General features: G+C 70.9%; 51 protein-coding genes and 1 pseudogene (2 of these 52 cut by a window edge). 21 read left to right on the top strand and 31 right to left on the bottom strand.

Features of this window, described 5'->3' with window-relative positions; all coding sequences use genetic code 11:
* Positions 1-140 carry the final stretch of a LacI family DNA-binding transcriptional regulator gene (locus OHA77_RS37245; RefSeq protein WP_406313883.1) on the top strand. It extends 883 nt beyond the left edge of the window, so the window shows 140 of its 1,023 coding nt (coding positions 884-1,023); its start codon lies beyond the left edge, outside the window; it ends in the stop codon at positions 138-140.
* A 103-nt stretch (positions 141-243) separates the two neighbouring features.
* Here the strand turns inward: OHA77_RS37245 and OHA77_RS37240 are convergent, their stop codons facing one another.
* The 10 genes from OHA77_RS37240 to OHA77_RS37195 form a co-directional block, all read right to left on the bottom strand.
* On the bottom strand, positions 244-1,908 hold the full coding sequence (locus OHA77_RS37240) for a DEAD/DEAH box helicase (RefSeq protein WP_406313882.1): 1,665 nt from the start codon (positions 1,906-1,908) through the stop codon (positions 244-246).
* Positions 1,909-2,272: 364 nt separating this feature from the next.
* Positions 2,273-2,638 carry a metal-sulfur cluster assembly factor gene (locus OHA77_RS37235; protein ID WP_326823517.1) on the bottom strand — a complete coding sequence of 122 codons (366 nt, stop codon included), beginning with the start codon at positions 2,636-2,638 and terminating at the stop codon, positions 2,273-2,275.
* Positions 2,635-3,072: a Fe-S cluster assembly sulfur transfer protein SufU gene (sufU, locus tag OHA77_RS37230; protein ID WP_184758207.1), complete on the bottom strand. Its 438-nt coding sequence runs from the start codon at positions 3,070-3,072 to the stop codon at positions 2,635-2,637. The genes OHA77_RS37235 and sufU overlap by 4 nt, the downstream gene beginning before the upstream one ends.
* Positions 3,073-3,091: 19 nt before the next feature.
* The gene (locus OHA77_RS37225) at positions 3,092-4,351 is read right to left on the bottom strand and encodes a cysteine desulfurase (RefSeq protein WP_326823519.1); all 1,260 of its coding nucleotides are present in this window, start codon (positions 4,349-4,351) and stop codon (positions 3,092-3,094) included.
* Complete coding sequence (gene sufC, locus OHA77_RS37220) at positions 4,351-5,124, bottom strand: Fe-S cluster assembly ATPase SufC (protein ID WP_184758209.1); 774 nt, start codon at positions 5,122-5,124, stop codon at positions 4,351-4,353. Before sufC ends, OHA77_RS37225 begins: the two co-directional genes overlap by 1 nt.
* Before the next feature lie 2 nt (positions 5,125-5,126).
* Entirely contained in the window at positions 5,127-5,444 is a 318-nt protein-coding gene (locus tag OHA77_RS37215; RefSeq protein ID WP_326823520.1) for a non-heme iron oxygenase ferredoxin subunit, read from the bottom strand.
* Positions 5,441-6,559 carry a Fe-S cluster assembly protein SufD gene (gene sufD, locus OHA77_RS37210; protein ID WP_406313881.1) on the bottom strand — a complete coding sequence of 373 codons (1,119 nt, stop codon included), beginning with the start codon at positions 6,557-6,559 and terminating at the stop codon, positions 5,441-5,443. Before sufD ends, OHA77_RS37215 begins: the two co-directional genes overlap by 4 nt.
* Entirely contained in the window at positions 6,559-7,971 is a 1,413-nt protein-coding gene (sufB, locus tag OHA77_RS37205; protein WP_326823522.1) for a Fe-S cluster assembly protein SufB, read from the bottom strand. Before sufB ends, sufD begins: the two co-directional genes overlap by 1 nt.
* Positions 7,968-8,756 carry a helix-turn-helix transcriptional regulator gene (locus OHA77_RS37200; protein WP_406319939.1) on the bottom strand — a complete coding sequence of 263 codons (789 nt, stop codon included), beginning with the start codon at positions 8,754-8,756 and terminating at the stop codon, positions 7,968-7,970. Before OHA77_RS37200 ends, sufB begins: the two co-directional genes overlap by 4 nt.
* 104 nt (positions 8,757-8,860) lie before the next feature.
* On the bottom strand, positions 8,861-10,096 hold the full coding sequence (locus OHA77_RS37195; protein ID WP_406313880.1) for a multidrug effflux MFS transporter: 1,236 nt from the start codon (positions 10,094-10,096) through the stop codon (positions 8,861-8,863).
* 271 nt (positions 10,097-10,367) lie between these two features.
* Here OHA77_RS37195 and OHA77_RS37190 point away from each other — a divergent pair, with 271 nt between their 5' ends.
* From OHA77_RS37190 to OHA77_RS37175, 4 genes are all read left to right on the top strand, one after another.
* On the top strand, positions 10,368-11,276 hold the full coding sequence (locus OHA77_RS37190; protein ID WP_406313879.1) for an ABC transporter ATP-binding protein: 909 nt from the start codon (positions 10,368-10,370) through the stop codon (positions 11,274-11,276).
* 43 nt (positions 11,277-11,319) lie between these two features.
* Positions 11,320-12,087 carry an ABC transporter permease gene (locus OHA77_RS37185; protein WP_406313878.1) on the top strand — a complete coding sequence of 256 codons (768 nt, stop codon included), beginning with the start codon at positions 11,320-11,322 and terminating at the stop codon, positions 12,085-12,087.
* Between the two features lie 200 nt (positions 12,088-12,287).
* Complete coding sequence (locus OHA77_RS37180) at positions 12,288-13,688, top strand: glycosyltransferase family 39 protein (protein ID WP_406313877.1); 1,401 nt, start codon at positions 12,288-12,290, stop codon at positions 13,686-13,688.
* 92 nt (positions 13,689-13,780) lie between these two features.
* Positions 13,781-14,698, top strand: coding sequence for an EamA family transporter (locus OHA77_RS37175; RefSeq protein WP_406313876.1), 918 nt, complete (start codon positions 13,781-13,783; stop codon positions 14,696-14,698).
* Between the two features lie 7 nt (positions 14,699-14,705).
* Here OHA77_RS37175 and OHA77_RS37170 read toward each other — a convergent pair whose 3' ends face one another.
* The 14 genes from OHA77_RS37170 to OHA77_RS37105 all read right to left on the bottom strand — a co-directional run bounded on the left by OHA77_RS37170 (position 14,706) and on the right by OHA77_RS37105 (position 28,185).
* Complete coding sequence (locus tag OHA77_RS37170; RefSeq protein ID WP_406313875.1) at positions 14,706-15,386, bottom strand: GntR family transcriptional regulator; 681 nt, start codon at positions 15,384-15,386, stop codon at positions 14,706-14,708.
* Between the two features lie 11 nt (positions 15,387-15,397).
* Entirely contained in the window at positions 15,398-16,324 is a 927-nt protein-coding gene (locus tag OHA77_RS37165; protein WP_406313874.1) for an ornithine cyclodeaminase family protein, read from the bottom strand.
* On the bottom strand, positions 16,321-17,331 hold the full coding sequence (locus OHA77_RS37160) for a proline racemase family protein (RefSeq protein ID WP_406313873.1): 1,011 nt from the start codon (positions 17,329-17,331) through the stop codon (positions 16,321-16,323). The genes OHA77_RS37165 and OHA77_RS37160 overlap by 4 nt, the downstream gene beginning before the upstream one ends.
* Before the next feature lie 14 nt (positions 17,332-17,345).
* Positions 17,346-18,053 carry an ABC transporter ATP-binding protein gene (locus OHA77_RS37155; RefSeq protein ID WP_406313872.1) on the bottom strand — a complete coding sequence of 236 codons (708 nt, stop codon included), beginning with the start codon at positions 18,051-18,053 and terminating at the stop codon, positions 17,346-17,348.
* Positions 18,046-18,813 carry an ABC transporter ATP-binding protein gene (locus tag OHA77_RS37150; RefSeq protein ID WP_326823531.1) on the bottom strand — a complete coding sequence of 256 codons (768 nt, stop codon included), beginning with the start codon at positions 18,811-18,813 and terminating at the stop codon, positions 18,046-18,048. The genes OHA77_RS37155 and OHA77_RS37150 overlap by 8 nt, the downstream gene beginning before the upstream one ends.
* Positions 18,810-19,775, bottom strand: a complete 966-nt coding sequence (locus OHA77_RS37145) for an ABC transporter permease subunit (RefSeq protein ID WP_326823532.1) — start codon at positions 19,773-19,775, stop codon at positions 18,810-18,812. The genes OHA77_RS37150 and OHA77_RS37145 overlap by 4 nt, the downstream gene beginning before the upstream one ends.
* Positions 19,772-20,665 carry a branched-chain amino acid ABC transporter permease gene (locus OHA77_RS37140; protein WP_326823533.1) on the bottom strand — a complete coding sequence of 298 codons (894 nt, stop codon included), beginning with the start codon at positions 20,663-20,665 and terminating at the stop codon, positions 19,772-19,774. The genes OHA77_RS37145 and OHA77_RS37140 overlap by 4 nt, the downstream gene beginning before the upstream one ends.
* Positions 20,662-21,828 carry a branched-chain amino acid ABC transporter substrate-binding protein gene (locus OHA77_RS37135; RefSeq protein WP_406313871.1) on the bottom strand — a complete coding sequence of 389 codons (1,167 nt, stop codon included), beginning with the start codon at positions 21,826-21,828 and terminating at the stop codon, positions 20,662-20,664. Before OHA77_RS37135 ends, OHA77_RS37140 begins: the two co-directional genes overlap by 4 nt.
* 169 nt (positions 21,829-21,997) lie before the next feature.
* Positions 21,998-23,389, bottom strand: coding sequence for an aldehyde dehydrogenase family protein (locus OHA77_RS37130; RefSeq protein ID WP_406313870.1), 1,392 nt, complete (start codon positions 23,387-23,389; stop codon positions 21,998-22,000).
* Positions 23,386-24,387, bottom strand: coding sequence for a proline racemase family protein (locus tag OHA77_RS37125; RefSeq protein ID WP_326823536.1), 1,002 nt, complete (start codon positions 24,385-24,387; stop codon positions 23,386-23,388). The genes OHA77_RS37130 and OHA77_RS37125 overlap by 4 nt, the downstream gene beginning before the upstream one ends.
* An 80-nt stretch (positions 24,388-24,467) precedes the next feature.
* A complete protein-coding gene (locus tag OHA77_RS37120) occupies positions 24,468-25,361 on the bottom strand; it encodes a dihydrodipicolinate synthase family protein (protein ID WP_406313869.1) in 894 nt (297 codons plus the stop codon).
* 6 nt (positions 25,362-25,367) lie between these two features.
* Positions 25,368-26,741 (bottom strand): NAD(P)/FAD-dependent oxidoreductase, encoded by a 1,374-nt coding sequence (locus tag OHA77_RS37115; protein WP_406313868.1) that lies wholly within the window; start codon positions 26,739-26,741, stop codon positions 25,368-25,370.
* Positions 26,738-27,046 (bottom strand): (2Fe-2S)-binding protein, encoded by a 309-nt coding sequence (locus OHA77_RS37110; protein WP_406313867.1) that lies wholly within the window; start codon positions 27,044-27,046, stop codon positions 26,738-26,740. The genes OHA77_RS37115 and OHA77_RS37110 overlap by 4 nt, the downstream gene beginning before the upstream one ends.
* Positions 27,043-28,185 (bottom strand): NAD(P)/FAD-dependent oxidoreductase, encoded by a 1,143-nt coding sequence (locus OHA77_RS37105; RefSeq protein ID WP_406313866.1) that lies wholly within the window; start codon positions 28,183-28,185, stop codon positions 27,043-27,045. Before OHA77_RS37105 ends, OHA77_RS37110 begins: the two co-directional genes overlap by 4 nt.
* Before the next feature lie 207 nt (positions 28,186-28,392).
* Here OHA77_RS37105 and OHA77_RS37100 point away from each other — a divergent pair, with 207 nt between their 5' ends.
* Entirely contained in the window at positions 28,393-29,382 is a 990-nt protein-coding gene (locus tag OHA77_RS37100; protein WP_406313865.1) for a COX15/CtaA family protein, read from the top strand.
* A gap of 108 nt (positions 29,383-29,490) precedes the next feature.
* Positions 29,491-30,171, top strand: coding sequence for a vancomycin high temperature exclusion protein (locus OHA77_RS37095; protein ID WP_406313864.1), 681 nt, complete (start codon positions 29,491-29,493; stop codon positions 30,169-30,171).
* A gap of 6 nt (positions 30,172-30,177) precedes the next feature.
* Here OHA77_RS37095 and OHA77_RS37090 read toward each other — a convergent pair whose 3' ends face one another.
* Positions 30,178-31,350: a PrsW family intramembrane metalloprotease gene (locus OHA77_RS37090; protein WP_406313863.1), complete on the bottom strand. Its 1,173-nt coding sequence runs from the start codon at positions 31,348-31,350 to the stop codon at positions 30,178-30,180.
* Between the two features lie 123 nt (positions 31,351-31,473).
* Positions 31,474-32,427, bottom strand: a complete 954-nt coding sequence (locus tag OHA77_RS37085; protein WP_406313862.1) for a heme o synthase — start codon at positions 32,425-32,427, stop codon at positions 31,474-31,476.
* Between the two features lie 384 nt (positions 32,428-32,811).
* Here OHA77_RS37085 and tkt point away from each other — a divergent pair, with 384 nt between their 5' ends.
* The 7 genes and pseudogenes from tkt to OHA77_RS37050 all read left to right on the top strand — a co-directional run.
* Positions 32,812-34,845, top strand: coding sequence for a transketolase (tkt, locus tag OHA77_RS37080; RefSeq protein ID WP_406319938.1), 2,034 nt, complete (start codon positions 32,812-32,814; stop codon positions 34,843-34,845).
* 2 nt (positions 34,846-34,847) lie between these two features.
* Complete coding sequence (gene tal / locus OHA77_RS37075; RefSeq protein ID WP_326823545.1) at positions 34,848-35,951, top strand: transaldolase; 1,104 nt, start codon at positions 34,848-34,850, stop codon at positions 35,949-35,951.
* A 5-nt stretch (positions 35,952-35,956) separates the two neighbouring features.
* Entirely contained in the window at positions 35,957-37,585 is a 1,629-nt protein-coding gene (locus OHA77_RS37070) for a glucose-6-phosphate isomerase (RefSeq protein ID WP_406313861.1), read from the top strand.
* Complete coding sequence (gene zwf, locus OHA77_RS37065; protein ID WP_326823547.1) at positions 37,586-39,238, top strand: glucose-6-phosphate dehydrogenase; 1,653 nt, start codon at positions 37,586-37,588, stop codon at positions 39,236-39,238.
* Positions 39,239-40,150, top strand: coding sequence for a glucose-6-phosphate dehydrogenase assembly protein OpcA (locus OHA77_RS37060; RefSeq protein ID WP_406313860.1), 912 nt, complete (start codon positions 39,239-39,241; stop codon positions 40,148-40,150). It begins immediately after the preceding gene.
* 64 nt (positions 40,151-40,214) lie between these two features.
* Complete coding sequence (pgl, locus tag OHA77_RS37055) at positions 40,215-40,988, top strand: 6-phosphogluconolactonase (RefSeq protein ID WP_406313859.1); 774 nt, start codon at positions 40,215-40,217, stop codon at positions 40,986-40,988.
* Positions 40,989-41,170: 182 nt separating this feature from the next.
* Positions 41,171-41,785, top strand: a pseudogene (locus OHA77_RS37050) (Clp protease N-terminal domain-containing protein); the annotation flags it as partial.
* 126 nt (positions 41,786-41,911) lie between these two features.
* Here OHA77_RS37050 and OHA77_RS37045 read toward each other — a convergent pair.
* A complete protein-coding gene (locus tag OHA77_RS37045) occupies positions 41,912-42,625 on the bottom strand; it encodes an ABC transporter ATP-binding protein (protein ID WP_406313858.1) in 714 nt (237 codons plus the stop codon).
* Entirely contained in the window at positions 42,622-43,689 is a 1,068-nt protein-coding gene (locus OHA77_RS37040; RefSeq protein WP_406313857.1) for an ABC transporter permease, read from the bottom strand. The genes OHA77_RS37045 and OHA77_RS37040 overlap by 4 nt, the downstream gene beginning before the upstream one ends.
* A 149-nt stretch (positions 43,690-43,838) precedes the next feature.
* On the opposite strand from OHA77_RS37040, the gene OHA77_RS37035 reads away from it, so the two are divergent.
* Positions 43,839-45,023, top strand: a complete 1,185-nt coding sequence (locus tag OHA77_RS37035; RefSeq protein WP_406313856.1) for a sensor histidine kinase — start codon at positions 43,839-43,841, stop codon at positions 45,021-45,023.
* Positions 45,020-45,643 carry a response regulator transcription factor gene (locus OHA77_RS37030; protein WP_406313855.1) on the top strand — a complete coding sequence of 208 codons (624 nt, stop codon included), beginning with the start codon at positions 45,020-45,022 and terminating at the stop codon, positions 45,641-45,643. Before OHA77_RS37035 ends, OHA77_RS37030 begins: the two co-directional genes overlap by 4 nt.
* 326 nt (positions 45,644-45,969) lie before the next feature.
* Here the strand turns inward: OHA77_RS37030 and OHA77_RS37025 are convergent, their stop codons facing one another.
* The gene (locus OHA77_RS37025) at positions 45,970-47,004 is read right to left on the bottom strand and encodes a GNAT family N-acetyltransferase (RefSeq protein ID WP_406313854.1); all 1,035 of its coding nucleotides are present in this window, start codon (positions 47,002-47,004) and stop codon (positions 45,970-45,972) included.
* A gap of 166 nt (positions 47,005-47,170) precedes the next feature.
* Here OHA77_RS37025 and OHA77_RS37020 point away from each other — a divergent pair, with 166 nt between their 5' ends.
* From OHA77_RS37020 to OHA77_RS37010, 3 genes are all read left to right on the top strand, one after another.
* Positions 47,171-48,571: an NAD(P)/FAD-dependent oxidoreductase gene (locus tag OHA77_RS37020; protein WP_406313853.1), complete on the top strand. Its 1,401-nt coding sequence runs from the start codon at positions 47,171-47,173 to the stop codon at positions 48,569-48,571.
* Between the two features lie 45 nt (positions 48,572-48,616).
* Positions 48,617-50,230 (top strand): amidohydrolase, encoded by a 1,614-nt coding sequence (locus tag OHA77_RS37015; RefSeq protein WP_406313852.1) that lies wholly within the window; start codon positions 48,617-48,619, stop codon positions 50,228-50,230.
* 69 nt (positions 50,231-50,299) lie between these two features.
* A complete protein-coding gene (locus OHA77_RS37010; protein ID WP_406313851.1) occupies positions 50,300-51,139 on the top strand; it encodes an MBL fold metallo-hydrolase in 840 nt (279 codons plus the stop codon).
* A gap of 139 nt (positions 51,140-51,278) precedes the next feature.
* On the opposite strand, the gene OHA77_RS37005 is transcribed toward OHA77_RS37010, so the two are convergent.
* Complete coding sequence (locus OHA77_RS37005; protein WP_406313850.1) at positions 51,279-51,731, bottom strand: hypothetical protein; 453 nt, start codon at positions 51,729-51,731, stop codon at positions 51,279-51,281.
* Between the two features lie 308 nt (positions 51,732-52,039).
* Between OHA77_RS37005 and OHA77_RS37000 the strand changes: the two genes are divergently transcribed.
* Positions 52,040-54,919, top strand: coding sequence for a BTAD domain-containing putative transcriptional regulator (locus OHA77_RS37000; RefSeq protein WP_406319937.1), 2,880 nt, complete (start codon positions 52,040-52,042; stop codon positions 54,917-54,919).
* Between the two features lie 256 nt (positions 54,920-55,175).
* A complete protein-coding gene (locus OHA77_RS36995; RefSeq protein WP_406313849.1) occupies positions 55,176-55,637 on the top strand; it encodes a hypothetical protein in 462 nt (153 codons plus the stop codon).
* Between the two features lie 315 nt (positions 55,638-55,952).
* On the opposite strand, the gene OHA77_RS36990 is transcribed toward OHA77_RS36995, so the two are convergent.
* Positions 55,953-57,029, bottom strand: partial view of a serine hydrolase domain-containing protein gene (locus tag OHA77_RS36990; protein WP_406313848.1) — the 3' portion only. The gene runs 198 nt beyond the window's last position; the window shows 1,077 of its 1,275 coding nt (coding positions 199-1,275); the start codon falls outside the window, past its right edge; its stop codon occupies positions 55,953-55,955.

Below are 57,029 nucleotides of genomic sequence, written 5' to 3'. Positions count from 1 at the left end.
ACATCCCGGCGTACGGCGGGCACGCGGCCCGCCGGCTGCTCGCTCTCATCGCGGGTGACCAGGTGACCGCGTTCGAGGACCGTGCCGCCCGCCTCACCCCCCGGGACAGCACCGCTCCCCCGCTCGCCGGCGCCGGGTGAACCGTCCCCGGAGACGCCCGAGGGGCCGGTACGGCGGATCGCCGTACCGGCCCCTCGGGGTCAAGCTGGTCAGGCGGCCTGCGTGGCGGCCCGGAGCCAGGTGTCAGCGGCCGGAGCGACCCGCCGCGTGGTCGCCACCGCGGCCGCCGCGGAAGCCGCCGCCGCGCGAGCCGCCACGGCTGTCGGGACGGCCTTCGGCGCGGAACGGCTCACCGCTGCGGAACGGCTCACGCCGCTCGCCGCCACGGTAGCCGCCACCGGCGGGACGGTCGCCGCGGAACGCCTCGCGGTCGCCCGCAGGACGGTCGCCGCGGTAACCGGCGCCACCGGAACGGTCCGAGCGGTACTGGCCGCCCCCACCGGCGGTGCCGCCGCGCTCGCCGCCACGGCTGTCGTCGCCGTAGGAGCGCTCGCGGGACTGGCCCTCGCCACCGTGGGCCGGACGGTCACGGAACCGGCGCGGGCCGCGGGAACCGCCGCCGCCGTTGCCGAAGCCACGACGCTCACGCTGCTTGGCGGCCGGAGCCGAGGGCTCCCAGACCGGGATCGACTCGCCGCTGGGCTGGCTCGCACCGGCGATCTCCGCGAGGCGCGGGTGCCCGGGAGTGGCCTTGAGGCGGAAGGGCTTGATGCCCGCCCGGCGGGTCATCGCGTCGGTGGAGCGGCGCTCGTTGGGGAGCACCAGCGTCATGACGGTGCCCTTCTCCCCGGCGCGGGCGGTACGGCCACCACGGTGCAGGTAGCTCTTGTGGTCCTGCGGCGGGTCGACGTGCAGCACGAGGCTGATGTTGTCGACGTGGATGCCGCGAGCCGCGACGTCGGTGCAGACCAGGACGTTGATCGCACCTTCCTTGAACTCGGCGAGGATGCGGGTGCGCTGGTTCTGGCGCTTGCCGCCGTGCAGGCCGCCCGCCTTGATGCCGACCTGGGCGAGCTGCTTGCACAGCCGGTCGACTCCGTGCTGGGTGCGCACGAAGATGATGGTGCGGCCCTCGCGGTTGGCGATCTCGGCGGTCACCGGGAACTTGTCGTCGCGGTGCACCTCGACCACGTGGTGCTCCATGGTGTCGACCGAGGAGGCGGCCGGGGCCATCGAGTGGGTCACCGGGTTGGTGAGGAAGCGGCGGACGAGCTTGTCGACGTCACCGTCGAGGGTGGCGGAGAACAGCAGGCGCTGGCTGTCGCCCGGGGTCTGCTGCAGGATCGCGCTGACGACCGGGAAGAAGCCGAGGTCGCACATGTGGTCGGCCTCGTCCAGGATGGTCACCTGGACCTCGTCCAGCGTGCACTCGCCCTGCTGGATCAGGTCGGTCAACCGGCCCGGGGTGGCCACCACGACTTCGACGCCACGGCGCAGCGCCTCGATCTGACGGCCCATCGACATGCCGCCGACGACGGTCTTCATCCGCAGGGACAGACCGCGGCCGAGCGGCTCGAGCGCGTCGGTCACCTGCATGGCCAGCTCACGGGTCGGCACGAGGATGACGGCGAGGGGACGGCCGGGGCGGGCCTTGCTCCCGGCGATGCGGGTCATCATCGGCAGGCCGAAGGCCAGAGTCTTGCCGGAGCCGGTCTGGCCGCGGCCGAGAACGTCATGACCGGCGAGGATGTCGGGGATCGTAGCCCGCTGGATGGGGAAGGGGCTGTCGATGCCCTGGCGGGAAAGCCCGGTCACCAGCGGCTTCGGCAGGCCGAGGAGAATGAACTCGGACGGCCCGGCGGGAACCTCGGGAAGAACGGTGATTTCGGGCAGGGCAGCGTCAAGCATGGTCACGAAGGTTCGTGCCTTTCGATAGAAGAACGGGGCACGTCACTTCTGCGAAAGGACGAGCCTGGAGCGCGTGGCGTGAGGCCACACTGAATCAACACCCACTTCGGGGCGGTAGTGCGGTGCAAGTCGAGGCGCACCGCACGGGGCGGGTCTAGCTTACCCGCACGCAGTCAAACCACGATCAAGCATACCCGGCGTTCGCAGTGCCAGGTCGGTCCGGGGCGTCCGGCATTACGTGGACGCTTGCCCGTTGTCAGAGCCAACGCTCCGAGCCGGGCTTTTCTTCCCGGCATCGGGCATCCTCTCACACAATTCGGTACGGCCCGCACCCCGGGAGGTGCGAGCCGTAACAAAAGGGGTGTCAGACGTTGAAACCAAGCATGCGCAACTGCTCGCGCCCCTCGTCAGTGATCTTGTCCGGTCCCCACGGCGGGAGCCAGACCCAATTGATCTTCACGTCGGAGACCATGCCGTCCAGAGCGGAGTGCGCCTGGTCTTCGATGACGTCGGTGAGCGGGCAGGCCGCGCTGGTCAGCGTCATGTCAATGGTCGCGATCGGCGGGCTGCCCGCCTCCGCGGCGTCGAGGTTGACCCCGTAGATCAGACCGAGGTCGACGACGTTGATCCCGAGTTCGGGGTCCACGACGTCCTTGAGGGCCTCCATGACCTCGTCAAGGGTCGTCTCCCCGTCATACGCCGCCGTCGGCGTCTCAACAGGCTTGCTCATGTGGAACTCCTCACAACCGCGTCCTTGTATGCCATCCAGGCCAGCAGGGCGCACTTCACCCGAGCCGGGAACTTGGAGACCCCGGCGAACGCCACCGCGTCCCCGAGCACGTCCTCGTCCGCCTCGACCTGTCCCCTGCTCTGCATGAGCCGGGTGAACTCCTCCACCACGGCGAGGGTCTCGTCCACCGTCGAGCCGGCGGTCAGCTCGTACAGCACCGAGGCGGCGGCCTGGCTGATGGAGCAGCCCTGGCCGTCGTAGGAGACGTCCTCGACCTTGCCGCCGTCACCCAGCTTCACCCGCATGGTGATCTCGTCGCCGCACGTCGGGTTCACGTGGTGGACCTCGGCGTCGTACGGGTCGCGCAGTCCCCGTCCCTGGGGATGCTTGTAGTGCTCCAGGATCAGCTCCTGGTACATGGACTCGGCGATCATCTCAACTGCTCCGGCATGGCTAGGCGAACACCTTCTGCACGTGGTGGAGGCCGCGGACCAGGGCGTCGATCTCGGCCGGTGTGTTGTAAAGGTAGAAGGACGCCCGCGTGGTGGCGGGGATCCCGAACCTCAGGTGCAGCGGGCGGGCGCAGTGATGGCCCACGCGCACTGCCACACCGAAGTTGTCATCCAGGATCTGCCCAACGTCGTGCGGGTGAATCCCCTCCAGGGTGAACGACACCGTACCGCCCCGCGCGTCGAGGTCCGCCGGACCGATCACCCGGAGACCGGGGAGCTCTCCCAGCGCGCCCAGCGCGTATCCGGTGAGCTCGCGCTCGTGACGGGCGATCTCGTCCATCCCGATCGCGGACAGATAGTCCACCGCGGCGCCGAGACCGACGGCCTCGACGATCGGCGGGGTGCCCGCCTCGAACTTGTGCGGCGCGGGTGCGTAGGTCGAGCGGTCCATCCAGACCGCCTCGATCATCTCTCCGCCGCCCATGAACGGGGGCATGGCCTCAAGCAGCTCCGCCCGGCCCCACAGCGCGCCGATCCCGGAGGGACCGACGACCTTGTGCCCGGTGAAGGCGATGAAGTCCACGCCGAGCGCGGCGACGTCCACCTGCTGGTGGGGCACCGACTGCGAGGCGTCCAGCATCACCAGGGCCCCGACCTGGCGGGACCTGGCGAGCACCTGCCCGACCGGGTTGACCGTGCCGAGCACGTTGGACTGGTGCACGATCGAAACGATCTTCGTCCGCTCGGTGACCAGCTCTTCGAGGTTCGACAGGTCCAGCCGGCCCTCGTCGGTGACCGAGAACCACTTCAGCGTGGCGCCGGTGCGCTGCGCGAGCAGCTGCCACGGCACGATGTTGGAGTGGTGCTCCATCTCGGAGATGACGATCTCGTCGCCCGGCCCCATCCGGAACCTAGGGTCGTCGTTGGTGCGGTTGCCGAAGGCGTAGGCCACCAGGTTGAGCGCCTCGGAGGCGTTCTTGGTGAAGACGATCTCGTCGCGGCTCGGCGCGCCGACGAAGGCGGCGACCTTGTCGCGGGCCGTCTCGTACGCCTCGGTGGACTCGGCCCCCAGCGCGTGCATGGCGCGGCCGACGTTGGCGTAGTGCATGGCCATGTGCTCGCGCATGACCTCGACCACCTGGGTGGGCTTCTGGGCGGAGTTGGCCGAGTCGAGGTAGACCAGCGGCCGGCCGCCGGACAGCTCGCGGGAGAGGACCGGGAAGTCCTTCCTGATCCTCTCCACGTCAAAGCCCGCGTTCATCAGGCCGATGCCTTCGTGTAGGCCTCGTAACCCTCGGCCTCGAGCTTGTCGGCGAGCTCGGGACCGCCCTGCTCCACGATCCGCCCGGCCGCGAAGACGTGGACGAAGTCCGGCTTCACGTAGCGCAGGATGCGGGTGTAGTGGGTGATGAGCAGGACGCCGGTGTCACCGGAGGACCGGAAGCGGTTGACGCCCTCGGAGACCACGCGCAGCGCGTCGACGTCCAGGCCGGAGTCGGTCTCGTCGAGCACGGCGATCTTCGGCTTGAGCAGCTCGAGCTGGAGGATCTCGTGGCGCTTCTTCTCACCGCCGGAGAAACCCTCGTTCAGGTTGCGCTGCGCGAAGGCGGCGTCGATGGACAGGGCGTCCATGCCGGACTTCAGGTCCTTGGCGAACTCACGGAGCTTGGGGGCCTCGCCGCGCACGGAGGTGACCGCCGAGCGCAGGAAGTTGGAGACGCTGACGCCGGGGACCTCGACGGGGTACTGCATGGCGAGGAACAGGCCGGCGCGGGCGCGCTCGTCGACCGACAGCTCCAGCAGGTCGACGCCGTCCAGCAGGACCTGGCCGCCGGTGACGGTGTACTTCGGGTGGCCGGCGATCGCGTAGGCGAGCGTGGACTTACCCGAACCGTTGGGGCCCATGATGGCGTGGGTCTCACCGGCCCGGACGGTCAGGTTGACGCCGCGCAGGATTTCCTTGTCCCCGACGGCGACGTGCAGGTCACGGATCTCCAGGGTGGATCCCGAGCGGACTCGGCTCGAATCAGACACTGTTATGACTCCTTCGAGAGCGAGACGAGAACGTCATCGCCGTCGATCTTGACGTGGTAGACGGGGACGGGCTTGGTGGCGGGCGGGCCGGTGGGCTTGCCGGAGCGCAGGTCGAAGCACGAGCCGTGCAGCCAGCACTCCAGGGTCTCGTCGTAGATCTCGCCCTCGCTGAGTTTCACCTCGGCGTGTGAGCAGACGTCGTGCAGGGCGAAGACCTCGGTGCCCCGGCGGACCAGGGCGACCGGGGTCTCCCCCACCTCCAGGCCGATGACGCCGTCATCGGGGATGTCGCTGAGCTTGCAGACCTTCTCGAACGTCACTTTTCGAGCTCCGCCTCTAGCTTGGCGAGCACCCGCTCACGCAGTTCGGGAAGCTCGATCTTCTCCAGCAGCTGCGCGAAGAAGCCCCGGATGACCAGGCGGCGCGCGTCGTCGAACGGGATGCCACGGGCCTGGAGGTAGAAGATGTGCTCGTCGTCCAGCCGGCCCGAGGCGCTGGCGTGACCCGCTCCGGCGACCTCGCCGGTGAGGATCTCCAGGTTCGGCACCGAGTCGGCGCGGGCGCCGTCGGTGAGCAGGAGGTTGCGGTTGAGCTCGTAGGTGTCGGTGCCCTCGGCCTCGACCCGGATGATGACGTCGCCGATCCAGACCGCGTGGGCGTCCTGCCCCTGCAGCGCACCCTTGTAGGTGACGTTGCTCTTGCAGTTCGGCTGGGAGTGGTCCACCAGCAGGCGGTGCTCCAGGTGCTGGCCGGCGTCCACGAAGTAGAGGCCGGTCAGTTCGGCGTCGCCGCCGGGACCGCCGTAGGAGACCGACGGCGAGAGCCGTACCAGGTCGCCGCCGAGGGTGACCACGAAGCTGCGGAAGGTCGCGTCCTTGCCGAGCAGGGCGTGGTGGTGGGAGACGTGCACGGCGTCGTCGGCCCAGTCCTGCAGGCTGACGACCTTGAGCGTGGCGCCCTCGCCCACGACGAACTCGACGTTGTCGGCGTAGGTCGCGCTGCCCTGGTGGTCCAGGACGAAGACCGCCTCGGCCATCGGCTCCAGCGTGATCAGGGTGTGGCCGTAGGCGGCGCCCTCGCCGGAGCCGGTGAAGGTGATCACGGTCGGCTTGGAGGCGACGGCCTCACGGGGCACCGTGAGGACGGTGGCCTTCTCGAAGGCGGAGTAGGCCTGGGCGCTGACCCGGTCGGCGGGCACATAGGACCTGCCGAGCCGCTGGTCGTCGCGGCCCACGGTCTCCACCGTGACCTCGGGGGCCGCGTCGACGTGGACCAGCACGCCGCCGGCCGCGACGGCGGCGTCGTGCAGGCCCTTCAGGCGTGACAGGGGGGTGAACCGCCACTCCTCCTCGCGTCCGTTCGGGACCGGGAAGTCCGCCACGTCGTAGGAGGACTTCTCGTGGAGGGTCGACAGGGGCTTGGTTTCGAGACCCATCAGCCGACGGCTCCTTCCATCTGCAGCTCGATCAGGCGGTTCAGTTCGAGGGCGTACTCCATCGGGAGCTCGCGCGCGATCGGCTCGACGAAGCCGCGCACGATCATCGCCATCGCCTCGTCCTCGTTCAGACCGCGGCTCATCAGGTAGAAGAGCTGGTCGTCGGAGACCTTGGAGACCGTGGCCTCGTGTCCCATGGAGACGTCGTCCTCGCGCACGTCCACGTAGGGGTAGGTGTCGGAACGGCTGATCTGGTCGACCAGCAGCGCGTCGCACTTGACGGTGCTGGCGCTGCCGTGCGCGCCCTCCTCGATCTGGACCAGACCGCGGTAGGAGGTGCGGCCGCCGCCACGGGCGACGGACTTGGAGATCACGGTGGAGCTGGTGTTCGGCGCGAGGTGCACCATCTTGGCGCCGGCGTCCTGGTGCTGGCCCTCACCCGCGAAGGCGACGCTCAGCGTCTCGCCCTTGGCGTGCTCGCCCATCAGGTAGACGGCCGGGTACTTCATGGTGACCTTGGAGCCGATGTTGCCGTCGACCCACTCCATGGTCGCGCCCTCGTAGGCGACGGCGCGCTTGGTGACCAGGTTGTAGACGTTGTTCGACCAGTTCTGGATGGTCGTGTAACGGCAGCGGGCGCCCTTCTTCACGATGATCTCCACGACCGCGCTGTGCAGCGAGTCGGAGGAGTAGATCGGCGCGGTGCAGCCCTCGACGTAGTGGACGTAGGAGTTCTCGTCCACGATGATCAGGGTCCGCTCGAACTGGCCCATGTTCTCGGTGTTGATCCGGAAGTAGGCCTGCAGCGGGATCTCGACGTTGACGTTCGGCGGCACGTAGATGAAGCTGCCGCCGCTCCAGGTGGCCGTGTTCAGCGCGGCGAACTTGTTGTCGCCGACCGGGATCACGGTGCCGAAGTACTCCTTGAAGAGGTCCTCGTGCTCCTTGAGCGCGGTGTCGGTGTCGACGAAGATGACACCCTTCTCCTCAAGGTCCTCACGGATCTTGTGGTAGACGACCTCGGATTCGTACTGGGCGGCGACGCCGGCGACCAGGCGCTGCTTCTCCGCCTCGGGGATGCCGAGCTTGTCGTAGGTGCTCTTGATGTCGTCGGGCAGGTCGTCCCAGGAGGCGGCCTGCTTCTCGGTGGAGCGCACGAAGTACTTGATGTTGTCGAAGTCGATCCCGCTGAGGTCGGAGCCCCAGTTCGGCATGGGCTTCTTGCCGAACAGGCGCAGGCCCCTCAGGCGGAGGTCCAGCATCCACTCCGGCTCGTTCTTGAGCGCGGAGATGTTACGGACGACTTCCTCGGACAGGCCGCGGCGGGCCGCCGATCCGGCAGCGTCCGAGTCAGCCCAGCCGAACTTATAATTCCCGAGGCCTTCCAGCTCCGGGCGGTCGGTGACAGTCACCTTCCGGTCTCCTTGCTCGATGCGTCATCGATCGTTTGTTGCCTTATGGATGGTCGCGCCTGCTCGGGTGCCCACTCGCTCGCCTCTCGCTCTCCCGGCTCGACCGCTCTGTGCGGGCTCACGTGGGTGGTGCACACTCCGTCGCCGTGGGCGATGGTCGCGAGCCGCTGCACCGGGGTGCCGAGGATCTGCGCGAACGCCTCCGTCTCGGCCTCGCAGAGCTGCGGAAACTCCGCGGCCACGTGCGCGACCGGACAGTGGTGCTGACACAACTGCTCGCCGCCGAGGCTGGCCTTGCTCGCCGAGGCCGCGTAGCCGTCGGCCGACAGGGCCTCGGCCAGCACACGGACCCGCTGGTCGGCGGGGACCTTGCTCATCTCCGGCCGCAGCCGGCCGACGAGGCCGGACACCTGCGACCGGGCGAACTCCGCCACCGCGTCCTCGCCCACGCGCTCGGCGAGGAACCGCAGCGCGTTTCCCGCGAGCCCGTCGTAGGCGTGCTCGAAGGCGCTGCGCCCGGCGTCGGTTATGGCGAACAACTTCGCCGGCCGTCCTCTTCCCCGCTGACCGCGGGGCCGGGCCGTACGGGGCTCGATCATCCCCTCGGCCAGCAGCGCGTCCAGATGGCGGCGGACCGCGGCCGGGGTGAGGCCGAGCCGTTCGCCGAGGGCGGCGGCGGTGATGGGACCGTGCTCCATGATGAGCCGGGCGACACGCGCACGCGTGCCGCGCTCGGCGGACCCGCCGGAGGGCCGCGCGATGGCGGTCTCCGACGTGCCTGTCATCTGGCTCACGTATTTCACAACATCAGTGTGGCGTAATTACTTCCCAGCTGACAAACCTGTGGCCGACTCGCCAGGATGCAATTTGTCACGCAGGCAAGCCTTACCTAACTCGGAGAGTCACCGTTCGGGCTCCTCCGCAGGCCGACGAAGGCGGCGAAGGCGGCGAGGGTGAGCCCGGTCAGGACGGTGGCCATCGGCAGCGCGGAGCCCTCACCGCCCAGCCCGACCAGCGGGGCCGAGACCGCGCCGATGGCGAACTGCAGCACGCCGGTCAGCGCCGAGGCGCTCCCGGCCACCTGCTGGGGCTGGCCGGCCAGGGCGAGCGCGCCGGTGCCCGGCAGGACGAACCCGGCCCCGCACATCATCACGAACAGCGCGGCGACCAGCGCGGCGAGGGGCAGCGCCAGGAGCGCGGTGGCCAGCAGCAGACCGGCTCCGACCAGTGAGAGGGACAGGCCGACGAGGATCAGCCGCGCGGGAGCCACCCTGCGTCCGGCGAGGCGGCCGCCGATCTGCGCGGTGACGGTCAGGCCGAGCGCGTTCAGCGCGAACACCAGGGAGAAGGTCTGCGGCGAGGCGCCGTACACCTGCTGGAGCACGAACGGCGAGCCGGAGATGTAGGCGAACATGCCGCCGAAGCCGAGTCCGCCGGCCAGCGCGCTGGCCATGAAGGACCGGTTGCGGAGCAGGTGCCCGAAGGTGACGAGGGTGTGCCGGAGTCCTCCGCCCTCGCGCCGGTCCCGGGGAAGGGTCTCGCGCACCCCGGACAGGGCGGCGGCCAGCAGCAGGAGCCCGGCGACGCTCAGCGATACGAAAACGCCGCGCCAGGAGGTGTGGTTGAGCAGCTGCGCGCCCGCGATCGGGGCCAGGATCGGGGCGAGACCGCTGACGAGCATGAGGGTGGCGAAGATGCGGGCGATGGCCGCCCCCTCGTACAGGTCGCGGACGACCGCGCGGACGATCACCAGCGCGGCGCCGCCCGCGATCCCCTGGAGCAGACGGAAGCCGACCAGTCCGTAGACCGAGGGCGAGAAGGCGCACAGCAGCGAGGCCACGGCGTAGGCGGCGATGCCGACCAGCAGCGGCGTCCGCCGGCCGCGCACGTCGCTGAGCGGGCCTGCGATCACCTGCCCGACGGAGACACCGATCAGGCAGGCGGTCAGGGTGAGCTGCACCTGAGCCTGACTCGTGCCCATCTCCCCGGCGATGGCGGGCAGCGCGGGCAGGTACATGTCGATCGAGAGCGGGCCGATCGCGGACAGCGCGCCCAGAATGAGCAGCAGCAGCCCTCTGCGCCGCGCGACCGGCGCGATCTCCGGCACGGCGACAGCCACGGTCATATCAAGATCCTCTTTTCCCTCACCGGCCACGACAGGCCCGTCAGGGCCAGCGATCTCAACCCATGACCAGGTCAACCGAATTCCCAAATTCGGGAAATTTCACAAAAAAATGTTTAAATCTGATTTTGGCGACATGGGATGGCTTGGGCCACCCGATGGGAGGCCGATGCCCTCGGCGGGATCCGTCCGCGGCCCTCCACCGGACATGAGGGAGCTCCAACCGGCAGGTCCGCCAACGTGACCGGCCGGTACAGTCCCTAAACTCGTGGCCATGGAATCCCCAGCCGTCGAGATCGTCGACCTGGTCAAGAGATACGGCCGGACGACGGCGATCGACGGCCTCACGCTCAGTGCCGCCCGTGGCGCGGTCACCGCGCTCCTCGGTCCCAACGGCGCGGGCAAGACCTCGACCATCGAGATATGCGAGGGATTCCGCCGGGCCGACGGCGGCACCGTGAACGTGCTCGGACTCCCCCCCTCCCGCCCGGAGCTGCGGGCGAGGGTCGGGGTGATGCTCCAGTCGGGGGGTGTGCCTCCGGCGACGCGCTGCGGGGAGTGGCTGCGCCTGATGGCCCGCTTCCACGTCAACGCGCTGGACCCGGCGGTGCTGATGGAGCGGCTCGGGCTGACCGAGCACGCCCGCACGCCCTACCGCAGGCTCTCCGGCGGCCAGCAGCAGCGCGTGTCACTGGCCGCGGCCGTCATCGGCCGCCCCGAGCTGGTCTTCCTTGACGAGCCCACCGCGGGTCTGGACCCCCAGGCCCGGCACGCGTGCTGGGAGCTGGTGGGCGACCTGCGGAGCTGCGGGGTCTCGGTGGTGCTCACCACCCACCACATGGACGAGGCGGAGAAGCTCTCCGACCGGGTCGTGATCATCGATCACGGCACGGTGGTGGCCGAGGGCACCCCCTCCTCGCTCACCGGCGCCGAACGGCAGTTGCGCTTCCGCGCCCGTCCCGGACTCACCCTGGACGAACTGCTCACCGCGTTGCCCGCCGGCAGCACGGCCAAGGAGTCTCCCTCGGGGCACTACATCATCGAGGGACAGGTGGGCCCCGAACTGCTGGCGACCGTGACCGCCTGGTGCGCCGCCGAGGGCGTCACCGCCGACGATCTCAGCATCGAGCGCCGCACCCTGGAAGACGTCTTCCTGGAGCTGACCGGCCGGGAGCTCCGATGACCCTTCACCGAGTACGGCCCGCGCCCGACCGCAGGAGAGCACCGTGACGACCCTGGACCTCACCCCCGCCCCGGGGGCCGCGCCGCTGCGCCGCATGGTGCTGGCGCAGACGGGCGCGGAGATCCGGGCGATGCTCCGCAACGGCGAGCAGCTCCTGCTCACGATGATCATCCCGGTGCTGCTGCTCGTCGGATTCTCGGCGGCGCCGCTGGTGGACGTCGGCGGCGGCTCCCGGGTGGACTTCGTCACCCCCGGTGTGCTCGCGCTGGCCGTGATGTCCACGGCCTTCACCGGGCAGGCCATCGCGACCGGGTTCGAGCGCCGCTACGGCGTGCTGAAGCGGCTGGGCGCGACCCCGCTGTCCCGGACCGGGCTGATGCTGGCCAAGACGCTCGCGGTGATCGCCGTGGAGATCATCCAGGTGGTCGTCATCAGCGGGGTGGCGGCCGTCCTGGGCTGGCGGCCGGCGGGCTCCCCACTGGCCGCGCTCCTGCTGATCCTGCTGGGCACCGCCGCGTTCAGCGGGCTCGGCCTGCTGATGGCGGGCACCCTGCGGGCCGAGGCCACCCTCGCCGCGGCCAATCTGGTCTTCCTGATCATGCTCGGCTGCGGTGGCGTGATCTTCCCCCTGTCGAAGTTCCCCGGCTCGGTGCAGCCGGTGCTCGAACTGCTGCCGATCTCCGCCCTGGCCGGCGGGCTCCGCTCGGTGCTGAGCGAAGGAAGCGGCCTGCCGCTGGCCGCCGCAGCGATCCTGGCGGTATGGGCGGTGCTCTCGCTCCTGCTCACCTCCCGGACGTTCCGCTGGGAGTGACCGGGAATCTTGACATTCCCGGAGCGATCATTGCTCGAAGATCGACCAGGCAATGATCAAGGTCATTTAGCATCTCCCGGGTGATCATTACCGAAACGCGATCTCCACGCGCGTCGGCGACACGACAAACGGGGCAGATCTGGCCGGCTATGGCCGTGGGACTTGCTGCGACGATTGTCGCCGTTGTCGGCTCATGGACGGTGTCCCAGTCATCGGACGAGATGGCCACCCTCAGCGCGGCCCGCCGGGGCGCGGCGGGACTCTGGGAACTGGCGCAGCACATCGACGGGCACTTCCTGCCCTATTACGCCTTCATGCACCTGTGGCTGGAGTTCGGCCAGGCCGAGTGGTGGCTGCGGCTGCCCTCGGCGATTGCGACAGGAGTCGCGGCCACGCTCGTCGCCGACCTGGGGAGACGCCTGCACTCCCGGCCCGCCGGGATGACCGCGGCCACCGTCTACGTGTTCCTGCCGTCGGTCTCCTACCACGGGCAGAACGTCCGGTCCTACGCCTTAGCGGCCGCGATGGCGGTCCTGGCCACCTGGGCGCTGTACCGGCTGGTCGAGGAGCCGGAGTGGCGCGGGGGCCGGTGGAAGTACGCCGCGGCCGTCGCACTGCTCGGCTGTACGCAGGTGTTCGCCCTGCTCGTCCTGGCCGCCCACCTGCTCGCCGTCACCCTGCACCGCAGAGGCGCCCTGGGACGGATACTGCCCGGCATGGCCCTCGGATGCGTTCCGGGAGCCGTCTGGGCGGTGGTGGGCTTCAACGAGCGGCACGCGATCAGCTGGATAAAACTGCCCGAGCCGACGGTCTTCCTGGCCCTGCCCAAGATGGCCGGGGGCACCGCGCCCGCGGGTGGGATCCTGCTCGTTCTCGCCCTGGCCGGCCTGCTGCTCGCCCGGCGGCACCATGTCCACCGGCTCTGGACCACGCTCCTGGCCGGCTGGGCCGTCCTGCCGCCCGTCCTGCTGTTCGGCCTGTCCCACCTGGTCTCCCCGGTCTACGTCGACCGCTACCTGTTCGCGACGGTGCCGGCCTACGCCCTGCTGGCCGGGCTCGCGCTCGCCTCGATGTCCCCCCTGCTCGTCGCGCTCGCCCTGACGGCCGCCCTGGCCGCCGGGCTGCCCGGGCAACTGGACGTCCGCCGCGAGGACGGGCACCACGAGAACTTCCCCCGCGCGGTGCGGATCATCTCGGACGCCGCCCTCCCCGGTGACGCGATCATGTACAACGGGTCGTGGCTGCGGACCGGAATGCTCTACTACGGCGGGCGGAGCCTCCCCGACGACGTGCTGCTCGCCGGCGCCGATCCCCGGCCGGACTCCTTCAACTACCCGGAGCGCACCGACGTCACCGCCGTCCTCGACGGGCGCGAGCGGGTCTGGGTGCTCTGGCGCGGGAACGGCGGGAGCGCGAGCTCGGGAAGCGACCGGCCCGGCGCGCTGGTCCGGGCGGGGTTCACCCGGGACCGGTCATGGCAGGTGGGACGGATGCCCGGCATGACCGTGGCGCTCTACACCCGGCAGGCCGGCCTCGCACCGGACTCCGCGGCCGATCTCGCATCGCGGACGCCGCACCGGCGACCGCACCCGAATCGGTAAGGTGTGAAGGATCCCGTGGCACCTGACCCGAGGAACCTCATGACTTCCTCCCCGCGGCTGAAGCCTGGGGTCTCCACGCTCAAGGAGATTCGATGACCGCCCAATCCCTGCATGGGCCCGCGGAGCCGTACAAGCCGGGCCTGCCCAGGCCGGGAGCGCTGCTGCGGGCGGCCTCCGATGCCATCCCGCCGTCCGGGCTGGTGCTGCTGGCCATCCTGTCGGTCCAGGTGGGCGCCGGTTTCGCCAAGGACCTGTTCTCCCAGTTGCCGCCGAGCGCGGTGGTGTTCCTGCGGATCGCGATGGGCGCGCTCGTCATGGGTGTGGTGGCCCGGCCGCGGCTGAAGGGGCTGACCCGCCTGGACGTCGGGCTGGGAGCGGCGTTCGGCGTGACGCTGGGTGTGATGAACCTGTCGTTCTACGAGGCGCTGGCCCGGCTGCCCATGGGCATCGCGGTGGCGATCGAGTTCCTCGGCCCGCTCGGAGTGGCGGTGGCCGCCTCGCGCCGCCGCCTTGACCTGCTCTGGGTCGGGCTGGCCGCCTCCGGCGTGGTGCTGCTGGCCCCGTGGGGGGCGACGGGGTCGCGGATCAGCTGGGCCGGCATCGCTTTCGCGCTGGTCGCGGCGGTCTGCTGGGCGGGCTACATCCTGCTGTCGGCGGCCGTGGGCCAGCGTTTCCCCGGCACGACCGGCCTGTCCTTCGCCATGATCGTGTCGTTCCTGCTGATCGCCCCCGTGGGGATCGGTACGGGCGGCGCCGATCTGCTCCAGCCCGAACTGATGCTGATCGGGCTGGGGGTGGGCCTGCTGTCGTCGGTCATCCCCTATTCGATCGAACTGGAGGCTCTGCGCAGGATGCCGAAGCAGGTGTTCGGCATCCTGATGAGCCTGGAGCCCGCGGTGGCCGCGCTGGTCGGCCTGCTGGTGCTGGGCGAGGTGCTCCAGGTGCGTGAATGGGCCGCCATCGGCTGCGTGGTCGTCGCCAGCGTGGGCGCGACCCGCAGCTCCCGCTGAAGGGGGCCTATTCCGGCTTGCTGGCCCAGATGCCCCGCACGTGCTGGATGTGGTTGCGCATCAGCCGCTCGGATCCGCCGGTGTCGCCCGCGGAGAGCAGGTCGAGCAGGTCGAGGTGCTCTCGTGCGGAGTCGACCAGGCCACCGCGCTCGTAGAGGGCGGCCAGACCGTACAGACGGGCCCGTTTGCGCAGGTCGCGCACCACGTCCACCAGGTGCCCGTTGCCCGCCAGCGCCAGCAGGTCCACGTGGAAGCGGATGTCGGCGTCCACGTAGGCGAGCAGGTCGCCGTGCTCGGCGGCTGCGACGATCTGCTGGGCCACCGGGCGCAGCAGATCGAAGCTCTCCGCACGGGCCGTGTCGGCCAGCCGCGCCACCGTGGGCACCTCGATGAGCCGGCGGATCTCGGTGAGTTCGTCCAGGTCGCGGTCGGACAGCTCGGTGACCCGGAAGCCCTTGTTGCGCACCGCCTCGACCAGGCCCTCCTTGGCCAGGTCGAGCATCGCCTCACGCACCGGGGTCGCCGAGACGCCGAACTGGGCGGCCAGCGCGGGCGCCGAATAGATCACCCCCGCCCGCATCTCACCGGTGATCAGGGCGGCCCGCAGCGCGTGGGCCACCTGCTCCCGCAGGCTCTGCCGCTCACCCACGACCGGCAGGTCGAGCCGGTCCTCCGCCGAAGGGGCCATTCCCTCGCCTCTCATCTCGCTCGCGTCCACGCCTCGTAGGCGGCGGCAGCCACCACCAGGTCTTCCCACGCCATACCAACGCTCTTGAACACCCGGGGCCCCGGAGCGCGGGGCACGGCGCCGGCGACCAGCTCACCAAGGTTGCCGACGAGATGACCGACGGTGATCGTACCGTTCCGCAACGGGATGATCAGGTCGCCCGCCTCGGCGAGAGCGGCCCCGCGAGCCTCGACGACCACCGTGGCGCGTGCGACGAGATCATCGTCGATCTCCCTGGCATCCGGCTCGTGAGAGCCGACCGCGATCACGGTCGCGTCATCCCGGGTGAGCCTACCGTTGAACAGGGGAGTTCTGGAGGTCGTACAGCAGGCGATCAGATCGGCATCGCCGGGCTCGGTCGCCGCGTCGGCCCGGAGCCCCTCGGCGGCGCACCGGGCGGCGAAAGCGCGCGCCTTCGCCGCGTCCCTGGCGATCACACTCACCCGCCGCACCGGCCGGACCGCGCGGAAGGCCTCCACGTGCCCCCACGCCTGCGGCCCCGTGCCGAACACCGCCATCGTCGAGGCGCCGGGCTCGGCCAGATGCCGTACGGCCAGCGCGGAGACCGCGGGGGTGCGCAGCGAGGTGAGCGCGACACCGTCCATCACGGCCAGCGGAGCCAGGCTCTCCCCGTCCATCAGCAGGTAGGCGCCCTGGATCCGCGGCAGGCCGCGCGAGGGGTTGGCGGGCGCCACCCCGGCTATCTTGATCCCGGCGTAGCGGCCCCACGCGGCGGGCATCAGCAGCAACTGCCCGGCGGGGACCTCCACGACGGGCCGCTGCGGGGTGTCCTCGGGGTCGAGTCCGTCGCGCAGCGCGTCCTGGAGCACCTGTACGGCCCGCGCCATCGGCACCAGCTCGCGCAGGGCTTCCCCGTCCAGGTAGGGCGGCGTGCTCATCGCAGCGTGAACCCGGTGCCGAGGGGGTCGCGCGGGTCCAGGGCGAACCGGTGCTCTCCGGTGCGGTAGGCCATGCCCTCCACCTCGGGGACGACCCCTTCCTCGGTCACCTCGGCCACCCGGGCGCGGAAGGAGGTCCCCACGATGCTTTCGTGGTGGAGCGTGCCGGTGAAGCCGTCGGCGTGCAGCAGGGCCAGCCGGGCGGCCGTGCCCGAGCCGCAGGGCGAGCGGTCCACCTCGCCGTCGGCGAAGACCGTGACGTTGCGCTGGTGCCCGGGGCCCAGCTCGTCGTAGAAGACGACGCCGTAGATCCCGGAGAGCCGGTCGTCGCCCGGATGCCAGGAGGCGGGGTGACCGGCCAGGGCCGCCTTCACCGCCCGGCCGAGCGCGATCAGCTCGGTGAGGTGCTCGGGCGCCACGCTCAGCCCGAACGCCGCGGCCGGAACGGAGGCGTAGATGGCTCCGCCGTAGGAGACGTCGGCCCTGATCCCGGTGAGCGGGCCGGAACCGGTGCCCGCAAAGGACGGGCCAGTCCCGGCGAGCGGGCCCAGCTCGACGTCCCGTGCGAGCACGTAGGACGGCACGTTCCGGAAGGTGACGGCCTCGACCCGGCCCGCCGCACAGCGGACCCGGGCCGTCACCCTGCCGGACGGGACGTCCACGACGACGTCGGTCTCCCCTTCCGGATCGGCCTTGACCAGCCCGCTGTCCACGGCGTGGACACCGAGCGCGATGGTGCCGTGGCCGCAGGCGGTGGAGTAGCCGTCCTTGTGCCAGAACAGCACGCCGAGGTCGGCCCCCGCGTCGTCCGGCGGCACCAGGAAGCAGCCGTACATGTCGGCGTGCCCGCGCGGCTCGTGGCAGAGCAGCCGCCGCACACCGTCGATCTCCGGGGCTCTCGCCGACTCACGGCGTTCGAGCACCGTGCCGCCGGGGATGTCGGGCACACCGGCGGTGACGATCCGGAACGGCTCACCGCCGGTGTGGTAGTCGATCGTGTGAATCATCTTTCCCCGTTCCGTCAGACTCCGCCGAGGTACGCCTCGACCACCCGGGCGTCCTCGCGCAGCTCGGCGGCCGGGCCGTCCAGCACGCACTCGCCGTTCTCGATGACGTAGCCGCGGTGAGCGATCTTGAGTGCGGCGGTGGCGTTCTGCTCGACGAGCAGCACCGAGGTGCCCTCGGCGTTGATGTCGGCGATCAGCTCCATCACCGAGGCGACCACCAGCGGGGCCAGGCCCATGGAGGGCTCGTCGAGCAGCAGCAGCCGGGGCCCGGTGACCAGCGCCCGGCCGATGGCGAGCATCTGCTGCTCGCCACCGGACAGCGTGCCGCCCTGCTGGGCGCGCCGCTCGGCCAGCCGGGGCAGCAGCTCGTAGACGCGCTGGATCCGCTTGCGGATCTCGGCCTGGTCGCGGACCAGGTAGCCGCCGAGCTGCAGGTTCTCGTGCACGGTGAGGGTGCTGAAAACCTTGCGGCCCTCGGGGACGTGCACCAGGCCCCGTGCGGTGATCTTGTGGGGTCTGTCCCTGGTGACGTCGTGCCCGTCGAAGACGACCTTGCCGGCGGTGGGCCGCACCAGACCGGAGACCGCCGACAGCGTGGTGGTCTTGCCCGCGCCGTTGTTGCCCAGCAGGGCGACGATCTCTCCCGGCGCGATGGCCAGTGACAGGCCGCGCAGGGCGTGCACGCCGCCGTAGTGGACATCCAGTCCGTCGATCTCAAGCATGGGCGTCGCTCCCGAGGTAGGCCTCGATGACGGCCGGGTTCCGGCGGACGTCCTCCGGGGGGCCGTCGGCGATCTCCTTGCCGAAGTTGAGCACGACCACGCGTTCGGAGACCTCCATGACCAGGCCCATGTCGTGTTCGATGAGCACGATCGCCACACCCAGCGCCTGGATCCGCCGGATCAGGTCGAGCATCTCGGTCTTCTCGCCGTGGTTGAGCCCGGCGGCGGGCTCGTCCAGCAGCAGCAGGTCGGGGCGGCGGGCCAGGGCCCTGGCGATCTCGGTGAGGCGCTGCTCGCCGTAGGGCAGGTTGCGGGCCTCGCTGTAGCGGTCGCCGCGCAGGCCGACGAAGTCCAGCCAGTGGTGGGCCTGCTCGGTGCACTCGCGTTCCGAGCGGCGGTAGCGGGGGGTGTGCAGCAGGGAGTCCAGGACGCTCTGCTTGAGCCACAGGTGCGATCCGGCGCGCACGTTGTCCAGCACCGACAGTTCGCCGAACAGGCGCAGGTTCTGGAAGGTGCGCGCGACGCCGAGTCCGGCGATGGCGGACGGTCTCAGGCCCGGCAGGTCCTTGCCCCGCAGGGTGATCCGGCCCGAGGTGGGGCGGTAGAAGCCGGTGACGCAGTTGAAGGCCGACGTCTTGCCCGCGCCGTTGGGCCCGATGACGGAGACGATCTCCGCCTCGTCCACCGAGAACGTGAGCCCGTCGATGGCCAGCAGTCCGCCGAAGGACAGGTGGAGATCCTCCACACTCAGCAGGCTCACGAGACCTCCTTGGAACGGGCGGGCCAGAGCCCCTGCGGGCGCAGGAGCATGACGGCGATGAGGAGGACGCCGAAGATGAAGAACCGGTAGTCGGCGAGGTCGCGCAGGAACTCCGGCAGGAGGCTGATCACGACGGCGCCGATGACGACGCCGGGGATCGAGCCCATGCCGCCCAGCACCACCGCCATCAGGACCAGCGCGGACTGCAGGAAGGTGAAGCTGCCCGGGGAGATGGCCGAAAGCTGCGCGGCGAACAGGACCCCGGCCAGACCGCCCCAGACGGCGCCCGCGATGTAGGCGGCGAGCTTGACCCGGTAGGTGTGCACGCCCATGGCCTCGGCCGCGTCCTCGTCCTCGCGGACGAACCGCCAGGCCCGGCCCAGCCGGGAGCGGCCCAGCCTGGCCGCGCCGAGGACGGCGAGGGAGACGACCACCACGGTCAGGTAGTAGAAGATCACCGGGCTGTCGGTCAGATGCGGGATGCCGTAGATGCCCGACGGGCCCCCGGTGACGTCCAGGTTGTTCGCGGTGATCCGGATGATCTCGCCGAAGCCGAGGGTCACGATGGCGAGGTAGTCGCTGCGCAGCCGCAGGGTCGGCGCGCCGATGATGATCCCGGCGACGACCGTGACCACGATGACGGCGGGCACGGTGACCAGCAGCGGCAGGTCGAAGCGGGTGGACAGCACCCCGCTGGTGTACGCGCCGACCGCGAAGAAGGCGACGTAGCCCAGGTCGAGCAGGCCGCAGTAGCCGACCACGATGTTCAGCCCGGCGGCGAGCATCACGAAGATGGCCGCGCTGGTCATGACCGACAGCGCGTACGGCGTGGCGTTGACGAACGGCGCCAGCAGGGCGAGCAGCAGCCCGGCGATCCCGGCCCATCTGTTCTGCAGCAGTTTCGACGCCCGGGTGGGCGGCTTGTCCGTGCCTACCCGGCGGGCCTTGGTCGTTTCGGTCATACCCGCTCCGTCACTCGCTCGCCGAGCAGGCCGGTGGGCCGCACGGTCAGGAACAGGATCAGCACCCCGAAGGCGAAGACGTCGCGCCATTCACCGCCCAGCCAGTACGTGCCGAACGACTCCAGCAGCCCGAGCAGCAGCCCGCCGAGCATCGTGCCCGGGATGTTGCCGATGCCACCGATGACGGCCGCGGTGAAGGCCTTGAGCCCGATCAGGAAGCCCATCAGGAAGTCGATCTTCCCGTAGTAGGCCCCCGCCATCACCCCGGCGGCCCCGGCGAGGGCCGAACCGAGGAAGAAGGTCCGGGAGATCACCGCGTTGACGTCGATGCCCATCAGCGAGCTGGTGCTCGGGTCGAGTGCGATGGCCCGCATGGCCCGGCCCTCGCGGGTCCGGGTGATCAGCAGGTTGAGTCCGAACATCAGGACCACGGCCACCCCGACCAGCACGAGCTGCTGGAGGGTCAGCCTGGCGCCGAGCACCTCGACCGAGGTACCGCCGAGGCGGACCGGATAGACCCGCGGGTCGGCTCCGGCGGCGGCGCGCATGCCGTACTCCAGGGCGAAGGACGCGCCGACCGCGGTGATGAGCAGGGAGAGCCGGGGCGCGCGGCGCAACGGCCGGTAGGCGATCCGCTCCAGTGCCACCCCGGCCAGGCCGGTGAGGACCATGGTCGCCAGGAGCACCACGAGCAGCAGGGGAAGGGCCATCGAGGCGGACACGCCACCGACCGCGCCGAGGACGGCGAAGCCGATGAACGCGCCGATCATGTACAGGTCGCCGTGGGCGAAGTTGAGCAGTTTGATGATCCCGTAGACCATGCTGTAGCCCAGCGCGACCAGGGCGTAGAACGAGCCGACGAACAGGCCGTTCCAGACGAGCTGTGTCATTTGAGAGAGTCCTGCAAGGTGATCTTGCCATCCTTGACGACGAGGATCTGGAAGCCGCCGCTCGACAGGGTGTGCTCGGGGGTGAACTTCAGCGGCCCGGAGAACATCGAGAAGCCGTCCATCGCCTCGAGTGCGGCGATGACCTTGGCTCCGTCGGTGCCGCCCGCCTTGGCGACCGCCTCGGCGGCCAGCCGCACCGCGTCGTAGGCCTGGTTGGAGTAGGGGCCGGGCTCGGCGTTGTACTTCTTCTTGTAGGCCGCCACCCAGCCCTCGGCGCCTTCCAGCGTCTCGGGGGTCTGGGTCATCGTGGCGTAGACGCCCTCGGCGGCCTCGGCACCGGCGATCTCGACCAGCTTGGGCGAGACCGAGCCGTCACCGACCATGATGGAGCCCTTGTATCCGGCCTGGCGGAGCTGGCGGGCGATCAGGCCGCCCTCCTGGAAGTAGCCGGTCCAGTAGACGAAGTCGGGCTTCTTGGCCAGCACGTTGGTGATGTTGGCGCTGTAGTCGCTCTCCTTGGGCGTGACCGTCTCGACGAGGACGGCCTCGGCCCCGCCGGGGGCGTCGAGCAACGCCTTGGTGCGTAGCGCGATGTCCTTGGAGTAGCTGGTGTTGTCGTGCATCAGCACGGCGCTCTTGGCGCCCTGCTTGGTGATCCACTTCTCGGCCGCGGCGGCCTGCTGGGAGCCGGTGCCGTTGATGAGGAAGACGTGCTTGAGCTTCTGGTCGACCAGTTCCTGGGAGTTGGCCGCCGGAATGATCATCGGGATGTTGGCCTTGCCGAAAATCGGCAAAGTGGGCAACGTCGCTCCGGAGCAGTATCCTCCGACCGAGACATCCACGCCCTCGGTGACCAGCTTGTTGGCTCCGGCCGCCGCCGACTGGGCGTCACAGGCGTCGTCAGCGGTCTTCAGCTCCAGCTTGCGGCCGAGGATCCCGCCCTTGGCGTTGATCTCGTCGAGCGCGAGCTGCGCCGCGTTGCTCATATAGGGACCGATGGCGGCCTCGCTGCCCGACTGGGGGATCAGCATGCCGAGGACGATCGGGTCGTCTGCCTTGGCGGCCTCGCCGCCGTCGCCGCCGAGCAGGCCCTGACCACATCCGGTGACCAGGAGGCCGACAACGGCCAGCGACGCGAAGGACTTAAGGGGGATGGCACGCATCTGCGGCTCCTCACAGCTAATGATATGTGACATTGCATTAGCTTGGTAATGCTCACGTCAAGAGGTGCGACAAGATCGTTAGGGTTCGCACACCTTTTCTTTGCCAAATGTGCGGAAACGCCGAGGGGCACCCTCCGGCGGAGGATGCCCCTCGGCAGCCGTCCGGCTCTCAGCGTGCCGGGCCGACGGTGATCGTATGGGTCGAGGTGTAGAAGTCCTGGGCCGCCTTGCCCTGCTCCCTGCCGCCGTAGCTGGAGTCCTTCTCCCCGCCGAACGGCAGGTAGAAGTCCACGCCGCTGGTCGGGGCGTTCACCTTGACCAGACCGGTGTCCAGCCGCGCGCTGATGTCCAGCGCCCTGTCCAGGTCGCCGGTGTAGACGGCCGAGGCCAGGCCGTAGCGGACGCCGTTGGCCAGCTCCACCGCCTCGTCCACCGAGGCCGCGTCCTGGATCACGCAGATCGGCCCGAAGACCTCCTCGCAGGCGAGCGGGTGATCGGCGGGCAGGCCGTCCACCACCGTCGGCTCCACGTACCAGCCGCCGGATCCGCCCCCCTGAACGCCGTGCACCGCCTTGCCTCCGGTGAGGATCCGGCCGCCCGCGGCCACCGCACCCGCCGCCGCGTCCACGACGCGGTCACGGGCCGCCTCGTCGATCACCGGGCCGATCGCGGTGCCGGGGTCGGACGGATCGCCGAACCCGAGCTTGGCCACGGCCGCGAGCACGGCCGCACGGACCTCCTCGCCGTTGCCGACCGTGATGATCCGCTTGGTGGCCGTGCACTTCTGCCCGGCGAAGCCCATCGCCGCCGCCGCGATCTGGGCGGCGGCGGCCTCCAGGTTGGCGTCCGGCAGCACGATGCTGGCGTTCTGCCCGCCCATCTCGGCCTGCACCGGCACGCCACGCCGTACGGCGGCCTCGCGCACGAGGGCGCCCACGGAGGCTGACCCGGTGAAGGACACCACATCGGCGGCGGCCACCAGCGCGGCGCCCTCCTCCGCGTCGCCGGGCACGACCTGGAACTCGTTGAGATTGAGCAGCTCGGCCAGGCGGAGCGCGCACGCCAGCGCCTGGGGGGCGGGCTTGAGCACGACCGTGTTGCCGAACGCCAGCGCGGGGGCGGCCTTCCACAGCGGGATGGCCAGCGGGAAGTTCCACGGGGTGATCAGCCCGGCGACCCCGAGCGGCCTCCGCCGGGTGAAGAGCAGCCCCGCGCCCGACGGTTCGTGGAGCGCGCCGACCGGGTCGAACACCTGCTGGGCGTAGTAGCGCAGGATCGACACCGAACGGGCGACCTCGCCGCGCGCCTCGGTGATCGGCTTACCGACCTCGCGGACCACCAGGGCGGCCAGCTCGTCGGCCGCCCCCTGCACGGCGTCGGCGCCCGCGGTCAGCGCCGCGGCCCGTGCGGCGGCGTTCCTTGACGCCCAGTCGTGCTGGACGGCCCGCGCCAGCCGCATGGCGGCCTGGACGCCCGCCTCCCCCGCCGCGGGGAAGGAGGTGACGAGGTCGGCGGGGGCGTGCGGGGAACGGCTCTCGATCAAGTTGATCTTGTTAGTCACAGCAGGAAACCTTCGGGGAACGGATCACGGGGGTCAAGGAAGTACTGGGCGGTGCCGGTGACCCATGCCCGCCCGGTGATGGTCGGAACCACCGCGGGCAGACCGGCGACCTCGGTCTCTTCGACGAGCCGCCCGACGAACCGGGTGCCGATGAACGACTCGTTCACGAAGTCGGTGCCGAGCGGGAGCTCGCCCCGGGCGTGCAGTTGGGCCATCCGGGCGCTGGTGCCGGTGCCGCAGGGCGAGCGGTCGAACCAGCCGGGGTGGATGGCCATCGCGTGCCGGGAGTGCCGGGCGTCCGAGCCCGGGGCGGTGAACTGCACGTGGTGGCAGCCGCGGATGCCCGCGTCCAGCGGATGGACGGGCTCGTCCTGCCCGTTGATCGCGTCCATGATGGCCAGGCCCGCGTCAAGGATCTGCTGCTTGTGCGCCCGGTCGAACGGCAGGCCGACCGCCTCGATCGGCAGGATCGCGTAGTAGTTGCCGCCGTAGGCCAGGTCGTAGGTGACCTCGCCGATGCCGGGCACCTTGACCGCGCGGTCCAGGCCGGCGCTGAAGGAGGGCACGTTGGTGATGGTCACCGCGGTGGCGGCGCCGTCCTCGACCCGCACCTCGGCGACGACCAGGCCGGCCGGGGTGTCCAGCCGGATGGTGGTGACCGGCTCGACGACCTCGACCATCCCGGTCTCCACCAGGACGGTGGCGACGCCGATGGTGCCGTGGCCGCACATCGGCAGGCAGCCGGAGACCTCGATGTAGAGCACGCCGTAGTCGGCGTCGGGCCGGGTCGGCGGCTGCAGGATGGCCCCGCTCATCGCCGAGTGCCCGCGCGGCTCGTACATGAGCAGGGTCCGGATGTGGTCCATCTCTGCCAGGAAGTGCTCGCGGCGTTCGGCCATGGTCGCGCCGGGGATGACACCCACTCCCCCGGTGATCACCCGGGTGGGCATGCCCTCGGTGTGGGAGTCCACCGCGTGGAAGACCCGTTTCGTCCTCATTGATACTCCTTGCGGGGTGAAAGCCCATGGCCGGGCACACTCAATGGTGCGCCCGGTCATGGAGTGCAGACGACCGCCGCCTACCGCAGGCCCTCGGCCAGGGCCTTCTCGGTGGCGGCGCGGACGGCGGCCTCCTGCTCGGGGGCCAGCGGCAGCCGCGGCGGGCGGCACGGGCCGCCCTTGCGCCCGGCCAGATCCATGGAGAGCTTGATGGCCTGCACGAACACGGTCTTGGAGTCCCAGCGCAGCAGCGGGTGCAGCGCGCGGTAGAGCGGGAGCGCGGTCTCCAGGTCTCCTGCGACGGCCGCCCGGTAGAGGGCCACGCTGGAGGTGGGCAGCGCGTTGGGGTAGCCGGCCACCCAGCCGACCGCACCGGCCAGGGCCAGCTCCAGCAGCACGTCGTCGGAGCCGATCAGCAGGTCCAGGCCCGGGGCGAGCTCGGCGATCTCGTAGGCCCGGCGGACGTCGCCGGTGAACTCCTTGACCGCCACGATCAGGCCCTCGCCGTGGAGCCGGGCGAGCAGCGCGGGGGTGAGGTCGACCTTGGTGTCGAGGGGGTTGTTGTAGGCCACCACCGGCACCCCGGCCTTGGCGACCTCACGGTAGTGCTCCACCACGGCCTGCTCGTCGGCCCGGTAGGCGTTCGGCGGGAGCAGCATGACCGCCTGGCACCCGGCGTCGCGTGCCTGCTCGGCCCAGCGACGCGCCTCGGCCGCTCCGTAGGCGGCGATCCCCGGCATGACGCGGTCACCGCCGACGGCCTCGACCGCGGTCTCCACGACCCGGGCCCGCTCCTCGGCCGTCAGGGTCTGGTACTCCCCCAGCGAGCCGTTGGGCACCACGCCGTCGCATCCGGAGGCGACCAGCCATCGGCAGTGCTCGGCGTAACCGTCCAGGTCGGCCGAGAGGTCGTCGCCGAGCGGCAGCGCGGTGGCCACCATCACACCGTGCCAGGGTTTCACACGGGTCGTCATCACGAATCATCCTTCCAAAGGGGGTTGGGTCAACGCGGCGAGGTCGCCGAGCCGGATGGGCTGGGCGATCGGACGCCGGGGCGCCGCGGGGTCCTCACCGGTGAGGCACGCCACGGCATAGCCGCACATACGGCCCTGGCACCAGCCCATACCGGGGCGGGCCAGCAGTTTCACGGAGCGCGCGTCGGTGGCGCCCAGCTCCCGGGCCTCGCGTACGGCCGACAGGGGCACCTCCTCGCAGCGGCAGACAAGCGTGTCGTCACGGAGCCACTCCTGCCAGCCGGGCCGTACCGGATAGGCCTCCAGCAGCGCCCGCGCGAAGGCGGCCAGCCGGTCCCTGCGCCGGGACAGATCCGGCCGGGGCGGAACCCGCCGCCCCAGGTCCACCGCGACGCTCCGGCCCGCGATACGCCCCTCGACCTCGGCCAGTACGGCTCCGCCGACGCCGGTGGACTCCCCCGCCGCGTAGACGCCGGGCACGCTGGTGCGCAGTCCGCCGTCCACGGTGGCGACGGGGCTGCCGTCTGCGTCGGCGTGAGTCGCGCAGCCGAGCTGGACCGGCAGGTCGAGCTGGGGGACGAAGCCGTAGCCGTAGGCGAGGGTGTCGCACTCGACGGTCCTCGTCGAGATCGGCCGCCAGCCGGAGTCCAGCCTGGCCACGGTGACGTGGGTCAGCGCGTCCCGGCCGTGTGCCGCGATCACCGCCTGGCGGCCGTGGTAGGGCACCATGTGCCGGGCCAGGCTCGCGCCGTACCCGAGGGCCTCGCCCGCCTTGCCCGCAGCGAGCAGCGGGTGCCTGGCGAGCCCGAAACGGCCGTTGGCCTCGTAGACGCCGCGTACGTCCGCGCCCGCCTCGGCCAGGCCGGCGGCGACCGGGAGCAGGAAGGGGCCCGTCCCGGCGACCACGACCCTGCGGCCCGCGACGACGAGGTTGCCCTTGAGCAGGGCCTGCGCCCCGCCCGCGGTCAGCACGCCGGGCAGGTCCCAGCCGGGGAACGGCAGGGGCCGGTCGTGGGCGCCGGTGGCGATCAGCAGCCTGCGTGCGGTGACCGTGCGGGGCCGCTCCTCCCGGTCCCCCGCAAGGCACCGTACGGTCACCTCCTCGCCGGCGTGCTCGACCGCCCAGACCTTGTGGCCGAGCAGCAGGTCGGCGCGGCCGCCGAGCGTCTCCCACTGCCGGGTGAACCTGTCCAGGCCGTGGTGCAGGGCGCCTGGCGCCTGGGCGTTGAAGCCTTCCGGCAGGTGCCGGAAGTACTGGCCACCGGGTCTGGGCGCGGCGTCGATCAGCACGACGTCCAGCCCGGCGAAGGACGCGGCGAGGGCACCGGCCACCCCGGCGGGGCCCGCGCCGATGACGGCGAGGTCGTAGACGGGCTTCATCGGCCGCTCACCGCTTCCGCTTCCTCGCCGGTGCTCACCCGGTCGCCGGGGCGGGCCTCGGTCAGGCAGGCCCGCAGGGACGGGCTGCCGTTGACCGTGACCAAGCAGTCGAAGCAGACGCCGATGCCGCAGAACAGCCCGCGCGGACGGCCGCCGATCCTGGTGGTGCGCCACGACCGGACGCCCGCGCCGTGCAGGGCGGCGCCGATGGTCTGGCCGGGGACCACCGGAATGGGGACCCCGTCCACGCTGATCTCGAACTCCGGCTCGGGCCGCGCCCGCACCAGGTCGTAGGGCCGTTTCATCGGGACTCCTCCTGGAAGCGGTCCGGACGGAAGGGGGTGAGGTCCAAGTCGGGACGGCCACCGATCAGCGTCTGGGCGATCAGGTGGCCGGTGGCCGGGGCCAGGCCGATGCCCGCGCCCTCATGACCGCAGGCGTGATGGAGCCCGGGTGCCCGGGGGTCCTCGCCGATCACCGGGAGGTGGTCCGGGCAGTAGGGCCGGAAGCCGCAGTAGGCCCGGATGGCCCTGCGTTCGGCCAGCGCCGGGAACAGCTCGACGGCCTGGCGGGCGAGGCGTTCCAGCACCGGGACGGAGATCGTGCGGTCGAAGCCGACCCGCTCGCGGCTGGCGCCGATGAGCACCGGCCCCGACGGGGTCCCCTCCACGACGGCGGACGTCTCCAGGCCCTCGGAGTCACTGGCCACGTCGGTGACGTAGGCGGCGGTGTAGACCTTGTGCCTGATCAGCGGCTTCTCGAAAGGTTCGGTGACCAGGATGAAGCCCCGCCTGGGCAGGATCGGGACGTGCACACCGGCGAGCGCGGCGATCTCGCCGCCCCAGGTCCCCGCGGCGTTGACGACGGCTCCGGCGATGATGTCGCCCCGGTCGGTCGTGACGCCGGTGATCCGGTCGCCGTCGCGGAGGAAGCCGGTGACGGTGGCTCCGGTGCGCAGCGTCAGGGCGCCCCGCCCGAAGCGGTCGCCGCCGTGCCGGATCAGCCTGGCCGCCGCCAGCATGGGCTGGACCTGGGCGTCCTGCGGATAGAACACGCCTCCGGCGAAGCCCTTCGCCAGGTGGGGCTCGTAGTCGTTGAGCTCGTCGGGGGCGACCACCGCGTGCTCGACGGCCTGCCTGCCCGCCAGCGCGGTGAGCGTCTCCAGCACCTCGCCGGTCTCGGCCACCACCAGCCCGCCCTTGGGTTCGAACTCGAACCCGTCGAACTCGGCGAGCTCGCGCCAGAGACCGTTGGAGAGCAGTGCCAGATCCAGCTCGGGTCCGGGCTCCTTGTCGGAGACCAGGACGTTGCCCTCCCCCGCACCGGTGGTGCCGCCCGCCACGGACCCGCGGTCGACGACGACCACGTCCAGCCCGGCGCGTACCGCGTAGTAGGCGCACGCGGCGCCGACCACCCCGGCGCCGATCACCACGACGTCCGCCATGACTCACCTCACTCCCCGTGACCCGAACCTTCAGTAATATGTCACATATCTTTACTGAGATCAATCGGATGACGCTCCCCTCTCCAGTTCAGCCGCCCCCTCACCGCCCGTCCGCGCCGGGGCCGTACCCAGAACGGACGGATCCCTCCGGGGCGAGCGCATGGGTCCGCGACGGGACCGCCACCCCCGCCGCCTAACATGTGAGCCGTGAAGCACCTCTTCGACCAGGCCCGCCGACACGCCGTGAACCTGTCACAGTCCGTGTGGTCTCCCACGCCCACCGCCCTGCGGCGGTGGGCGCTGGCGGCGGTGGTCGCCAACGCCGGCATCACCGTGACCGGTGCGGCGGTCCGGGTCACCGAGTCGGGGCTGGGCTGCCCCACCTGGCCCAGGTGCACCCCGGACAGCTTCGTTCCGGCCGCCCACGACGGGATCTCGGCGGTCAACATGGCCGTCGAGTTCGGCAACCGGCTGCTGACCTTCCTGGTCCTGGCCATCGGCCTGATCTGCCTGGTCGCCGCGATGAGGCTGCTGCCCCGCCGTCGCGCCCTGGTCCGCCTGGCCTGGCTGCAGCCGATCGGCGTGGCCGCGCAGGGACTCTGGGGCGGCCTGGTGGTGCGCACCGCGCTCAACCCGGTCACCGTGGGCGTGCACTTCCTGATCTCCATCGGCCTGATCGCCGCCTGTGTCGCGCTCTACGCCCGCTCGGGGGAGGGCGACGCGGCGCCGGAACGGCTGGTCCACCGCGACATCCGCACACTCGGCTACGTGCTCACCGCCTCGGTGGCCGTCCTGCTCGTCGCGGGCGTGGTGGTGACCGGCACCGGGCCGCACTCCGGAGACGAGATGGCCTCCCGGTTCGCCTTCGACATCGAGACCGTGGTCAGGGTGCACGCCGACATCGTCTACGTCGTGGTCGGGCTCACCTTCGGGCTGCTGTTCGCGCTGCACGTGAGCGACGCCCCGGGCCACGCGAGGCGGGCGGCGCTGACGCTGCTGGCCGTGGAGCTGGCGCAGGGGGTCATCGGATACGTCCAGTACTTCCTGGCCGTGCCCGCGTTCCTGGTCGGCATGCACGTGCTCGGCTCGACCCTGGTGTGGATCTGCGCGCTGCGGGTGGTGTTCGCGATGCGGACGCGAGGGCCGCTGGCCTCCCCCGTGACCCACCAGGGCAGGTTCGACTCCGTCACGGCGTGACAGGCCCTCGGGACCGGACCGGCAGCCCCCCGGTGCCGCCCGCGCGGAACGCGCACCCTGCAAGGGCAGGTATGGCCTGGACGGCCGGGCAGCCGGGACAATGGCCGGATGCCGCTGTCACGTAAGGTTCTTCGGCGCTCCTACCAGGGGGCCGTGCTGCTGAGCGTCCTGGCGATCGCCCCGCTGTCCTGGGCCTGGCTGGCCAGCATCGGGCACCGGGCCGTCGCCGACTCCTCTCCCGGATGGATCAGCGAGGTCCCCGAGGCTCCCGTCGCACTGGTCCTGGGGGCGGGGATACGGGGGAAGACACCCACTCCCATGCTGGCCCGGCGGCTGGACATCTCCGCCGAGCTGTACCGCGCGGGCAAGGTGCAGGCGATCCTGCTGTCCGGCGACAACGGCCGGACCGGCTACGACGAGCCCACCGTGATGCGCGACTACCTGCTCGCCCGCCAGGTCCCCGGCAGGGCGCTCGTCCTGGACTACGCGGGTTTCGACACCTGGGACTCGTGCGTACGGGCCCGCGACGTGTTCGGGGCCACCCGGGTGACCGTCGTCACCCAGGTCTTCCACCTGCCCAGGGCGGTCGCGCTCTGCCGTACGGCGGGCCTCGCGACCTTCGGGGTCGGTGACGACTCGGCCAAGCGGTGGGCCTCCACCTACTCCTACGCCGCCCGTGAGTTCGCCGCCGCGGCGAAGGGGCTTCTCGACTCGGTGGTGCTCCGTTCCAGCCCCGTCTTCCCCGGACCGCGCGAGACCACCCTCGACGCCGCTCTCCGGCCCGGGTGAGCGCTGCTACCTGCGCGGCGGCCAGGAACCGGCGGGCGGAGGGGCTCCCTGGAAGGAGGCCGCCGGAAAGTGCGCCCGTGCGCCCGCCATGCACTCCAGCAGGGCGTGCTGCTCCTCGTTGAACGTGGGCTCACCGATCATCTGGCGTCTGGCCCGCTCGTGGAGCAGCCCCAGCTCGGTGGCCGCGAGCTGGTAGTCGCTCATCGCCCGCAGCCCGTTGCGGCCGCCGTTCTTCCTGGCCCACTGCCTGGCCTGACGGCGGCCCGGCAGCGAGGAGAGCATGGTGACGTCGTACGGGGTCACCAGCCCGGTCGCCTGATAGGCCGGCAGGAAGGTCTGGATGAGACCGACGATGCGCCGGCGGTCGCGGAAGACGATCCCGATCAGGATGAACAGCACGACCATCAGCAGCAGGTAGGCGACGGCCAGGCCACCGATGCCGGCGTAGGAGGCGAAGCCGTTCCATATCCCGTGCAGCAGCATCGCGCCGATCCAGCCCGCCGCGATCACGAGGATCCGCACCGGCCCCCGCAGCTGCGCGGCGTAGGCCACCGCGACGCCGATCATCGAGGTGAACAGCGGGTGCGCGAACGGTGAGAGGAACCCTCTCAGCACGACGGTGACCGCGAGGCCCTGCGCGCCCAGGTCGTCGAGGGCGGCCACGTAGTAGCTGACGTTCTCGCTCATCGCGAAGCCGAGGCCGACCATGCTGGCGTAGATGATGCCGTCGGTGGGACCGTCGAGCTCGGCCCGCTTGAACTTCAGCAGGCCCAGCAGGACCAGCCCTTTCATCGTCTCCTCGACCACCGGGGCGCCGAAGGTCGCGGCGATGTTGCGCGCGGTGTCGTAGCCAAGCCGGACGGTGTTCTCGATGTAGACCAGGTTGAAGGAGTTGACGAGGCCCGCGACCAGCACCGCCACGCCCGCCCCCCAGGCGAACGCGAAGATCAGGTTGCTCCGCGGCTCGGGCTCCATGCGGTCCAGCGCGAGCACGGCGGCCAGCAGGACCGGGACAGGTGCCAGGGCAAGCGCCAGCGCGATGAAGAAATAGACCGGGTCACCGTTCAGCACGTCGAAGGAGAACGACGCGAGCGCGCATATACCGGTCAGGACAAGACCGGAGATCAGCGCGACAGACGGGCGGTCCTTGAGCACCCACCGAGGATCACGGCTTGCCATGTGGCAACCGTAACCGATCAAACACGACGTGTCCCCTCCCGGCCTCCCGCCGCCGGTGACCGCCCGGGTCCCCGGGCCGGGCGGCGCCCCCGGCACGGAGGCGCGGGCCCGGCCAGGAGCGCCTCAGACGAGTATGGAGTCCACGGCCACGGCCAGGAAGAGCAGTGCCAGGTAGGCGTTGGACCAGTGGAAGAAGCGCATCGGGCGCAGGTCCACACCGCTCTTGCCCGCGTTGACGCGGCCGAGGAGACGGTAGACCTCCACCAGGCAGGCGGCGCCGAGGACGACGGCCACGACGGGGTAGAGCAGGGTGGTCCGGGCGATCGGCCACAGCAGCAGCGAGCAGAGCACCGTCGCCCAGGTGTAGGCGATGCTCTCCAGCACCACGCGGCGCTCGGTGGCGACCACCGGGAGCATGGGGACCTTCGCCGCGGCGTAGTCCTCCTTGTAGCGCATGGCGAGGGTCCAGGTGTGCGGCGGAGTCCAGAAGAACACCACTCCGAAGAGCACCACCGGCGCCCAGTCGAGGCTGCCGGTCACGCCCGCCCAGCCGATCAGCACCGGCATGCACCCCGCGAGCCCTCCCCACACCACGTTCTGGGAGGTCCGCCGTTTCAGGATCATCGAGTAGACGAGGACGTAGAACAGGTTCGCGGCCAAGGACAGGCCTGCGGCGAGCCAATTCACCGTCAGCCCGAGGCCAAGAGTGGACAGCACGCCGAGAGCGACGCCGAAGATCAGCGCGTTGGTCGGCGGGACCTGGTCGCGGGCCAGCGGCCGGCGCCGGGTACGGCGCATCGCGGCGTCGATGTCACGGTCGATGTAGCAGTTCAGCGCGTTCGCGCTGCCCGCCGACAGGGTGCCGAACACCAGGGTGGAGACGGCGATCCACAGCGGCGGCAGCCCATGGGCCGCGAGGAACATCACCGGCAGCGTCGTGATCAGCAGCAGCTCGATGATCCGCGGCTTGGTGAGGGCGACGTAGGCCTTCACGACGTCGCCGAACGTACGCGACGCGGCGTCGTCTGCCACGCCCGTCGTGGACGGGGCCGTCGGTTGCTTGTCGGTCAGCACCATTAAGGCGCTTCCAGCACGTGCGGGGTCAACGCGTAACCTCTGATTAGAGCGAATCCGTGAATGCGGGCACCAGCCAGCCTTGAAGACTCAACTCTAGTTGTTGGGGTGGCCGGTTCCGGCACGGGGTGCGGAGGGGGATGCGACGAGACGCCCCATGGGGGTCTCGTCCATGCTGCTCATCACTCCTGTGGACTCGCCCCGATCGGCCTGCGCGACGCCTGCGAGGCCGACCCGTTAGGGTCCGGTGTGGGCGGGAAATACCAGACCGGCGCCACCATCACACGACTAGATCCGGAGATCGAGCACTTGAGCAGCGAACTCGTGCCAGCCCTTGAATGGAGCGACCTGGACCGCCAGGCGGTCGATGTCGTCAGGGCCCTGGCAATGGACGCCGTAGAGAAGTCGGGGTCGGGCCACCCCGGCACCGCGATGAGCCTCGCACCCGCCGCGTATCTGCTGTTCCAGCAGACGATGCGGCACGACCCGTCCGACCCCTCGTGGGTGGGCCGGGACCGGTTCGTCCTTTCCGCCGGGCACACCAGCCTGACCCTCTACATCCAGCTCTACCTGTCGGGTTACGGCCTGTCCCTGGACGACCTCAAGTCCCTGAGGCAGTGGGGAAGCCTGACCCCCGGTCATCCGGAGCACGGCCACACCGTCGGCGTCGAGACCACCACCGGCCCGCTCGGCCAGGGCCTCGGCAACGCGGTCGGCATGGCCATGGCCGCCCGCCGCGAGCGCGGGCTGTTCGATCCGGACGCGGCCGAGGGCTCCAGCCCGTTCGACCACATGATCTGGTGCATCGCCTCCGAAGGCGACATCGAGGAGGGCGTCAGCCATGAGGTCAGCGCCCTCGCCGGCCACCAGAAGCTGGGCAACCTGGTCGTCGTCTTCGACAGCAACCACATCTCCATCGAGGACGACACCCAGATCGCGCTGAGCGAGGACATCGCCAAGCGCTACGAGGCGTACGGCTGGCACGTCCAGACCGTCGACTGGACCAACAACGGCAAGTACACCGAGGACGTCGAGGCGCTGCACCAGGCCCTGGAGGCCGCGCGCGCCGAGACCGGCAAGCCGTCCTTCATCCGGTTGCGGACCATCATCGGCTGGCCCGCGCCGAACAAGCAGAACACCGGCAAGGCCCATGGCTCGGCCCTGGGCGCCGACGAGATCGCCGCCACCAAGAAGGTCCTGAAGCAGGACCCGGCCAAGAGCTTCGACGTCCCGGCCGAGGTCCTGGAGCACGCCCGCGAGGTCGTGGCGCGCGGCCGGGCAAGCCGCGCCGAGTGGGACAAGGCCTACCAGAACTGGCGTGCCGCCAACCCCAAGCGGGCGGCCGAGTTCGACCGGATCAGCGGCCGGCAGTTGCCGGCGGGCTGGACCGAGGCACTGCCGTCCTTCGAGGCGGGCGCCTCCATCGCCACCCGCAAGGCCTCCGGCGAGGTGCTGAACAGCCTCGCGCCCGTGCTGCCCGAGCTGTGGGGCGGCTCCGCCGACCTGGCCGAGTCCAACAACACCACGATGAAGGGCGAGCCGTCCTTCATCCCCGACGAGTACCAGACCAAGGAGTTCCCCGGGAACCGCTACGGCCGGACGCTGCACTTCGGCATCCGCGAGCACGGCATGGGGTCGATCCTCAACGGCATCGCCCTGCACAACGGCACCCGGCCCTACGGTGGCACGTTCCTGGTCTTCAGCGACTACATGCGCCCGGCCGTACGGCTCGCGGCGCTGATGAAGCTGCCGGTCACCTACGTGTGGACACACGACTCCATCGGCCTGGGCGAGGACGGACCGACCCACCAGCCGATCGAGCACCTGTGGGCGCTGCGCGCCATCCCGGGCCTGGACGTCGTCCGCCCGGCCGACGCCAACGAGACGGCGGCCGCGTGGCGGACCGTGCTGGAGCACGGCGACCGTCCGGCCGCGCTGGCGCTGACCCGGCAGAACCTGCCGGTCTACGCGGGCACCGCGGACGCCGCGAAGGTCGCCCGCGGAGCCTACGTCCTGGAGGACGCCTCCGACGGCCGGCCCGCGGTGATCCTGATCGGCACCGGCTCCGAGGTCGAGCTGGCCGTGGAGGCCCGCAAGCTGCTGGAGGCCGAGGGCATCCCGGCCCGGGTCGTGTCGATGCCGTGCGTCGAGTGGTTCGAGGCCCAGGACGCCGCCTACCGGCAGACGGTGCTGCCGTCGGCCGTCCGTGCGCGGGTCGCCGTGGAGGCGGGAATCGCGCTGGGCTGGCGGCAGTTCGTTGGAGACGAAGGGGAAGTGGTCAGCCTGGAGCACTTCGGTGCCTCGGCTCCCTACAAGACCCTCTACGAGCAGTTCGGCCTCACCGCCGAACGCGTGGCCGCCGCCGCCAAGGCGAGCCTCGCGCGGACCGGGGCCGACAAGGGCGAGACGACGGGAAACTGATCATGAGTGAGATTCTGAAGAGCCTTTCCGATCACGGCGTTTCCATCTGGCTGGACGACATCAGCCGCGAGCGTCTGCGCACCGGCAACCTGGAGACGCTGATCCGCGACAAGCACGTGGTCGGCGTCACCTCCAACCCGACGATCTTCGCCTCCGCGCTGAGCAAGGGCGACGCCTACGACACCCAGCTCCACGACCTGTCCGTGCGCGGCGTGGACGTCGAGGAGGCGGTGCGCGCCATCACCACCTACGACATCCGCTGGGCCGCGGACGTGCTCAGGCCGGTCTACGACGCCACCGACGGCGTGGACGGCCGGGTCTCCATCGAGGTGGACCCGCGCCTGGCCAGGGAGACCGACAAGACGATCGCCGAAGCGCGCGCGCTGTGGTGGATGGTCGACCGGCCCAACCTGTTCATCAAGATCCCCGCGACGGTCGAGGGGCTTCCGGCGATCACCCAGGCGATCTCCGAGGGGATCAGCGTCAACGTCACGCTGATCTTCTCCCTTGAGCGCTACCGCGCCGTGATGGACGCGTGGCTGACGGGTCTGGAGCGCGCGCGGGACAAGGGCCTGAACCTGTCCGGCATCGAGTCGGTGGCCTCCTTCTTCGTGAGCCGCGTGGACAGCGAGATCGACAAGCGCCTGGAGGGCATCGGCACGCCCGAGGCCAAGGCGCTCAAGGGCAAGGCGGCGATCGCCAACGCCCGCCTCGCGTTCGCCGCCTTCGAGGACGTGGTCGCCTCGCCGCGCTGGCAGGCCCTGGCCCAGGCCGGAGCACGCCCGCAGCGCCCGCTGTGGGCCTCCACCGGCACCAAGGACCCTAGTTACCCCGACACCCTCTACGTCGACGAGCTCGTCACCACGGGCACGGTCAACACGATGCCCGAGAAGACCCTCGACGCCGCCGCCGACCACGGCCGGATCACCGGTGACACCGTCCGCCCCTTCTACGAGGACGCCTGGAACACCATGTCCGCCCTCAAGGAGGCCGGCATCGACTACGACGACGTGGTACGAGTGCTGGAAGAGGAGGGCGTGGAGAAGTTCGAGGCGTCCTGGAAAGAGCTCCTGGCCACCGTGTCCGCCGAACTGCGGAAGGCGTGAACCGGATGACCGTATCCGTGACGTTCAACGAGGAGAAGCCGGCCGAGCAGGCCGCGGAGGCGGCCGGGCGGCTCGTCTCCGAAGGGGTCCACGAGGCTCTGGCCAAGGGCGACCCCACCCTGTGGGGCCCGGAGGCCGAGGCCGAGGCGACGCTCCGCCTCGGCTGGCTCACCCTCCCGCGGACCAGCAGGGAGCTGCTCCCCGAGATCGGCAAGCTCGTCGAGCGCGCCCGCGCCCAGGGCCTGGACCACGTGGTCCTGGCGGGCATGGGCGGCTCCTCGCTCGCCCCTGAGGTCATCACCGCCACCGCCGACGTGCCGCTGACCGTGCTCGACACCACCGACCCCGGCCAGGTGCGCCGGGCGCTGGAGGACCGGCTGGACCGCACGATCCTGGTGGTCGCCAGCAAGAGCGGCGGCACGGTGGAGACCGACAGCCACCGGCGGATCTACGAGCAGGCCTTCCGCGACGCCGGGATCGACCCGGCCGAGCGGATCGTCGTGGTCACCGACCCGGGCTCACCGCTGGAGCAGACCGCCATCGAGGCGGGTTACCCGGTGATCCTGGCCGACCCCAACGTGGGCGGCCGCTACAGCGCGCTGTCGGCCTTCGGCCTGGTGCCCAGCGCGCTGGCCGGGGTCGATGTCGAGAAACTGCTCGACGACGCGGCCGCCGTGCAGCCGCTGCTCGCGCAGGCCGAGGGCAACCCCGGTCTGGACCTCGGTGCCGCCCTCGGCGCCGCCGCGCTCTCCGGCCGCGACAAGCTCGTGCTCGAAGACGGCCTCTCGGAGATCAACGGCCTGCCCGACTGGATCGAGCAGCTGGTCGCCGAGTCCACCGGCAAGCAGGGCAAGGGCATCCTGCCGGTCGTCGGCGCCGAGCCGGGCGAGGCCGCGGACGAGCTGGTCGTCGGGATCGACTCCGACGGCTCGCTGACCGTCGGCGGCCCGCTGGGCGCGCAGTTCCTCGTCTGGGAGTACGCCACCGCCGTCGTCGGCAACATCCTCGGCATCGACCCGTTCAACCAGCCGAACGTGGCCGAGTCCAAGGAGAACACCGGCACGCTGCTGGACCGGCCGGAGCTGCCGACCGGCGCGCCGATCCTGGTCGACGGCCCGGTGGAGGTGTACGGCGAGCTGCCCGGCTCGGAGGCCCCCAAGGACCTGTCCGACGTCTTCACCCGGCTGCTGGAGGCCGTCCCCGCCGACGGCTATCTCGCGATCATGGCCTACCTCGACCGGGAGGCGGCGTTCGACGCCCCCCATGCCGAGGACGCCTCTTTCGAGGAGATGACCGACGCGTGGAGCGCGGCCGACCCGGCCACGCTGCGGGGGCAGCTCGCGGTGCGGACCGAGCGGCCGATCACTTTCGGGTGGGGCCCGCGGTTCCTGCACTCCACCGGCCAGTACCACAAGGGCGGCCCGCAGAACGGCGTGTTCCTGCAGATCACCGGTGCCGTGGACAAGGACGTCGAGGTGCCGGGCAAGCCGTACACCCTGGGCCGTCTCCAGCTCGCGCAGGCCCTGGGCGACCAGGACGCGCTGGCCGGGCGCGGGCGTCCCACCGTACGGCTGCACCTGACCGATCGAGCGGCCGGTGTCGCACGTCTGCTCGCGGCAGCGCGGGAGGTCTGAATGAGCAAGGAGCACTCCGCGGCGCACGCCGAGGCGGAGCAGTCCGACGAACTACCCACCGCGGCGCGTGCCGACGAGTCGACGGCCATCGCCACGGCGAGCGTCGCGACCACCGCGACCACCGAGGAGCTCGTGCGGGCCAACCCGCTGCGCGACCCGGGCGACAAGCGTCTGCCCCGCGTGGCGGGACCGTGCGTGCTGGTGCTGTTCGGCGTGACCGGTGACCTGGCCCGCAAGAAGCTGCTGCCGGCGATCTACGACCTGGCGAACCGGGGACTGCTACCCCCGGGTTTCTCGCTGGTCGGCTTCGCCCGCCGCGACTGGCAGGACCAGGACTTCGCGCGGCTGACCCACGACGCCGTCAAGGAGCACGCGCGCACGCCCTTCCGCGAGGAGGTCTGGAAGCAGCTGTCGGAGGGCATCTTCTTCTGCCCGGGTGAGTTCACCGACGACGGCGCGTTCGACGCGCTGGCCATGATGCTCAAGGAGATCGACCAGACCCGGGGCACCGGTGGCAACTACGGTTTCTACCTCTCGGTGCCGCCGAAGTTCTTCCCAGTCGTGGTCCAGCAGCTCAAGCGAACCGAACTGGCGCACGGCCCCGAGGGGTCCTGGCGCCGCGTGGTGATCGAGAAGCCCTTCGGGCACGACCTGAAGAGCGCCCAGGAGCTCAACGCGATCACCAGCGCGGTCTTCCCGGAGAGCTCGGTGTTCCGCATCGACCACTACCTGGGCAAGGAGACCGTCCAGAACATCCTGGCGCTGCGGTTCGCCAACAACCTGTTCGAGCCGATCTGGAACCGCAGCTACGTCGACCACGTCCAGATCACGATGGCCGAGGACATCGGCATCGGCGGCCGGGCGGGCTACTACGACGGCATCGGCGCGGCCCGCGACGTGATCCAGAACCACCTGCTGCAACTGCTGGCGCTGGTGGCGATGGAGGATCCGACGTCCTTCGGGGCCGACTCGCTGCGGCGGGAGAAGGAGAAGGTCCTCAAGGCGGTGCGACTGCCGCAGGACCTGAAGGACTCCACCGCGCGGGGCCGCTACGGTCCGGGCTGGCAGGGCGGCGAGCCGGTCATCGGTTACACGCAGGAGGACGGCATCCCGCCGGACTCCATCACCGAGACCTACGCCGCCGTCAAGGTGGAGATCGCCAACCGGCGCTGGGCCGGGGTGCCGTTCTACCTGCGCACCGGCAAGCGGCTGAGCCGCCGGGTGACGGAGGTGGCCGTGGTGTTCCAGCGGGCGCCGCACCTGCCGTTCAGCAAGGACGACACCGAGATCCTGGGGCAGAACGCCCTGGTCATCCGGGTGCAGCCGGACGAGGGCATCACGGTGCGGTTCGGCTCCAAGGTGCCCGGCACCGCCATGGAGGTCAGGGACGTCTCGATGGACTTCGCCTACGGCGAGTCGTTCATGGAGTCCTCCCCCGAGGCCTACGAACGGCTGCTGCTGGACGTGCTGATCGGCGACCCGCCGCTCTTCCCGCACCAGCGCGAGGTCGAGCTGTCGTGGAAGATCCTCGACCCGATCGAGGACTTCTGGGCCTCGCAGGGACCGCCGCAGGAGTATCCGGCGGGCACCTGGGGCCCCACCTCGGCCGACGAGATGATGGCCCGTGACGGACGTGCTTGGAGGAGGCTGTAGATGACGAGCTTCATGCTCAGTGGCACGACCGCGTCGAAGATCTCCTCCCAGCTGACCCAGCTCCGCCACCAGATGGGCACCCCGGCGGTCGGCATGGTGCTGACGCTGGTGGTGGTCTGCGACGAGAGCAACCAGTACGACGCGGTCCAGGCCGCCACCGAGGCGGCCAGGGAGCACCCCTCCCGGATACTGGTCGTCATCGTCCGCGACCCGAAGGAGCCGAACCGGCTCGACGCCGAGATGCGGCTCGGCGAGTCCACCCCGGGCGAGGTGATCCTGCTCCGCCTGTACGGCGAGCTCACCAAGCACGCCGACTCGGTGGTCAGCCCGCTGCTGCTCACCGACACCCCGGTGGTGGCCTGGTGGCCGGGCGACTGCCCGGACGTGCCGGCCAAGGACGCGATCGGCCTGCTGGCCCAGCGCCGGATCGTCGACGCCCGGTCGGAGGCCGACTCGGTGAAGGCGATCACCGGCCGGGCGCGCGGCTATGTACCCGGCGACACCGATCTGGCCTGGACCCGGCTGACGACGTGGCGGAGCCTGCTGGCCGCCGCGTTCGACCAGCCGGTGGGCAAGGTCAAGAGGGGCGTCGTGGAAGCCGTCCCCGGTCATGCCAGCGCCCTGCTGCTGGCCGCCTGGCTCAGCGAGCGCCTCGGCGCCCCGGTGAAGGTCAACGAGTCCGCCGGCCCCGGCCTGACGGCGGTCAAACTGGTGACGGCCGACGGCGACATCGCCATCAGCCGCGGCGACGGCCGCCTGGCCACGCTGTCGCGTCCGGGGCAGCCGGACCGGCACGTCGCCCTGACCCGCCGCCCGAAGTCGGAACTGCTCGCCGAGGAGCTCCGCCGCCTGGACCCCGACGAGATCTACGGAGCCGCGATCCGGAGACTCGCCCGGACCCACAAGTCCTGACCGGTGAGCGCCCCGCGGCCGACCGCGGGGCGCTCTCATCGAAGCCCGTTGAAAGAGAAGTCCCGTGAGCGTTCCCAATGTGATCATTCACCGCGACGCCGACGTGCTCGCCAAGGCGGCCGCCGCCCGGGTGATCACCCGTACCGTCGACGCCCAGTCGGGCAAGGGCTCGGCCTCGCTGGTGCTGACCGGCGGCACCATCGGCATCGCCACGCTGGCCGAGATCGCCGCCAGCCCGGCCCGTGACGCCGTCGACTGGCGCAACCTGGACATCTGGTGGGGTGACGAGCGTTTCCTGCCCTCCGGCCACCCCGAGCGCAACGAGACCGGCGCACGCGAGGCCCTCCTCGACCACGTCGACCTCGATCCCGCCCGCGTCCACGTGATGCGCGGTCCCGACTCGGGCATGACCGCCGAGGAGTCCGCCGAGGCCTACGCCGAGGAGCTTTGCAGGGCCGCCCGTCCCGAGGACCATGGCCCGGCGCCGTCGTTCGACGTCATGATGCTCGGCATGGGCCCGGACGGCCATGTGGCGTCGCTGTTCCCGGGCATGCCGTCGCTGTACGAGACGCGTCCGGTGGTGGCGGTGCACGGCGCCCCGAAGCCGCCGCCCACCCGCATCTCGCTCACGCTCCCGGTCATCCAGGGGGCGCGCGAGGTGTGGCTGATCGCCGCCGGCGCGGAGAAGGCGGGAGCCGTCCGGCTGGCGCTGTCGGACTCGGGGACCATGCAGGTCCCGGCGGCGGGCGCACGCGGCCGGCGCCGGACGCTGTTCCTGCTGGACAGGACATCCGCCTCCAAGATCCCCGCGTCTCTGAGTCGGCCCTCCTCGCCCTGACTCCCGGGCCGCCGCCCCTGCCCTGAGCCACCGGTGACACGTGGCGCCGTACAGGATGACGGGCGGCGGCCCCACTTTTGGGAAAAGGATTCCGTGCCGAGTAGCGAGATGCCCTCCCCCTTACCGGGAAACCTGGCGCATAGTGAATGCAGGCAACTCGGCATCCCTCACGGAGGCCACTCGTGTTCGAGCGCTTCACAGACCGTGCCCGCCGTGTCGTGGTCCTGGCCCAGGAGGAGGCCCGGCGGCTCAGCCACGACTACATCGGCACCGAGCACATCCTGCTCGGCCTTCTCGGAGAGGAGGACGGCGTCGCCAGCCGTGCTCTGCAGGCCTCCGGCATCGGCCGCGCGCAGGTGCGCGACGACGTCGAAAAGATCATCGGCCAGGGCGGCGACACCCCGCCCGGCCACATCCCGTTCACCCCGCGGGCCAAGAAGGTGCTGGAGCTCTCCCTGCGGGAAGCCCTCAACCTGCACCACAACTACATCGGCACCGAGCACATCCTGCTCGGCCTGATCCGGGAGGGCCAGGGCGTCGCGGCCCAGGTGCTCACCAAGCAGGGCGCCCGCCTGGACGCCGTACGGGCTCAGGTGATCACGCTCATCGGACGACGTGGCCCCGACCGCCCGCTGACCCTGGAGGAGGGCTTCTACGGCGCCGGGCCGTCGCTCGGCGCGAAGCTGGAGCGACTCCAGGAGAGCATGGACCGGATCGAGCGACGGCTGGACGCCATGGGCGCGCCTCCGGACCCCGGGCCTTCGGACCCCCGGCCTCCGGGCCCCGGGCCTTCCGCGTCACCGGACCCGGGGCCTCCCGACGGCTAGTGACCCGTTCCTCGTTGGAAGCGCAGATCCTTGCCGGCCCGGGACGTCGTGGGCGGGGAAGACCGCCCCGGCGGCCTCGGGGTCTCGACCGCCGGTTCACGGCCTCCGTTGCGGAACGTCGCACTGGACCTGGATCGCGGCACCTTCGCTGAGCCTGCCGTCGCTCATGGTCAGGACGGTGTTCACCATCGCCAGAGTGGCCAGATCGTGCGTCACCATGACCGTGGCCAGCCCGTTCCGCCCGGTGAGGTCGGCCAGCAGGGAGACGATCTGCTCGCCGCGCCGGTGATCGAGGGCGCTGGTGGGCTCGTCGATCAGCAGAACCTCTGGGGAGTTCATCAGCGCGCGGGCGATGTTGACGCGCTGGCGCTCGCCTCCTGACAGCTGGTGCGGGCGCTTGTGCTCCTTGCCGCCCAGGTCGACGGCGAGCAGGAGCTCCCTGGCGCGGACGCCGGCCGTGCGGGGGGATTCGCCGGCCAGGTGCGCCATCGCCAGGAGCTGGTCGAGCGTGGTGAGCGAGGGCAGCAGGTTGGCCTGCTGGAACACGATCCCGATGTGGTCGCGGCGAACCTTGGTGCGAGCCGCCTGGCCGGCGCCGGAGACGTCCTGCCCTGCGACGCTCACGGTGCCCTCGTCGGGGGTGATGAGCGTGGCGGCGACGGCGAGCAGGCTGGACTTGCCTGAGCCGGACGGACCGACCACGGCGGCGAACTCGCCCGGAGCGACGGCCAGGCTGACGTGGTCGAGTGCGGTCAGCGTACGGTCCCCGTCGGGGTAGGTCAGGACGATGTCGGTGAGCCTGAGCGTCATCGGGAGGCTCCCAGAGCGGTCAGCGGATCGACAGAGGTGATCTTGCGGATGGCCAGCGCGGCGCCCGCTGCTCCGAGCAGGATCATCACCGCCACCGGGACCACGGTGGTGGTCGCCGACAGCACGAAGGGGACGGTGCCTTCGGCGAGCGCGCCGAGGCCCGCGCCGAGCGCGCCGCCGATGCCGGCGCCGGCGAGCAGCACGATGATCGCTTGGGCGAGGGCGTCGCGCAGGAGGTAGCCGGAGCTCGCGCCGAGCGCCTTGAGCACGGCGACGTCGCCACGGCGCTGGATCGTCCAGACGGTGAAGAAGGCGCCGATGACCAGAGCCGAGATCGCGAACAGGAAGCCGCGCATGAGCTGCAGCGAGCCGTTCTCCGAGGAGAAGGAGCCGATCGCGGCGGGCGCCTCCGACAGCGAGACGGTCGTGGTGCCGAGCTTGGCGTCGGCGGCGACCAGGTCGGGCGCGCCGCCCGTACGCAGTGCCAGGGTGGTGGCCACCGTGCCGGCGCCGCCCTGGCGCCCCATCCACTCCCAGTCGCCGATGCTGATCCAGGCGACAGGGGTGTGGCTGTAGGACGCCTCGCCGCCGATGCCGGCGACCGTGAGGTCCTTGCCGGCGAGCTGTACGGTGTCGCCGGTCTTCACCGCGGTGTCGGCCGCGAGCGCGGCGGACAGGACGACCTTGCCCGTGTCGACCGGCTGCCCCTGGGCGAGGTCGCCGCCGGGCTGGACGCCGAAGAGGGCGACTCCCGCGCTTTGCTCGTCACCGTAGGCGAGTCTCGACATGGAGACGCCGAGCCGCTCGGCGGTGACGCCCTTCACCTGCTCCCAGCCCTTCCAGGTCTGCTCGGTGATCCGGCTGTCGGCGAAGGCGGCCTTCTCGCCGCTGTCGAAGACGAGGTGATCGGCAGGCAGGTTCTCCACCGCCGAGACGTTCTCCCGCGCCAGCCCGGCGGTCAGGCCTGACAACATGGTCACCAGGAGTGTGATGAGGAAGACGACGGTGCCCATGAGGGCGAACCGTCCTTTGGCGAATCGCAGATCTCTGAGCGCCACGAACACGGCGCATCCCCCAGTGTTGAACGAAATGGAAACGGACTCGCTCAGCGTGCGCGCACCGGGTGTTCGCCCACATCGTGCATGTGGTCGGGCCGGAATACATCTTTTGAACGATGCTCCCGATAATCGGTATCGCATACTCTGAGCGAGCCATGGCTGACTATCCGTTCTCGCCCGCGCTCCGCCTGCTCAGGTGGACCGTGCACGGCACATTCTCGATTCTCCTGGTGGTCGCGCTGGCTGGCGTGGCCAGGCAGGGCCAGATCCCGCAGGTGCTGGGCGGGATTCTCCTCGGCGTCTTCTACGCGGCGGGCATCGTGATCGAGGGGCGCCTGCCGCACTTCGGCGGGCCGACACACCTGCGGCTGGGCCGCGCCTGGCTGGTGCTGATCACGGTGGGGTGGGCGGTGCTCGCCCTGGCCGCACCGCAGTTCGTCTGGCTGGCCTTCCCGCTCTTCTTCGCCTATCTCCACCTTCTGCCGCTGGCCGTCGCATTGCCGGGGGTGGCGGTGCTCACCGTCGCGGCCATCATGGCCGCCGCCTGGCACGAGGGGCAGTTGACCACCGCCCAGGTCATCGGACCGACGATCGGCGCGGTAGTGGCCACCCTGATGGCGACGGTCTACAAGGTGCTCGACGCCGAGAGCGAGGAGCGCCGCCTGCTGATCGACGACCTGGTCCGTACCCGGGGCAAGCTGGTCGAAGCGGAGAGCGACGCCGTACGGCTGGCCGAGCGCGAACGACTGGCGAGGGAGATCCACGACACGCTCGCGCAGGGCATGTCCAGCATCATCCTGCTGCTGCGCGCGGCCCGACGGGATCTCGTAGAGGACCCCGCGACGGCCGAGCGCCGCATCGTCGAGGCCGAGGACGCCGCCAAGGAGAACCTGGAGGAAGCGCGTAACTTCGTCCGGGCCCTGGCTCCGCCGGCGCTGCAACAGTCGTCGCTGGTCGCGGCGTTGCGCAGGATCAGCGACTCCGCCGTGGCCGGCACGTCCGTCCAGGCGCGCTTCGAGGTCTCCGGGACCCCGGTGCCGCTGCCCGCCGTCTACGACGCGACGCTGCTCCGCATCGCCCAGGGCGCGCTGGGCAACGTCAGCCGCCACTCAGGGGCTGGGCACGCGGGGGTGACCCTGACGTACCTGGACGACGTGGTCATGCTGGATGTGTACGACGACGGCCGAGGGTTCGACCCCAGCGAGGCGGCCGGGTTCGGCCTGCGCACGATGCGCGAGCGGGCGCGGGCCCTGGGCGGCAGCCTCACCGTGGAGTCGGCCCCAGGCGAGGGTACAGCCGTCGTGGCCACACTGGCGCTGCCGCTGTGGGAGGCGCCGTGATCCGGATCGTCCTGGTGGACGACCACCCCGTGGTCCGCTCCGGCGTTCGTGCCATGCTCGCCGGTCAGCCCGACTTCGATCTGGTCGGCGAGGCGGGCACAGCGGAGGAGGGCGTGGAACTCGCCCGCTCGCTCGCACCCGACGTCGTGCTGATGGATCTCCAGTTCGGGCCGGGCATGCACGGCAGCGAGGCGACCCGGCAGATCGTGGTTCTGGACGGTCCTCGTGTCCTGGTGCTGACAACCTTCGACTCCGACGCCGACATCGTCGCGGCCATCGCGGCGGGCGCCACCGGTTACCTGCTCAAGGACGCCCCGTCGGACGACCTGCACGCCGCCGTTCGCTCCGCCGCCTCGGGAGCCAGCGCCCTGGCGCCGCGCGTCGCCTCCCGCCTGCTCGGCCGGGTGCGTACACCCGACACCACGCTCAGCCCGCGCGAGCTGGAGGTCCTCGCGCAGGTCGCCGCGGGCCTGTCGAACCGGCAGATCAGCAAGGCGATGTTCCTCAGCGAGACCACGGTCAAGACCCATCTGGCGCACATCTACACCAAGCTCGGTGTGGACTCCCGCACCGCGGCCGTCGCCGCGGCCTCGAAGAAAGGCCTCATCCGCCCCCCGTGAGCCCCTCCCGGCCTGTGCGACGTTCCGCAACGGAGGTCGTGAACCGGCGGTCGAGACCCCGAGGCCGCCGGGGCGGCCTTCCCCGCCCACGACGTCCCGGGCCGGCAAGGATCTGCGCTTCCAACGAGAAACGGGCCACTGGCCGTCGGGAGGCCCCGGGTCCGGCGACGCGGAAGGCCCGGGGTCCGGAGGCGCGCCCATGGCGTCCAGCCGTCGCTCGGCCCGGTCCAATGATCTCGAAACGGGTGAGTGCCCGCGCGGCGGGTGCGGCCTCCCCGGTCCGGGGCCCCTGAGCGATCCCGGACCGGAGAGGCGAGGTGATGGGCTCAGCTCGGGGATGCCGTCGCCATCACGCCCACGGCCAGCCTGGCTTCCACCATGCTGGGGTCCTCGGTGTGGCTCAGGGTCGCGCCCAGCGAGACCAGGAGCCTGCGCATGCGCGTGTTGTCCGCGAGCAGGGTGGCCCTCACCTCGGCGAACCCCAGATCGCGGGCCTCGGCGACGACCATCCTGGCCAGCGCCGCGCCCAGCCCCCTGCCCTGCCAGCGGTCCTCGACCAGGAAGGCCATCTCCGCGATGCCGGGGTCGGGGGTGAACATCAGGTTGGCCAGCGCGACCACCTGGCCGTCGTACCCGGTGACCAGCGAGTGACCGCGGGTGCGGTCGCAGAGCCGGTCGAAGACGCGGGGCGGCAGCACGGGCATCGAGGTGAAGTAGCGGAACCGGCGCGACTCCGGCGAGCAGCGGTCGTGCAGGTCGCGGACCGCCTCACGGTAGAGCTGCGTGAGCGGGCGGACCTGGGTCTCGGTGCCGTCGGACAGCTTGACGACCCGTTCGCTCCCGGTCGGCTGGTGGGGCGGGGGCTGCGCAAGCCGGACGAAGGAGGCGGCCCGCGCGGCCTCGGTCAGGGTGAAGGGCAACTCGGCCCGGCGCACCCGGATGGCGCGGCGCGGCGCCACGGGCACGGTCAGCAACGTCGGATCCGGCAGGTCGCTCATGTCCGAACCGTAGACCCAGCGGGAGTCGTCGGCGCGCAGCAGTTCTCCCAGCAGCTCGGGGAGCCGCCAGGGCATCGCGCGCAGCCGGGACGCGAGCAGGAGCGCGCGGGTGGGCTCGTCGGTGAGCTGGTGGGCGGTGGCAGGGACGACCTGGACCCGGCGGCCACCGGCCGCCTCCAGCGCCTCGCGCACGGCCTCGGGACCCGCGGGGATCTCCGTCACGAACTCGTCCACGGTGCCGTCCACGTCGGATTGGACGCTCAGCCCCAGAATGTTGCCGCCCTTGTCGGCGAGGGCCGCGGCCAGCGAGGCCAGCCGTCCCGGACGCTCGTCCACCGTCGTACGAATCCTCAGAAACCCCATCGAAACGCTCCCTCCGTTGGGCACAGCCTGACGGATCCCTGTTACAGGACTGCTACACAGGAGTGAGCCTGCCGTTACGTCTGGGACGATTGCCCATGACGCGGTTGTACAACGGTTTCCGTTGGCAGGTACGCCATATATGACGGATATAGCAGGATATGAGGCCATGAGTACGCGTGTTCCCCTGACCAAGGACTTCGTCAATGGGGATATCTCCTTCTGGTACCGCTCTCTCGGCATCCCCACCGGCGGCGAACCCCTCGGCGGCGATCGCGAGGCCGACGTGGCCGTCGTCGGGGCCGGCTACACCGGTCTGTGGACCGCCTACTACCTGAAGAAGGCCAGCCCGAGCCTGCGGATCGTGGTGCTGGAGAAGGAGTTCGCCGGATACGGCGCGTCCGGGCGCAACGGCGGCTGGCTGGTGGGCGAGCTCGCGGGCACCCCCGAGCGCTACGCCCGCACCCATGGTGCGGAGGCGGCCAGACGGCTTCAGCGCGTGATGTTCGAGACGATCGACGAGGTCATCTCGGTCGCCGAGGACGAGGGCATCGACGCCGACATCGTCAAGGGCGGCGTCACCACGGTCGCCACCAACGCCGCCCAGGACAGCCGGCTGCGCGAACTGCTCGCCCACGAGCGCCACTGGGGCTGGACCGAGGACGACGTCCGGCTGCTGGACGCGACCGAGCGGGAGAGCCGCCTGCGGGTGGACGGCGCGGTCAGCGCGATCTGGAGTCCGCACTGTGCCCGGATCCAGCCCGCCAAGCTGGCCCGCGGCCTGGCCCGGACCGTGCGGGGGCTGGGGGTGGAGATCTTCGAGCGCACCCCGGTCACCGAGATCGCCCCGCACGAGGCCCGCACGCCGTACGGCACGGTCCGCGCCCGCTACGTCATCCGCGCCACCGAGGGTTTCACCGCCGGGCTGAAGCAGTACCACCGCGCCTGGCTGCCGATGAACAGCTCGATGATCGTCACCGAGCCGCTGGGCGACCTGTGGGACACGGTCGGCTGGGAGGGCCGTGAACTGCTCGGCGACATGGCGCACTACTACATGTACGCCCAGCGCACCGCCGACGGCCGGATCGCCTTCGGCGGGCGCGGCAAGCCCTACCTGTACGGCTCCCGGGTGGACGAGCGGGGCCACACCCACGAGTGGACCATCGAGGCGCTGTGGGAGCTGCTGACCGGTATGTTCCCCGCGCTGAAGGACTCGAAGGTGGCACACGCCTGGTCCGGGGTGCTCGGCGTGCCGCGCGACTGGTGCGCCACCGTACACGTCGACCAGGCCACCGGCATCGGCTGGGCCGGCGGCTACACCGGCCACGGGGTGACCACCACCAACCTGGCGGGCCGTACGGTGCGCGACCTGATTCTGGGCGAGGACACCGAGCTGACCAGGTTGCCCTGGGTGGACCGCAAGGTGCGAGGCTGGGAGGTGGAACCACTGCGGTGGATCGGCGTGCACGCCATGTACGACCTGTACCGCCGCGCCGATGCCAGGGAGAAAGCCGGACTCGGCCGCACCTCCGTGCTGGCACGCGTCGCCGACTCCATCACCGGACGCTGAGGAGAGCCCCTTGACCTGCCCGTACGACACCTCAGTGGAGACCGGATGAGCGACATCCTGTTCCGTGGCGGCCGAGCCTTCCTCGCCGCCGACGCCTTCGCCGAGGCGGTGCTGGTCCGAGACGGCCGGATCGCCGCCGTGGGCGCCGAGTCCGACGTCGTACGGCGGGCGGCCCCCGGCCACGAGACCGTCGACCTCGGTGGCGGCCTGCTGACCCCCGGCTTCACCGACTCCCACATCCACCCGGTCCAGGCGGGGCTGGAGCGGGCCAAGTGCGACCTGGCCGAGGTCTACGGCCTGCCGGAGTATCTGGAGCGGATCGGCGCCTACGCGCGGGCCAACCCCGGCCACGAGTGGATCGACGGCGGCGGCTGGGACATGGCGGCCTTCCCCGGCGGCCTCCCCCACCGCTCCCAGCTCGACTTCACCGACCGCCCGGTCTACCTGATCCAGCGCGACCACCACGCCGCCTGGGTCAACAGCCGGGCGCTGGAGCTGGCCGGGATCACCCGCGACACCCCCGACCCCGCCGACGGCCGGATCGAGCGCGACGCCGACGGCACCCCGAGCGGCGTGCTGCATGAGGGCGCGATGGACCTGGTGGGCCTGCTCACCCCGCGTCCCACGGAGCGGGACCTGACCGACGCGCTGCTCTCGGCCCAGACCCACCTGTTCTCCAAGGGCATCACCGGCTGGCAGGACGCCATCGTCGGCTCCTACGCCGGCTCCGACGACCAGTTGCCCACCTACGTCGCGGCGGCGGCCTCGGGAGAGCTGAGGGCCCGGGTGGTGGGCGCGCTGTGGTGGGACCGCACGCGCGGCGCCGAGCAGATCCCCGAGCTTGTGGAGCGCCGCGCCTCGGCGGAGGGGCTGGAGCGCTTCCGCGCCACCTCGGTGAAGATCATGCAGGACGGCATCACCGAGAACTTCACCGCCGCGGTGATCGAGCCCTACTGCCGCTGCGGCGGCACCGGCCTGTCCTACGTGGACCCCGCGCTGCTGCGGGACCACGTCGCCGAGCTGGACCGGCACGGGTTCCAGGTGCATTTCCACGCGATCGGCGAGCGGGCCGTCCGCGAGGCGCTGGACAGCCTCGAAGGGACCGACCCGGCCAACCGGCACCACATCGCGCATCTGCAGATCATCGAGCCGTCCGACGTACCGCGCTTCGCCGCCCTCGGGGTGACGGCCAACCTGCAACCGCTCTGGGCCACCCACCACGCCCAGATGGACGAGCTGACGATCCCGTTCCTGGGCGACGAGCGTTCCGGCTGGCAGTACCCATTCGCCGACCTGCGGAACACCGGTGCCCGCTTCTGCGCGGGCAGCGACTGGCCGGTCTCCAACGCCGACCCGGTCCAGGGCATGCACGTGGCGGTCAACCGCACCGAGCCGGGCGGCTCGGTGCACGCGGGCTACCCGACGGCGCAGACCCCGTTCCTACCCGGCCAGAGCCTCGACCTGGCCACCGCGCTGACCGCCTACACCGCCGGTTCGGCGTGGATCAACCACGACGACGACGCGGGCACGATCATCCCGGGCAACCGCGCCGACCTGGTCGTCCTGGACCGCGACCCGTTCACCGAGCCCCCGGCCGACATCTGGCGGACCGAGGTCGCCATGACGTTCGTCGGCGGAGATCTCGTCTATCGCCGCTGACCTTCGGGTCCGGCGTCGTCGAGGGCGGCGCCGTACCCTTTCCCGAACGCGATGATCGAGGAGGACGTCATGCACGATCTGCCCATCTGCGTCACCTGCGGGGTCCAGTACGGCGGCCCACGGGAGAACTGCCCGATCTGCGAGGACCAGCGGCAGTACGTCGGCTGGCAGGGCCAGCGGTGGACCTCCCTCGCCGAGTTGCGCCTGTCCGGGCACCGGCCGCTGATCGCCGAGGAGGGCACCGGGGTCGTCGGGGTCGGCAGCGACCCCGCCACCGCCATCGGCCAGCGCGCCCTGCTGGTCCGCACCCCGGCCGGCAACGTGCTCTGGGACATGGTCACCCACCTCGACGACGACACGATCAAGGAGATCACCGAGCTCGGCGGGATCGACGCCATCGCGATCAGCCACCCGCACTTCTACGGCTCGATGGTCGAGTGGGCGCACGCCTTCGACGCGCCCGTCTACATCCACGCGAACGACCGCGAATGGGTGGCCCGCCCCGACGAGTCCGTCGTCTTCTGGGAGGGCGACACCCTGGAGATCCGCGAGGGGCTGACCCTGATCAACGCGGGTGTGCACTTCGACGGCGGCCAGGTGATGCACTGGCGCGACGGCGAGGACGGCCGGGGCGCGCTGTTCTCCGGCGACATCCTCCAGGTGGTGCAGGACCGCCGCTGGGTGAGCTTCATGTACAGCTACCCCAACCTCATCCCCGAACGCCCCCGGACGGTCCGCCGCGCCCTGTCGCTGCTGGAGCCTTACCCCTTCGAGCGCCTCTACGGCGGCTGGTGGAAGCGGGTCGTGCACACCGACGGCGCCGCGGCCGTCCGCCGCTCCGCCGACCGCTACCTGTCCTTCGCCTTGGACGACGCCCTGGACGACGCCCCGGACGACGCCCCGGGGTGAGCCGGGGTGAGCTCCGGATCCCCGGCTCGGCGGCGCTCCACGGTGCGGGCGGTCGCCGGCCCCCGCCGAGAGCCCGGGCCCGGTCCGGCGGGCGGCACCCTCGACCGGTGATCGGGATGCCGCCCGGGAGACGAGACGATCAGCCACGCAGGCCCTTCAGGCATCCGTAGACGCCCACGGCCAGCACCGCCTCGGGGTCGCTCAGGTCTCCGTGGAACTTGTCCCAGATCTCGGACACGGCACCGGTGGCACACCGGCCCGCCTTCCACCACGCCCACTCACCCGCGGCCTTGGCCGCGTCGACGATCTGACGCCAGAATCTCTTGACGAACGCCACCACCCCTCCCCAGGAGCGGGGAGTGCCCTCGAACGCCTCGTCGGGGAAGCGGTAATCGTCTTCCGGGTCGCTGTTCACGAGCGACCCGGCCATGGAGCGGACCGTCTCCTCCGAGACCCCCGCGGCCTGCGCCACGGCGGTGAGCTCCCGGGAGAACGAGGCCGCGTCTGCGGAGGCCGCACCGGCTCCGGCCGAGGTGGCCAGCACCGCCGCCGTGATGAGTGCCGCCGTGGTTCCGGTTACGCGCTTGATCATGGAATACCCTCCCTGTCGTGTGACGGCCGGCTGGGCGGGTGCGCCCTGCCGTCACCGGACACCGTGCCGCGCGGCGCTCACCTGACGGTCACTTCACGATTACCCACCGCTACCGTCTGCGATCGCGGCGGATCGCCCCCCGGGAGCCCCGCCCGCCCCGGTCGATCCCGGCCGCCCGCTCCGGCACCCGGGACCGACCACCCACCGGCGGCAGCCGTGCCGAACACCTGCCGCTCTCCCGGGTCGCTCCTGACGCATACCTCTGATTACAGATAGAAAGAATATGATTACATTGGGTAGTGAAAACGATGGGGCCGGATTTCGAGTTCCGGATTCTGGGGCCGTTCGAGGTGCTACGGGACGGCGTTCCCGTGCCGATCAGGGCGGCCAAGCTGCGGACGCTGCTCGTGTCGCTGCTACTCGACGCCAACGAGGTCGTCCCCGTCGAGACACTGGTGGACCGCCTGTGGGGAGACGACTCACCCGGCGGAGCCCGTAACACCCTGCAGAACTACGTGCTGCGGAGCCGGCGGCTGCTGGGACACGACGGGGCCGACGGCCCGCTGCTGACCTGCCCGCGTGGCTACCTGATCAGAGTGGCCGACGACCGGTTCGACCTGCGCCGCTTCGACACCCTGACGAGCCGTGCCAGAGCCGCGGCCACCGCGGATGCCCCGGAACAGGCGTCGTCGCTGCTGCGGGAGGCGCTGCGGCTGTGGCGCGGGGAACCGTTACAAGACGTCCCGTCGGATACGCTGCGGCGCGATGTCGCACCCGTGCTGGCCGAGCGCAGGCTGGACGCGCTCCAGTCACGCATCGAGGCCGACCTGACGCTGGGCCGCCACGAGGAGGTGCTCCCCGAGTTGCGGAGGCTGACCGCCGGGCATCCGCTCCGGGAGCGGTTCTGGGCCCAGCGAATGCTGGCGCTGTACCGGTCCGGGCGCCAGGCCGAGGCGCTGCGGTGTTACCGCTCCGTCAGGGAGGTCCTCGTCGAGGAGCTCGGCGTCGATCCCGGCACGGAACTGCGGGAGCTGCACCGGCGGATCCTGGACGGCGATCCCGCGCTCACCGTCGCAGCCGGCCCCGGCGACGACCCGTCGGCGTCCGGCAACCTCCCGGCCGAGATGACGACCTTCGTGGGCAGGGGGCGGCAGCTCGCCGACACCGGGCGACTGCTGGAGTCCAGTCGCCTGGTCACGCTGACCGGGGTGGGCGGGGTGGGCAAGACCCGGCTGGCGCTGCGGGCGGCGGCGCAGGTGTCCGCCCTGTTCCCGGACGGGGCGTGGCTCGCCGACCTCGCCCCGCTGTCCGAGCCCGAGTTGCTCGACCGGTCGGTGGCCCAGGCGCTCGGAGTCCGCGACCAGTCGGCGCGCCCCTGCGTGGACATCCTGGTCGAGCACCTCCGTGACAGACGGGCGCTGCTGGTGCTGGACAACTGCGAGCACATGGTGAACGCGGCCGCCACGCTGGTGGCCACGCTCCTGCGCGCGGCCCCCGGTCTACGCGTACTCGCCACCAGCCGGCAGCGGCTCGGCGTCCAGGGCGAGCACGTCCTGCCGGTGCCGCCTCTCTCCGTGCCGCCGGCGACCCCGCCCACGGGCGAGGACGCCGAGCCGTCGCTGACGCGCTACGAGGCGGTGACCCTGCTGGCCGACCGCGCCGCGGCCTCGGCTCCGGGCTTCCGGATCACGAGGCACAACCGCGGCACCGTCGCGCAGCTGTGCAAACGGCTGGACGGCATCCCTCTGGCGATCGAACTGGCCGCGGTCCGGCTGGGCACGCTCTCCGCGGAGGAGATCCTCGACCGGCTCGACGACCGGTTCCGGCTGCTGGCCGACGACGGCGCCCGGAGCGCGCCCCACCACCACCGGACCCTGCGAGACGTCATCGGCTGGAGCCATGACCTGTGCACCGAGCATGAGCGGCTGCTGTGGGCGCGGCTGTCGGTCTTCTCCGGCGGGTTCGACCTGGAGGCGGCCGAGGCGGTGTGCTCCGGCGCGGGCATCGACCGCCAGGACGTCATGGACGTCCTGGCGGGTCTGGCGCACAAGTCGATCCTGGTCGTGAGCGTCCGCGGCGGCCGGACGCGCTACAGCCTGCTGGAGACCATCCGCCAGTACGGCAGGCAACGGCTTCTCGACCTCGGCCAGGACGCCCCGATGCGGCGGCGCCATCGCGACCACTACCGGAACACGGCCGCGCAGGCCGCCGCCGACTGGTGCAGTCCCCGCGAGGTGGAGTGGCTGTCCCGGCTGCGACAGGACCTGCCGAACCTGCGGGCGGCCCTGGACCTCTGCGTCACGGAGCCGGACGAGGCCCGGATCGGGTTGGAGATCGCGGTCAACCTCACCCGGACCCGATGCTGGTTCTTCAGCAGCACGATCGGTGAGGGCCGCCACTGGCTGGAGCGCGGACTCGCCCTGGCCCCGCGACCGTCGGACCCGCTCCGGGTCGGCGCGGTGGCCCTCGTCGCCTGGATCGCCCTCTGCCAGGGCGACAAGCGGGGTGCCGACCGGTTTCTGGCCTGCTGCCGCCGCCTGGCCTCGCGGCTCCCCGGCGGCGACGTCCCAGCCGCCGTCACCTACATCGAGGGCGCCCACGCGCTGCTCGTCCAGGGGGACCCCCGGGCCATCCACCTGCTGGCACAGGCGAGAGACCGGTCCCTGACCGACGGCGCGACCGGCGACGCCCACATGGCCACGATGCTCTGGGCCATGGCCTCCGCCTTCTTCGGAGACCGGGACGCCGCGGTCACCGCCGGCGGCGAATACCTGGCCGACGCGGAGGCGCTCGGCGGGGCCTGGGCCTACTCCTGGGCACTGTGGGCGCTCGGTCTCGCGGAGTCGCGGCACGGTGACCCGGTACGGGCCGCCGTGCTGTTCCGCGACTCCCTGCGCCGCCAGCACGACATCGACGACCGCTGGGGGCCGGTGTGGGGCTCCGAGACACTCGCCTGGAGCATCGCCGCCGTCGGTCACCACGAGCACGCCGCCGAACTGCTCGGTGCCGCGCACCGGTTGCGGCGCACGACCGGTGTGGCGCTCATCGGCCTGCGTCCGTTTCACGACGCCCACGCCGAGGCCGACTTCCTGGTACGGAGCGCACTCGGCGCGCGGGCCTACGCCACCGCCTTCGAGCGGGGGGCCGGGACCGAGGACCTCCTCGGCCTCGCGTGCCCAGCGCCCTGACCTGCCGTGACTCCCGGGAAGCGGACAATCGGGGGCGGTGTCACCGGGTGGAACCGACCGGGGCGAGCAGCAGCCCGATCAGCGCGTCGATCAGGCCGGTGTCTCGGTGCGCCGCCCGTCCGTCCTCGGCGACGCGACGGCGGAACCACGCCCGATATAAACGGATATGAACTGTGATGACCGGAGTGCGGTCGCGATCGGGATCACCGTTACCATCGAGGCGCCCAACGATCCCCCCAATCAGAAAGAATCACACGTGAGCGTCACCACAGCCTTGAAGACGGTCGTCAGAGCGACCCTCGCCACCACGATGGCGGTCCTCCTCGGCGCAGCCATACTGACCACGGCCGGACCGGCCGCCGCCGAGAGCCGGTGCTCCGGCACGATGGTGGAGTCCCTGTCGATCAAGAAGTCCTCGACCGTCATCGGCTATCTCAACCTCTACTGGGACGGCACCTACAACTGCGCCGAGACACAGTCCGCCGGTTCCACGTGGGGTGTTTCCAAGGACATGGGCGTGATCATCAACTCCTGTCCTCTTTCCAACAAGGGCTCCTACGGCTGCAATTCGATCGCCTCGGACAGCGACGGCGGCATCTACCGCTACTACGCCGGCCCGGTGCGGGTCAACGGAGTCAACCGCTGCGTCCAGGCTCACGGCGATATCACCCTCGGCGGATACGTCTACCTCGTGTCCACCAGAGTCGGTCACTGCTAGCCACAGCGGTCAGCCGCGCCGGTCCCGCCGAACGCCTACCGGGACCGGATATCGTTCAGAACCGCCACCAGGCCGCGCGGTGACGGGGAGTCGCGCGCGACTCCCCGTCCCGGACGGGCTCCCCGTACGGTCCGGTCTGCTCCATCCAGCGGGCGCGGAACCGTACGGCGGATGCCCGGCTCTCCCGGACATGTCCGTCCGAACCGCTGGGACGGAGACGTCCGCATCGCGGCGCGTGCCGGCTCTCGACGTGGCGGCATGTCCGCCGTCGAGATCGCCGCTCCCATACGGCGGTGCCGGGTCCCCGCGGAGCGGTCAGAAATACTTGGAGGTGAGGTCGGTCGTCGGCCAGGAGGTCACCGCGACCGCCGCCTTATTGAGCAGCGGGTCGATCGAGTCGAAGTCGAGCGAGCCCTCCTCCTCCCGGCGGTTGAACACGGCGCAGTAGGAGACACCGCTGCTCATCCGGGCCAGGAAGCTGAACGTGCCGGGCATCGACCCGTTGTGCCAGGTGTTGATGCCGCTGCCCGAGGTCCGGACCCACCAGCCCCCGCCGTACCATGACCCGTTGCCGTTGACCCCGGTCTCGGGCTTGGCGAACAGCTTGGCGATCGAGGCGGCGTTCAGGACCGGACCTGCGGCGTCGAAGACCATGGCGAACTTCACCAGGTCGACCGCCGAGGCCGTCCAGCCTCCGTTGGCGTCCTGGTTGGGCATGCTGAACCCCCCGTAGGGGTACGGCACGACGGTGCCCGACTCGTCCACCACGGATTTGTTGGTGTATTTGGAGGTGTAGTTCACCTCGCTCACCGGCGACTCCGCCCTGAGGCTGCGGCCCAGTCGCATCCTGGTGATACCGGCGGGGGCGAGGAGCTTCTGCTTGATGTAGGACTCGTAGGTCGTGCCGGAGACCTTCTCGATGATCCGGCCGAGCAGCATGTAACCGTAGTTGCTGTAGACCATCTTGGCACCGGGGGCGAAGTCGAGCGGCCGGTCCGTGGTGTAGCGCATGATGTCGGCGTGGCTGATCGGCAACGGGACGTCGAGCACCGTGGAGATCGTGTGGTCCAGCCAGAGCGGGTCCTTCGAGACGTCCCTGTCCCATCCGCCCAGATGCTGCATCAGCCTCAGCACGGTGACCTTCGCGAGCCGGGGATCGGCCTGCGTCGAGAGCCCGAGCAGCGTGGTGACCGGGGTGGACAGGCTGAGCTTGCCGTCCTGGACCAGCCGCATGATCGCGGCGGACGTGATGTGCTTGCTGAGGCTGGCGACACGGAACAGCGAGGTCGGCTGCACCAGCCGGAGGAACGGCTGGTTCTGCGCGTCACGGGTCGTGTACGACCCGTAGCCGCGCGCCAGCAGGATCTTGCCCTTGCGCGCCACCGCGAGCTG

Source organism: Streptosporangium sp. NBC_01639 (assembly GCF_045209755.1).
In the GTDB taxonomy this organism is placed as follows: Bacteria; Actinomycetota; Actinomycetes; order Streptosporangiales; family Streptosporangiaceae; genus Streptosporangium.
Note: the sequence above shows the minus strand (reverse complement) of the source record. Positions and strands in the feature narration are given on the sequence as shown.

Excerpts from the sequence above, each read along its gene's own strand:
- OHA77_RS37240 (WP_406313882.1), bottom strand. The coding sequence starts at position 1,908 with ATGCTTGACGCTGCCCTGCCCGAAATCACCGTTCTTCCCGAGGTTCCC.
- OHA77_RS37235 (WP_326823517.1), bottom strand. The coding sequence starts at position 2,638 with ATGAGCAAGCCTGTTGAGACGCCGACGGCGGCGTATGACGGGGAGACG.
- sufU (WP_184758207.1), bottom strand. The coding sequence starts at position 3,072 with ATGATCGCCGAGTCCATGTACCAGGAGCTGATCCTGGAGCACTACAAG.
- OHA77_RS37225 (WP_326823519.1), bottom strand. The coding sequence starts at position 4,351 with ATGAACGCGGGCTTTGACGTGGAGAGGATCAGGAAGGACTTCCCGGTC.
- sufD (WP_406313881.1), bottom strand. The coding sequence starts at position 6,559 with ATGGGTCTCGAAACCAAGCCCCTGTCGACCCTCCACGAGAAGTCCTCC.
- OHA77_RS37200 (WP_406319939.1), bottom strand. The coding sequence starts at position 8,756 with ATGACAGGCACGTCGGAGACCGCCATCGCGCGGCCCTCCGGCGGGTCC.
- OHA77_RS37195 (WP_406313880.1), bottom strand. The coding sequence starts at position 10,096 with ATGACCGTGGCTGTCGCCGTGCCGGAGATCGCGCCGGTCGCGCGGCGC.
- OHA77_RS37190 (WP_406313879.1), top strand. The coding sequence starts at position 10,368 with ATGGAATCCCCAGCCGTCGAGATCGTCGACCTGGTCAAGAGATACGGC.
- OHA77_RS37175 (WP_406313876.1), top strand. The coding sequence starts at position 13,781 with ATGACCGCCCAATCCCTGCATGGGCCCGCGGAGCCGTACAAGCCGGGC.
- OHA77_RS37170 (WP_406313875.1), bottom strand. The coding sequence starts at position 15,386 with ATGGCCCCTTCGGCGGAGGACCGGCTCGACCTGCCGGTCGTGGGTGAG.
- OHA77_RS37165 (WP_406313874.1), bottom strand. The coding sequence starts at position 16,324 with ATGAGCACGCCGCCCTACCTGGACGGGGAAGCCCTGCGCGAGCTGGTG.
- OHA77_RS37160 (WP_406313873.1), bottom strand. The coding sequence starts at position 17,331 with ATGATTCACACGATCGACTACCACACCGGCGGTGAGCCGTTCCGGATC.
- OHA77_RS37155 (WP_406313872.1), bottom strand. The coding sequence starts at position 18,053 with ATGCTTGAGATCGACGGACTGGATGTCCACTACGGCGGCGTGCACGCC.
- OHA77_RS37145 (WP_326823532.1), bottom strand. The coding sequence starts at position 19,775 with ATGACCGAAACGACCAAGGCCCGCCGGGTAGGCACGGACAAGCCGCCC.
- OHA77_RS37140 (WP_326823533.1), bottom strand. The coding sequence starts at position 20,665 with ATGACACAGCTCGTCTGGAACGGCCTGTTCGTCGGCTCGTTCTACGCC.
- OHA77_RS37135 (WP_406313871.1), bottom strand. The coding sequence starts at position 21,828 with ATGCGTGCCATCCCCCTTAAGTCCTTCGCGTCGCTGGCCGTTGTCGGC.
- OHA77_RS37125 (WP_326823536.1), bottom strand. The coding sequence starts at position 24,387 with ATGAGGACGAAACGGGTCTTCCACGCGGTGGACTCCCACACCGAGGGC.
- OHA77_RS37120 (WP_406313869.1), bottom strand. The coding sequence starts at position 25,361 with ATGACGACCCGTGTGAAACCCTGGCACGGTGTGATGGTGGCCACCGCG.
- OHA77_RS37115 (WP_406313868.1), bottom strand. The coding sequence starts at position 26,741 with ATGAAGCCCGTCTACGACCTCGCCGTCATCGGCGCGGGCCCCGCCGGG.
- OHA77_RS37110 (WP_406313867.1), bottom strand. The coding sequence starts at position 27,046 with ATGAAACGGCCCTACGACCTGGTGCGGGCGCGGCCCGAGCCGGAGTTC.
- OHA77_RS37105 (WP_406313866.1), bottom strand. The coding sequence starts at position 28,185 with ATGGCGGACGTCGTGGTGATCGGCGCCGGGGTGGTCGGCGCCGCGTGC.
- OHA77_RS37095 (WP_406313864.1), top strand. The coding sequence starts at position 29,491 with ATGCCGCTGTCACGTAAGGTTCTTCGGCGCTCCTACCAGGGGGCCGTG.
- OHA77_RS37090 (WP_406313863.1), bottom strand. The coding sequence starts at position 31,350 with ATGGCAAGCCGTGATCCTCGGTGGGTGCTCAAGGACCGCCCGTCTGTC.
- OHA77_RS37085 (WP_406313862.1), bottom strand. The coding sequence starts at position 32,427 with ATGGTGCTGACCGACAAGCAACCGACGGCCCCGTCCACGACGGGCGTG.
- tkt (WP_406319938.1), top strand. The coding sequence starts at position 32,812 with ATGGACGCCGTAGAGAAGTCGGGGTCGGGCCACCCCGGCACCGCGATG.
- tal (WP_326823545.1), top strand. The coding sequence starts at position 34,848 with ATGAGTGAGATTCTGAAGAGCCTTTCCGATCACGGCGTTTCCATCTGG.
- OHA77_RS37070 (WP_406313861.1), top strand. The coding sequence starts at position 35,957 with ATGACCGTATCCGTGACGTTCAACGAGGAGAAGCCGGCCGAGCAGGCC.
- zwf (WP_326823547.1), top strand. The coding sequence starts at position 37,586 with ATGAGCAAGGAGCACTCCGCGGCGCACGCCGAGGCGGAGCAGTCCGAC.
- OHA77_RS37060 (WP_406313860.1), top strand. The coding sequence starts at position 39,239 with ATGACGAGCTTCATGCTCAGTGGCACGACCGCGTCGAAGATCTCCTCC.
- OHA77_RS37045 (WP_406313858.1), bottom strand. The coding sequence starts at position 42,625 with ATGACGCTCAGGCTCACCGACATCGTCCTGACCTACCCCGACGGGGAC.
- OHA77_RS37035 (WP_406313856.1), top strand. The coding sequence starts at position 43,839 with ATGGCTGACTATCCGTTCTCGCCCGCGCTCCGCCTGCTCAGGTGGACC.
- OHA77_RS37025 (WP_406313854.1), bottom strand. The coding sequence starts at position 47,004 with ATGGGGTTTCTGAGGATTCGTACGACGGTGGACGAGCGTCCGGGACGG.
- OHA77_RS37020 (WP_406313853.1), top strand. The coding sequence starts at position 47,171 with ATGAGTACGCGTGTTCCCCTGACCAAGGACTTCGTCAATGGGGATATC.
- OHA77_RS37015 (WP_406313852.1), top strand. The coding sequence starts at position 48,617 with ATGAGCGACATCCTGTTCCGTGGCGGCCGAGCCTTCCTCGCCGCCGAC.
- OHA77_RS37010 (WP_406313851.1), top strand. The coding sequence starts at position 50,300 with ATGCACGATCTGCCCATCTGCGTCACCTGCGGGGTCCAGTACGGCGGC.
- OHA77_RS37005 (WP_406313850.1), bottom strand. The coding sequence starts at position 51,731 with ATGATCAAGCGCGTAACCGGAACCACGGCGGCACTCATCACGGCGGCG.
- OHA77_RS37000 (WP_406319937.1), top strand. The coding sequence starts at position 52,040 with ATGGGGCCGGATTTCGAGTTCCGGATTCTGGGGCCGTTCGAGGTGCTA.